General features: G+C 43.7%; 26 protein-coding genes. 22 read left to right on the forward strand and 4 right to left on the reverse strand.

Translation table 11 applies throughout. From position 1 onward, the window contains the following. The 22 genes from HY960_00005 to HY960_00110 all read left to right on the forward strand — a co-directional run. Positions 1 to 3,567: hypothetical protein (locus HY960_00005; protein ID MBI5214114.1), on the forward strand; the 3,567-nt coding region annotated here is incomplete at its 5' end. 173 nt (positions 3,568 to 3,740) lie between these two features. Then, positions 3,741 to 4,601 carry an EboA domain-containing protein gene (locus tag HY960_00010; protein ID MBI5214115.1) on the forward strand — a complete coding sequence of 287 codons (861 nt, stop codon included), beginning with the start codon at positions 3,741 to 3,743 and terminating at the stop codon, positions 4,599 to 4,601. 288 nt (positions 4,602 to 4,889) lie between these two features. Next, complete coding sequence (locus HY960_00015) at positions 4,890 to 5,807, forward strand: TatD family hydrolase (protein ID MBI5214116.1); 918 nt, start codon at positions 4,890 to 4,892, stop codon at positions 5,805 to 5,807. Between the two features lie 6 nt (positions 5,808 to 5,813). After that, positions 5,814 to 6,713 (forward strand): UbiA-like protein EboC, encoded by a 900-nt coding sequence (gene eboC, locus HY960_00020; GenBank protein MBI5214117.1) that lies wholly within the window; start codon positions 5,814 to 5,816, stop codon positions 6,711 to 6,713. Positions 6,714 to 6,810: 97 nt separating this feature from the next. Beyond that, positions 6,811 to 7,047 (forward strand): hypothetical protein, encoded by a 237-nt coding sequence (locus HY960_00025; protein ID MBI5214118.1) that lies wholly within the window; start codon positions 6,811 to 6,813, stop codon positions 7,045 to 7,047. After that, entirely contained in the window at positions 7,044 to 8,210 is a 1,167-nt protein-coding gene (locus HY960_00030; protein ID MBI5214119.1) for a 3-dehydroquinate synthase, read from the forward strand. Before HY960_00025 ends, HY960_00030 begins: the two co-directional genes overlap by 4 nt. A gap of 89 nt (positions 8,211 to 8,299) precedes the next feature. Beyond that, entirely contained in the window at positions 8,300 to 9,514 is a 1,215-nt protein-coding gene (eboE, locus tag HY960_00035) for a metabolite traffic protein EboE (GenBank protein ID MBI5214120.1), read from the forward strand. A 3-nt stretch (positions 9,515 to 9,517) separates the two neighbouring features. Next, positions 9,518 to 10,891 carry an alkaline phosphatase family protein gene (locus HY960_00040; protein MBI5214121.1) on the forward strand — a complete coding sequence of 458 codons (1,374 nt, stop codon included), beginning with the start codon at positions 9,518 to 9,520 and terminating at the stop codon, positions 10,889 to 10,891. An 85-nt stretch (positions 10,892 to 10,976) separates the two neighbouring features. After that, a complete protein-coding gene (locus HY960_00045; GenBank protein MBI5214122.1) occupies positions 10,977 to 11,306 on the forward strand; it encodes a hypothetical protein in 330 nt (109 codons plus the stop codon). Beyond that, complete coding sequence (locus tag HY960_00050) at positions 11,279 to 11,479, forward strand: hypothetical protein (protein ID MBI5214123.1); 201 nt, start codon at positions 11,279 to 11,281, stop codon at positions 11,477 to 11,479. Before HY960_00045 ends, HY960_00050 begins: the two co-directional genes overlap by 28 nt. 134 nt (positions 11,480 to 11,613) lie before the next feature. Beyond that, positions 11,614 to 12,192 carry a DNA-3-methyladenine glycosylase I gene (locus HY960_00055; GenBank protein ID MBI5214124.1) on the forward strand — a complete coding sequence of 193 codons (579 nt, stop codon included), beginning with the start codon at positions 11,614 to 11,616 and terminating at the stop codon, positions 12,190 to 12,192. Between the two features lie 117 nt (positions 12,193 to 12,309). Next, positions 12,310 to 12,870 carry a DinB family protein gene (locus HY960_00060; GenBank protein MBI5214125.1) on the forward strand — a complete coding sequence of 187 codons (561 nt, stop codon included), beginning with the start codon at positions 12,310 to 12,312 and terminating at the stop codon, positions 12,868 to 12,870. A 390-nt stretch (positions 12,871 to 13,260) separates the two neighbouring features. Further along, positions 13,261 to 18,312, forward strand: a complete 5,052-nt coding sequence (locus tag HY960_00065) for an HYR domain-containing protein (GenBank protein MBI5214126.1) — start codon at positions 13,261 to 13,263, stop codon at positions 18,310 to 18,312. 267 nt (positions 18,313 to 18,579) lie between these two features. Further along, positions 18,580 to 22,587 carry a T9SS type A sorting domain-containing protein gene (locus HY960_00070; protein MBI5214127.1) on the forward strand — a complete coding sequence of 1,336 codons (4,008 nt, stop codon included), beginning with the start codon at positions 18,580 to 18,582 and terminating at the stop codon, positions 22,585 to 22,587. A 167-nt stretch (positions 22,588 to 22,754) separates the two neighbouring features. Next, positions 22,755 to 23,054 (forward strand): hypothetical protein, encoded by a 300-nt coding sequence (locus tag HY960_00075; GenBank protein MBI5214128.1) that lies wholly within the window; start codon positions 22,755 to 22,757, stop codon positions 23,052 to 23,054. 644 nt (positions 23,055 to 23,698) lie between these two features. After that, on the forward strand, positions 23,699 to 24,964 hold the full coding sequence (locus HY960_00080) for a T9SS type A sorting domain-containing protein (protein ID MBI5214129.1): 1,266 nt from the start codon (positions 23,699 to 23,701) through the stop codon (positions 24,962 to 24,964). Between the two features lie 216 nt (positions 24,965 to 25,180). Beyond that, a complete protein-coding gene (locus HY960_00085; GenBank protein ID MBI5214130.1) occupies positions 25,181 to 27,892 on the forward strand; it encodes a T9SS type A sorting domain-containing protein in 2,712 nt (903 codons plus the stop codon). 200 nt (positions 27,893 to 28,092) lie between these two features. Further along, the gene (locus tag HY960_00090) at positions 28,093 to 29,325 is read left to right on the forward strand and encodes a PilT/PilU family type 4a pilus ATPase (GenBank protein MBI5214131.1); all 1,233 of its coding nucleotides are present in this window, start codon (positions 28,093 to 28,095) and stop codon (positions 29,323 to 29,325) included. A 45-nt stretch (positions 29,326 to 29,370) separates the two neighbouring features. Then, entirely contained in the window at positions 29,371 to 30,981 is a 1,611-nt protein-coding gene (locus HY960_00095; protein MBI5214132.1) for a hypothetical protein, read from the forward strand. 15 nt (positions 30,982 to 30,996) lie between these two features. Beyond that, positions 30,997 to 31,881 carry a hypothetical protein gene (locus HY960_00100; protein ID MBI5214133.1) on the forward strand — a complete coding sequence of 295 codons (885 nt, stop codon included), beginning with the start codon at positions 30,997 to 30,999 and terminating at the stop codon, positions 31,879 to 31,881. Positions 31,882 to 31,902: 21 nt separating this feature from the next. Continuing rightward, complete coding sequence (locus HY960_00105; protein ID MBI5214134.1) at positions 31,903 to 33,123, forward strand: hypothetical protein; 1,221 nt, start codon at positions 31,903 to 31,905, stop codon at positions 33,121 to 33,123. Between the two features lie 112 nt (positions 33,124 to 33,235). Continuing rightward, a complete protein-coding gene (locus tag HY960_00110; GenBank protein ID MBI5214135.1) occupies positions 33,236 to 42,847 on the forward strand; it encodes an Ig-like domain-containing protein in 9,612 nt (3,203 codons plus the stop codon). An 80-nt stretch (positions 42,848 to 42,927) separates the two neighbouring features. On the opposite strand, the gene hemL is transcribed toward HY960_00110, so the two are convergent. The 4 genes from hemL to HY960_00130 form a co-directional block, all read right to left on the reverse strand. Beyond that, a complete protein-coding gene (gene hemL / locus HY960_00115) occupies positions 42,928 to 44,232 on the reverse strand; it encodes a glutamate-1-semialdehyde 2,1-aminomutase (protein ID MBI5214136.1) in 1,305 nt (434 codons plus the stop codon). Positions 44,233 to 44,304: 72 nt separating this feature from the next. Beyond that, entirely contained in the window at positions 44,305 to 45,276 is a 972-nt protein-coding gene (hemB, locus tag HY960_00120; protein ID MBI5214137.1) for a porphobilinogen synthase, read from the reverse strand. Between the two features lie 13 nt (positions 45,277 to 45,289). Continuing rightward, the gene (locus HY960_00125) at positions 45,290 to 45,658 is read right to left on the reverse strand and encodes a hypothetical protein (GenBank protein MBI5214138.1); all 369 of its coding nucleotides are present in this window, start codon (positions 45,656 to 45,658) and stop codon (positions 45,290 to 45,292) included. Positions 45,659 to 45,699: 41 nt separating this feature from the next. Continuing rightward, on the reverse strand, positions 45,700 to 45,981 hold the full coding sequence (locus tag HY960_00130) for a hypothetical protein (protein MBI5214139.1): 282 nt from the start codon (positions 45,979 to 45,981) through the stop codon (positions 45,700 to 45,702). Positions 45,982 to 46,185 lie beyond the last annotated feature (204 nt).

Raw genomic sequence — 46,185 nt, forward strand, 5'->3', positions numbered from 1 at the left:
GTAATGACAGCCGAACAAATTAACTCAGGGAGTTCAAACACAACGAATGCGTGGAAGTACATGCTCAATGGAGAAGCGAGCGACTATTGGTATTGGGATGGTTCGCAAAACGGAATCTGGGATTCACATCCGACTCGTGCTGTAAATCAGGCGGTACAGTACGCGCAATCAGTTGTCAACTCTGGAAGCGATTTGACCGGACCGACAATTTTTCAACCGCAACGTGAGCCATACAATCCCGGCGCGACAGAATGGGGAATCAATCAGCCAAGTGATATGACTGTCTGGACGTATGTGTTTGATGTTCATGGATTGAAATCGGTGAAGTTGAAATATCGAACGGATGTTGATGGAGTAAATTCAACTTCATCATCGCAGAACGAAACATACTCCGGTGGAAGCGAAGTAAATGCTTGGGTTGAATTGAACATGAGCGGCGTAACGAAATCGTCAACAACGAATCCATCGCCGTTGTACAAAGCAAAAGAATTTTCAGCACAGATTACCGGGCTCAACAATGTTTTGCTTGATTATTACGTCGAAGCGGTTGATAGTTTTGATAACGTGAGCAAGTCGGTTATTTCGCATGTATGGATTGGACAAAACTCAGGTGGAGGCGGAGGAGAAAGCGGAGTGAGTTGGTCGCCGGTGAATCCAACGAATAATGATACGATTACTATTACAGTTTCAGGTGCAACACAGGGAGCGAAATTACATTGGGGAGTGAACAATGTCGGAAGCAGTTGGCAGACACCGAACAGTGTGTATCGTCCTGCCGGTTCAACGCTCTTTAATGGAACAGGACCGGCTGTCGAATCGCCAATGACCGGACCTGACACAGCAAGCAAACTCACAATCAAGTTAGGACCGTTCAACAATGTTGCTCAAGCGGTAAGCAAGATTGCGTTTGTCATTCATTACAATGACAATACATGGGACAACAACAGTGGACAGGATTATCACATTGAGTTGCCCGACACATCTCAACCGACACAAACCTTCACGATGGATGGACAACTTGATGTGTCTGCTCAATCGGTTGCTTCTAACGGAGGACTCAATTTATATCTCGGTTGGAATAATACAGAGTTATATGTTGCAACACAATCCGCTCAACAGCAAGGGGGCGATATGTTTATTTTTGTGTCTGATTCTCAGCGAGCAGTGACGACTGCTCAATGGGCGAAAGCAGGAAGTGTTGCCGCGTGGGATGTTTTTCTCGGCAACGAAAGTTCCAACAATTGGAACGGCTGGTTTGATAAAGGCACCTCAACAACCGTAACAAACTCGGCAGGAACATACCTCGAAGGGACAATAAATATTTTGCAGGAATTCGGTAAGATTCCCGCAAAACTCTACATCGCAGTAGGAAAATATCAAACACCGGATGGCGGAAGTTTAACAGCGCAAGTTCCGGCAGGAAATGGAAACGGAAACATCGAACCAACTGAGTTGTATGAATTTGATTACACGTTCTCTGGTGTTTCACCTCCTGCAGCACCGAATCTATCTTCGCCATCGAACGGGGCGACAAATCAAACAACTACTGTAAGTTTGCAGTGGAGCGCTTCTTCCGGGGCGACTCTGTATCATGTTGCTCTTTCGATTGATTCAACATTTACAGCAACAATCGTCAATGACTCGAACGTCAGTTCGACAGGCAAGAGTGTAAGTTCACTTTCTTATAGTACAAAATATTATTGGCGTGCGCGAGCAAAGAACGCAGGTGGTTGGGGAGATTGGTCAGCGACTTGGAATTTCACAACGATGGCTCAACCTCAGCCGCCCGACACTCCTGTTCTTTTGTTCCCGCCAAACGATACAACAAACATATTGAGAGATGTTACCTGTCAATGGCAGTCTTCATCAGGCGCGACTGCATACCATATTGCAGTATCAAAAGATTCTGCTTTCGCGACGACAATAGTCAATGATTCGCTTGTCAATTCAACATTCAAACAAGTCAGTTCGCTTTCAATCAATACAACATATTACTGGCGAGTGCGTGCAAAGAATTCGGTTGGCTGGAGTGCGTGGACTTCTGTTCGTAATTTTACTTCAGGAAATCCGTACCCAAGAGTTTCGATTCATGACATACAATTTGTTCCCGATAGTTTGCTTGTGTGTCTTGATGAAGGAGTATGTCCCCCTTCTTCTCAATATTCTCAGTACGTAGGAGATACAGTGACGATCACAGCATTGTGTATAGCGCCACCAAGAACTTTAAAATTTGGTGGAGGATTTAGTTTGCTCGTATCTGATACAGGAGCGTATGGTCTTTGGAAGGGTGTGTTAGTAATCGCAAATAGTTCTGACACCAATCAGCTTATATCGGATGGAATTATGGAAATTAAAAGGGGAAAAGTTTTTGAAATGCTTTGTGTGGTAAATGAGTTTTCTGGAGAACCTCTTGTAACAAATACACACTTGACCCCCTTGCCGGGGAATTCTATAAAAATATTAGGGACAAAAAATGTTCCTATACCGATCAAATCAAATCTAACAGATGTTAAGAAATATCAAACTGCCGAACCGAGAGAAGGCATATATACTTATATAACAGATGTTGTGGTTATCGGTTATATTAACGTTGGCGGTGGAACAGCATTTACTGTTGTAGATGATATAGGAAATGAAGTTACCATTACTCGTTTGACAATAGACCAAGAAATCCCTCTCCCTGAACTCTATTCTTCTATTGATACGTTGCGTGGCTTGGTGTACTCAGTCTTCTCGTCACCTTATCCAGCATATTCAAAATGTTACATTACACCGATTACACCAAGCGATATTGTTTACGCCTCACATTACGTTTCGCCAACTTCATTAAATTTTGGTTATGCTCAAGTAGATTCAAGTCGTATTGGCTCTTTTTGTTTTTACAATCAACTTGGTACAAGTATAACGGTGCAATCCATTGTTTCTACGAATCCGGTGTTTACTGTTTTTCCCGAAACGACAACAATCCCTGCTCGTTCTTCGAAATCATTCAATGTCACGTTCACACCTACAAACACGGGGGATTTCTCCGGTTACATTTTGCTTACACACACAGCATCAAGCCAGCCGGAAAGTATTTTTGTGAATGGAACAGGTGTCTCGTATGCGCCAATTGATGTTTCTATCTCTGTTTTCGAAGGATGGAATTTACTCTCGCTTCCGGTTTTAGCGGGAAATGATTCAGTGCATCATATTTTCCCTCAGGCTCTGTCTCAACCATTTTTCTTTGACCATTCAAATGGATATGGTACAAGTCAAAGAATTGAACGTGGGAAAGGTTACTGGCTGAAATTCGATACGACGCAAAATATTTCAGTGAGTGGATTTCAGATAGACGCTGATACCATAGACGTGAAAGCAGGATGGAATCTTATCGGAACCATTTCTGAACCTGTTTCCATAGATTCGGTTATATCAATTCCCGATGGAATTATTTCTTCTCAGTTCTTTGGATATCATTTCGGTTATGTTTCTCCAACTGTGCTTGAACCTGCAAAGGGTTATTGGGTGAAAGTAAGTCAAGATGGAAAGATATACTTATCAGGTACAACAATGTATAAGCGATAGCGTTTTTTTCTTTTTGAACACCCGATTGTTTTTGATTTACTTCCTTTGTCCAAAAGAGAAAACCGATTGCGAGAAGAACCGTATCGAAGTCATAATGTTTTGCCGTGTTCGTTGGCTAAGAACAGTATGTTTTTATTGATTTCCATCTGCAAAAATCGTATTTTCTTCCCGCAATGAACACCGTACACTTCCAAGCCAACCTTTCTGCAACCAAAGAATTTCTTTTCCGGTTGATTTCAAAAAATGTAACCACCGATGCAAATACGTGGCTTCAATCTGTAACGGACGAAACCCAAACAGAACGACGCAAGTATCTTGCATTTAGCATGGCGCCGAGACATACGGGAAAGTCTCAACTCACGCTCAGTGAAGCGGAACTTACGGAAGCGAAGAACATCAGGAAGAATTGGCGACCGGAATTATGGTCTGCCGAGCAAGCAACTCGTGTTCTGATTCTTCTTTCATTCTTCAATGGAGATTTTGGAGCGTTCAAAAAAACACTCGACACGTTGTTCCTTTCGGCAGATGTCGGAGAACTTGTCGCGCTGTATTCAAGTCTGCCCCTTCTTCCGAACCCGACTGAATTTGCTGCACGTGCATCGGAAGGTGTTCGCACCAACATGACAAGCGTGTTCGATGCAGTAGTTCTGAACAATCCGTATCCTTCAGAATATTTAAGTGAGCAAGCATGGAATCAAATGGTGTTGAAAGCGATTTTTGTCGGTCGCCCGTTGTACAAAATCATCGGGCTTGACGAACGGAGAAATCCTGAACTTGCCCGAATGGTTTCTGATTTTGCACACGAGCGATGGGCGGCAGGCAGGACCGTAACTCCCGAAGCATGGCGACTCGTTGCGCCGTTTCTGCAAACCAATGAATCACTTCAAAACGATTTGAAGAAAGTGGAGAACGATAGCAATCACCTTCAACAGAAAGCCGCCGCATTGGTACTGAGGGAAGCGGGAATTTCTTCCACTCGAATTGAAGACACAAGGAGTTGGCAGACACTTGCCGATGAATGGTACTCTAAATAATTTGATGAGTATGAATCTTGTACAAGAAAAATCCTAAACACGAAAACCTAATATCTAAACAAATTTTAAATTCTAATTTAGGGTAGTTCTAAAACTTCAATTACAAATGTTTAACCGCTAAGCACACAAAGAATACGCAAAGTGGCGCAAAGAAAATAGAGTTTTTAGAACTACCCTTTATCAATACCATTTGTTGGATAATTCTTATTTCGTGCTTGTTTAGGATTTTGATTTTAGATTTTCGGATTTACAAACCCGGATATTACTTTGAAAGCGTAAGATAAAATTATGAACACTCAACCTTTGAAATTTATTGACCCGCATGTTCACATGAGTTCACGAACGACGGACGATTACGAAGCAATGCATAAAGCAGGAATTGTTGCAGTCATCGAGCCGGCGTTCTGGCAGGGACAACTTCGTACGTCGGTCGGTTCCTTCCGCGATTATTTCAGCAGTCTGATTGGATGGGAACGGTTCCGAGCAAGTCAGTTCGGCATCAAACATTATTGTACGATTGGACTCAACTCGAAAGAGGCGAACAATGAAGCGCTTTCGGAGGAAGTCATGGAAATTCTTCCCCTCTTTGTTTGCAAAGATGGCGTTGTCGGTGTGGGCGAGATTGGTTACGATGACCAAACGGCGGCTGAGGATAAATATTTCCGCGCACAGATTGAACTCGCGAAAGAAGTGAATCTTCCGATTCAAATTCACACGCCGCACCGTGATAAAAAAGCAGGCACATCCCGAAGCATGGACGTATGCAACGAACATAAAGTTGACCCATCGCTCGTTATCGTTGACCACAACAATGAAGAGACGGTGAAGGAAGTTCTTGACCGCGGATTCTGGGCGGCGTTCACGTTGTATCCATTCACGAAGATGGGACCAGAGCGAATGGTTGAGATTGTCCATCAGTACGGAAGTCGCCACATCATGATTAACAGCGCCGCAGATTGGGGAATCAGCGACCCGCTTGCCATGCCGAAAACAGCAGCGATGATGCTCGAACGTGGAATTCCCCGCGAACATGTGATTGATGTTTGTTACAACAACGCGCTTGCCGCGTTTAGTCAGAGCGGACAGATGCGCGAAGAGGACTGGCTCAATCCTCAGGAAATAAATCGGCTTGAAAAGTTTGGTGGCAATACGGTTCTGCGCGGCGGTCAGCCAACGCAAGTCGAGGCGACATCAAGAGTGAAATAAAATAATGTGAAACTCATTTCGTTCCTCCGCCTCGCGCGCCCGGCGAATATTCTCACCGCAATCGCGGACATCATGCTTGGGTATGCGGTATCCGGATTAGTTTCTTATTCCTCTACTTCGCTTGATTTTTCGATTGCAGAATATCAATCTTTCATCTTTCTGATTCTTTCTACAATTGGATTGTATGGAGGGGGAATTGTTTTCAATGATGTCTTCGATGCAGAACTTGATGCACGCGAGAGACCCGAACGGCTAATTCCGAGCGGGAAGGTTTCAAAAATATCTGCAATAATTTTTGGAGTGATACTTTTCCTTGGAGCGATAATTTCAGCAAGTCAGATTTCGACGACGAGTGTAGTTATTTCATTCATCATCATTGGTTTGTCTCTTTTCTATGATGCCATTGGGAAGCACTTGTTTTTCGGACCAATCAACATGGGGCTGTGTCGTGCGATGAATTTGTTATTGGGAATGAGCGCTGTTCCATCCGCATTGAGTACGCATTGGTATGTTGCATTGATTCCGCTTTTATATATTTCTTCCGTCACGATGTTCAGTCGTAGCGAAGTTCAAGGAGGTGGTAGGTCAACTCTTGTTTTCGGGTTTGTGATAAATATCCTTATCACAATTTCTGTACTTATTTTTTCAGTGATTTCATTACATACTATTCTGGGAACACTCCCATTTTTGTTTTTCTTTTTCCTGTTTACAAACATTCCGCTTGTGAAAGCAATTAAAGAGCCATCAGCGAATCAAATAAGAAACGCCGTGCGAGCCGGAGTGATTGGGTTGATATTGTTAGATGCTTCCATCGCCGTAAGTTTCGGAGGATGGGGTTATGCGCTGATGATAGTTTTATTACTTCCCGTTTCAATTTTTCTTTCCAAAAGATTTGCTGTAACCTGATTGTGTGCTGATTTCCATCGTTCGGAATCTGGAAAAATTCTTCTATATTTGAGCCATGAAAATGTGGAAATCAATCATCTCTGATTCGAGAGTATTTATGAAATCGTTGAAACGATTTCAAACGAGAGTGTTTTTTAGGAGGATGTCTCAAAAGTTGATAGGACAGGCATTCTTGCCTGTCACTGTCACGTTTGTGAATATGACAGGTTTTCGGCAGACAAGAATGTCTGCCCTACTATTGTTTCCCCTTTTTAGACGGCTCACTTTTGCCATAGACGGAAGAGAAACCGATTCATCGGTTTCAAACATCAACGCGAACGGATGGATTGAATGAAAACACTTCAACAGTCATTTTCCGTCGCCTTTCAGTATCCTGTACATTTTACTCAGGGAATTTTTCAGCAGGAAAATCCTCTCATCAGGAACATCTTCTCGGCAAATCTGAACGGATATGCTAAAAGAAAAGTGTTTGTTGTGATTGATGACGGCGTGCAGAAATGTTTTCCTACACTCCATCAGGAAATCAAAAACTATTTTTCAACCTTTAACGGAAGCATTGAATTATGCGGTGAACCGCTTATAATTCCCGGCGGTGAGTTTTCCAAGAACGATAACGGATTAGCCCGTCAAATCATTAAGGCGATTAATGATTTTGGCATTGACAGACATTCGTATGTCATAGCAATCGGCGGCGGAGCGATGCTTGACCTTGTTGGGTTTGCGGCGGCGATTGCACACAGGGGAATCCGACACATCAGAATTCCGACAACCGTTCTTTCGCAAAATGATTCCGGCGTTGGAGTGAAGAACGGTATCAATGCATTCGGGAAGAAAAATTTTCTCGGTACGTTTGTTCCGCCGTATGCTGTCATCAACGATAGTCAGTTTCTTACTTCATTGCATGACAGAGATTGGCGTTCAGGAATTGCCGAAGCAATTAAAGTCGCGTTGATTAAAGATGCATCGTTCTTCAAATACATAGAAGAACACACAACTCAATTGCTTTCCCGCGATATGGCAACGATGGAACAGGTGATTTATCATTGTGCCGAGTTGCATTTGAATCATATCAGAAGCGGCGACCCGTTCGAGTTGGGAACTTCGCGCCCGTTAGATTTCGGTCATTGGTCGGCGCACAAACTTGAGCAACTCACGTTGTATTCGATTCGACACGGAGAGGCAGTCGCGCTTGGCATCGCGCTCGACTCGACGTATTCATATTTGTCAGGCATGTTACCGGAGAGAGAGTTGGAAAAAATTCTCTCGTTGCTTAAGACATTGAAATTTGAATTATACATTCCCGAAATGTCATTCCATCTTGAAGATGAGCAACATCCGTTGAACATGATGAACGGACTGAACGAGTTCCGGGAACATCTCGGCGGCGTATTGACGATTATGTTGTTGGAACAAATCGGAAGGGGCGTGGAAGTGCATGAAATGAATTTATCGAAAATCAGAGAAGCGGTTCGCTTACTTGAAGCGCGCTCGAAGTGAGTAAGAGATTTTTTTTCACCGCCCAACGGGTCGCATTCAAACTTCGCACATTAGTCGCGAAGGACACAATATAGTTTTTCATCAATTTTATGCTCATTCAAAACGATTATCATCTTACCTACTGCACCAACACTCACACCGGAGAAACATGGAGCGAAGTATTTCAAAGTTTGAAGGATTATCTTCCGTTCATCAAATCTTCCGTCGCGCCGGAACAGCCTTTTGGCGTAGGACTTCGCCTCTCTAATATTGCAAGCGTACAACTTCTTCAGGGAGATTTACTCAATCAATTTTCCGAATGGCTGTATGAAAACAATCTTTATGTTTTTACCATCAACGGTTTTCCCTACGGCGATTTTCACGGCGGCACGGTAAAAGAAAAAGTCTACCTTCCTGACTGGACGAATCATAAACGTGTCTATTACACGAAACGGTTGTTTACAATACTCGCACGTCTTCTTCCGAAAGAGATAGATGGCGGAATTTCCACTGTCCCGATTTCTTACAAACGATGGTTCAACGAAAATGAAAGCGTCATACAACAAACCTTTAACGCATCAACGAAGAATATTCTCTCAGTCGTTAAACATCTTCACGAGATTCATCTTCAGACAGGAAAAATTCTTCATCTCGATATTGAGCCGGAGCCGGATTGTTTGATTGAAACGACGGCGGAGTTTATCAGTTTCTTTCAGGAACGATTGTTGCCCGCTGGCCATGAATTTTTCAAAAACAAACTCAACAACTCCGAATCAACTATTGAGGAACTTATCAGACGACATGTGCGGATGTGCTACGATATTTGCCATCAGGCGGTTGAGTTTGAAACGCCTTCGGAGGTTTTCAAGCAACTCAGCGAAGCGGGAATTTCAATCGGTAAAATTCAAATCACTTCCGCGCTCAGTGCAAAAATTGTTCCCGGTGAAGAATTAATCTTTAAACTGTTGCAACCGTTTGCCGAGTCCATGTATCTCCATCAGACAACAATACAGGATAGAAGCGGAACGCTCGAACGTCACGCCGACCTTTCGGCAGGAATTGAACGACTTCTCAGAGTCGAATCTGGTGAATTGAGAACGCATTTCCATGTTCCAATCTTCATGACTGAATATGGCGGATTAACTTCCACGCAGAATGAAATCGTACAAGTGTTGAACGAGTTAAAGAACACGCACCACACAAATCATTTCGAAGTAGAAACGTACACATGGGATGTTCTTCCGAAATCACAGCGGATAAATCTTCGCGACTCGATTGTGCGTGAATTGCAATGGGTGAAAGAACAATTCGAGAAGAAGGAATGAGAGATGAAGAAAACAGTTGTCATCAATGTAGTTGGATTGACGAAATCGCTCATCGGGAAACATACTCCGTTTCTTTCAAAGTGGTCAGGTGAAGCGAAGGTTGCAACAATCAAGCCGGTGCTTCCGGCGGTGACCTGTTCGGCACAGGCAACGTATCTTACCGGGAAATTTCCAACAGAGCATGGAGTTGTCGGGAATGGTTGGTACTTCAAAGATGAATGTGAAGTGAAATTCTGGAGGCAATCGAACAAACTTGTTCAGTCGAATAAGATTTGGGAGATGGCAAAGGAACTCGACCCGAAGTTCACGTGCGCCAATATGTTTTGGTGGTACAACATGTATTCGAGCGCGGATTATTCTGTCACTCCGCGACCAATGTATCCCGCCGACGGTCGGAAACTTCCCGACGTGTATTCTCAACCTTCGGATTTGCGGGACAAACTTCAGCAACAACTCGGAACGTTTCCATTGTTTGACTTTTGGGGACCGCGCACAACCATTCGCTCCACTCAGTGGATTGCCGATGCCTCAAAACTTGTAGAGGAAATGTACAATCCGACATTGCTCTTGATATATCTTCCGCATCTTGATTACAACGTACAACGCTACGGAACAGACGAATCAAAAATTGCAAAAGACCTCAACGAAATTGACCGGGTGTGTGAAGAGAGCATCAAGTATTATGAAGCAAAAGGAGCGAATGTTATCGTTCTCTCTGAGTATGGAATTACAAATGTTCATCGTCCCGTTCATTTGAACCGCCTGTTACGCGAGAATGGTTTGCTTGCCATTCGAGAAGAACTTGGGCTTGAACTTCTTGATGCGGGAGCGAGCCAAGCGTTTTCAGTTGCAGACCATCAGGTTGCGCACGTCTATGTGAATGATAAAAGTGTGATGAACAAAGTCCGCACTTTATTGGAAACGAAAGAGGGTGTTGAGTTGGTGTTGGACGAAGAAGGAAAACGGAAACATAACATCGTCCATGAGCGAGCTGGAGATTTTGTTGTTGTCGCTGACAAAGATTCGTGGTTCACATATTATTATTGGCTCAATAACAGGAAAGCGCCCGACTTTGCCCGAACAGTTGATATCCACCGCAAACCCGGCTACGACCCTGCCGAATTATTCACCGACCCAAACATAAAATTTCTCGCTCCAAAGATTGCAATGAAATTATTAAAGAAGAAACTCGGCTTCCGATATTTGATGGATGTTATTTCGCTTGATGCAACGCTTGTGAGAGGTTCGCACGGGCGATTAACGGAATCCGACGACGAGCGAGCATTGATTATTACAAAGCAATCAACGCTTTTACGTTCGTCGCAAATTGAGCCGACCGAGGTGTGTGGTGTTATCCTTTCACATCTTAGTCGGTAAGATGAGTTCAGCAGGTGTGGTTGCTTTTGACAAACTGAATTTGTAACATTGTAGGAACAAATTAATCTCACATGAAGAATGTCGAATGCCGAAACACAATTATGAAAAATATATTTCCGATGATTCGATCGTGTATGTATTCTTCGAAAACGACAAACGAAAGGTAGTTCGATTTACCGTGAAACTGCTCTCGAAATTTGGGAACCAATGGTATGAAGTAGTACGATATGACAGTGGTCATGGGATACCGCACAAGGATATCCTTACACCTGATGGGAAAGTTTCGAGAAAGATTTGGTACAAATACATGAACAATAATCAAGCGCTTGATTTTGCTTTAGATGAAATGAATGAACAAATGGAATTTTACAAATGGAGATTTGAACAATGGCTAAAACAGAAACACCAAGCATAAAAAAAATTACTGCCAAACTTTCGCGTATGGGTTTCAAAAAAACAAATGAGGAAACTTCTGCAAAAATAATCCATACGTATTTGTACGATGACATAGAAGTAAAAAAGAAACCTCTCCTTGTAGAAACGGTAAAAGAGCTACCGAAAAAATACACTGCAAAACGAAAACAATGAATTTAACCATAGCAAAGGTTCTCAAGTAAATTACAATCAACTTGAAATTTGCAGATGAATTTTTACAGAAGAACCTTTGCAAGGATTATCATAATTTATGCTAAGCCTATCTTTGACCGCCTTCAACTATGAAAATGAAAACAGAAAAACAACGCTGCGCGTGGTCAGGTACAGACCCGCTCTACATACAATATCACGACGAAGAATGGGGAGTTCCTGTTCATGATGACAGAAAACTTTTTGAGATGTTAATTCTCGAAGGCGCGCAGGCAGGATTGAGTTGGATAACGATTTTACGAAAGCGGGAGAACTACCGCAAAGCGTTTGATAATTTCGATGCGAAGAAAATTGCTACGTATGATGCGAAGAAAGCACAACAACTCCTTGCAAACGAAGGAATTGTCCGTAACCGATTGAAGATTGCGGCAACGATTGAAAATGCAAAAGCTTTTTTGCAAGTTCAGAAAGAATTCGGTTCATTTGATTTATACATCTGGAAATTTGTTGGAGGGAAGCCGAGAAAGAATAAATGGAAATCGCTCAAAGAAATTCCTCCGAAAACTCCTGAGTCGGATGCGATGAGCAAAGATTTGAAAAAGCGCGGCTTCAAATTTGTCGGCTCAACAATTTGCTATGCGTTCATGCAGGCGTGCGGCTTGGTGAATGACCATGTTATAGACTGCTTCTGTTACATGTCAAAAGTAGTTGAGTAATTGAGTAGATGAGTAGTTGAGAATGATAGATTGATTTTTACAAATGACTATTACTCATGACAAGTGGTATCAACCAAGTACAAAGAACGACGTACAATTTTACAGAAAGGATATTTTATGAAAACATTTTACAGTTTACTTCTTCTCGTTGTATCTCTCACATTTCTTCAGGCACAAGAGAAACCTGAAATGCCGACCGGTTTCCGCGGAGAATTTCTTGTTCAGTTGAAAGAAGTGGAAGAGAAAGTCATCGGGCTTGCGGAAGCGATGCCGCAGGAAAAATATATCTGGCGACCGATGGAAGGAGTTCGCTCGGTGAGCGAGGTGTTTATGCATCTCGGTGGTGCGAACTATCTGTTTCCGACATTCATCGGAATTAAATCTCCCGAAGGATTATCTCGCGATATGGAAAAAACAGTTACGGATAAAGCAAAAGTAATTGAGTTGCTCAAACAATCATTCGCACATGTGAAAGATGCAATCGTGAAAACCCCTGACTCGGACCTTGACAAACCAACCGTTATGTTTGGTAATGAAACGACAGTGAGAGGAGTGTTCTTCACGGCGGCATTGCACATGCACGAACACATGGGGCAGGCGATTGCCTATGCACGTATGAATAACATCGTTCCGCCTTGGACTGCGGCTGAACAAGCAGTTGAAAAGAAATCAAAATAGATTTTGATTCTCTTTTTGAGCAAACGTTGCTCTCCAAAACGTAAATGAATTGGTACGGCAGATTATTTTTCCGCCGGTGTTGATTCAAATATAGAGGGTTGAAAGACAGGGAGGTTGTCAGCCATTTGGGACAACCACGAAGAGTTTGAGTCCGATTAGGCATAGGGCTCTACTCATTCATCAAGAATTTGGCTTCTTTGGGAGGCAAAGTCCAATGTGTGCCTAATCAAATTGTCTAAAAAATAGAACATTTGTTCTATTGTTATTCCTTCCTTGATTCTCTACATTTACCTGCAAATTTTTCTGCATTTGCAATTTATCCAAAATCAGAAATCGAAGTTATTTAATCATTTAATTCACTAATCTACAACAAACAAGTAAGGTGATGTTATGAAAAACATTACAAATTATATGTGCGGAACTGTTCTTGCTAACCTCTGTGTGGAGAAAGCAGTATTTTTTGTTCTGTGCCTTTTACTGTTCGGAGCGACGGTTCAGCCGTTGATGGCGCAATCGTGTAACGCTCCCGATAACGGCAGCGGCTCTGCAAATTTGCCTGCCGATTGTCCTTATATTGCGCCAATGGATGTCATGCGTATCATTGATGGGTTACCTGCGGGGACAACTATCGAGTGTGCGCCTACATTCCAAAATTTTACTGGTATAACTCGAACGCCGGGCGGTTCGCTTGGCGGGGAAGTACAAAATTTTTCCGGTGTGTTAAATTTTGTTATGGCAGGAAAAGGAGGTCTGACAGGGTTCAATCGGAATATAAACATCAACCTAACGAGCGAGACGCACGTAGGTCCGCGAACTCCCGGAACTTCGCCGCAAAGTTTTGACGCAACGATGAACTTGCTTCAAGGTCAGATTATTGGTGACCCGGATTTTGATTTGCTACGCATTACTGCCGGAACCGGATTCGGATTGCCAAGTCCCGGTCATTTCGATATGACTTCAGACGGTGGAGGTTGGGCAATCAGCAGTTTCTTTGATATTACGTATCGAATAGATTTTGTTGGAGCGTCGGGTGGGGCACTTGCAGGTCATTCCGGTTCGACAACAGCAACGATTCGATGGCAACAAGGAATGCCTTCTTCTCCGTCAGCGCCGGAATTTCAATTTTCAACCAACCACTTACCGCCGTTAGGTCAGTACTCAACTCAGCCGGATACGCAAATCATGTATCCCGGTTCGGCTGTGAAAGCAAAGAACTGGTTAGTGAGTAATTTTAGAACCAGTACCAGCCCGCCTTCATTAGGAAATAACATCAACTGGGATTTTCACGGAACGGGCAGTTTGCAACTTTCGACTGATGGCGGCAGTTCCTTCTTTGATGTCTTCACGGAGTTTTCCGCAATGGTCAACATCAACCATACTTCCGATAATGGTGATACGCAGGTCTTTGATACTGAAATGCTTTCGCTTTCTCTTACTGGTGGTACGTTGCCATCGGGAATTATGTTGAGAGAAAGTCCGACGAGAGCATCAACAGGAAAAACGACAATTCGACCGGCTTCATCAAGCGGATTCATGATTAGCAGTTTTTTCGATGTCTTTACAGAACTAAGTCTTGATGGAGGCTCAACCTGGATACCTGCTGACAAATCGAACAACCTACAATTGATGGAAAGAACAACTCCGAACAATTCTTTCGGAACACTGTGTGTAACTCCGTCCGGTGGTGAATATCAATCGAAACCCGGAATGTTCAGTTCGTATGGCACAAAAACAATAAAAGATGTCATATTGAAAAATTTCAGTTCCTGTGATACGCTTCCTGCCTTAGGAAATTCGTCAACCGTTACAGGTACCGGTAGTGCTTCATTTAAGCAATCAGATGACGGTGGTAATTCCTTCTTTGATGTCTTTACTGAAGTTTCTCTTACAGTTCATGTTACTCACTCAAGAGATGAAGGAAGCGCTCAGGTCTTCGATACAGAAATGCTCGCATTAAATATTTACGGAGGAACAATTCCGGATGAATTGATACGGGAAAGCCCGACACTTGCTTCACGAGGAAGATTACGTGCCACTCCCGGTGCCGGAAGTGACTGGAATGTAGATAGTTTCTTTGATATCTTTACAGAATTAAGTGTTGATGGTGGAGCAACTTGGTCCCCGGCAAATCTTGCGTGGAACGCGGAACTGTTGCTCGGTGGCGGCGGTGGTGGTGGTTGTGTTGATACATTATCTCCAACCGTAATGTGCCCCGCAGACATTGAAGTCGCAACGACAAATCCTGCAGGGGCTGTTGTAACATATTCATTCTCAGCGTTTGATGAATGTGATACGAACCTGACACTTACTTCAAATCCTCCTTCAGGAAGTACATTTCCTGTAGGTGTTACAACGGTAACTTGCTCGGCGCAAGACGATGCTGGACATTCAAATCAATGCTCGTTTACAGTAACTGTAAGAATGGAAGAGAATCCACCATTCACAGAAAATCCTCCTCCATTCAGAGACAGGCATATTTGCACACCGTTATTTATGAACACCGATAACTCCGGTTCAGAAAACTTATGGATTCGCGCGGCAGGCGGTGACTTATTGGTTGAATTTATCGCTCATGCAGTAAACAATGTTGACCCCGAATCTGCACACGTCAGTATTTGGGATGGTACAACGCTTGTGCATGAAATGGGTGTCGGTTACACAGCTGCAGAAGCGGCAAGTATGCCCGAATTTGAAAAAGCGGTAAGTGTAACACTTCCGGGTGTTGCGGCAGGAACATTGTTCCGGTTTGAAGTGACAACTCCTCCACCCACACCATCTACACAACCGCACTATCGTTTTGAACTTGATGGAGTAGTCGGAGCGGCAATCAACAGTCCGACGTGGAGAAGTTTTGAAGAACAATATGCACGATGGTATGTCTATGTCGGTGCAGAAAATCAATTGGATGTTGATTTCTTTACAACCGGCGTTCCGACTCCTGCAACGAATGGAGTAATCCGCATTGTAACGCCGGGTGGTTTATTACATCCGGCATCGGGTCCGACTGCAATTACAGGTGCAACGGAAGTCAGTATTTCTCCGGCAACTCCAGGAATGTGGATGATTGAAATTCCGTTTATTGATGGTCACTATCGTTTGAACAAACTCTCTGGCGCGGATAAGGCAATCTACGTTGGTGGCGCAACAGGAGGTCGCGGTCATAAGAGAATTGTCATTCATCGTAATGATAAACTTGATACAAGCGTTGCATACTCCGTGAAAGCGCGTATGCGCGTTGCGGGTCAGGAAGGAGACGTCTGGCAAGATATGGATTCAACTGCTTCCCAAAACGGAATTGCTGATTTCGATAAGTTGCCACAAGGATATTTCTCCTTTGAAGTTACGCCAACACAACCCGGAATATCGAAGCCTGATACACAATTCGATTCCTTGTTCTGTGATTCGATCGTCGTTGATACATTCAAGACACGAACTCTTCCCGGAACAATTCATGGCTACAAAGTGAATGATAAAAATGGCAATGGAAGTTGGGATGTCGGTGAATCAGGAATTCCGAACTGGTGGATATTCATCTCTGATGTTACGAGTTATGAGAGATACTCAATAGACTCGATGCAAACGGATTCGACCGGATACTTTGAATTTTCAAACTTAGAACCGGGTGAATACGAAGTAATGGAACAATTACGCGATGGTTGGACGCCAACAGGAGGCATTGCAGACATTGTTGAAATTGTTGGTGGCGATACTGCCGATTTTGTCTATTTCTTCAACAAACGAACAAACGGAAATATTTGCATCAATAAATATTTTGACATCAACCATAACCAGGAATACGATGAGGGCGAACCTCCGATGGGGAACGTTGCATTTACAGTTTCCGGCGGCGGCAACGTTTATACGGATGAAACCAATGAGAACGGTCAGGTTTGTTTTGAGGTAGATGCAAGAGTTCCGCTCTACACAATCACAGAAATTGTTCCGGATGGTTGGACTGTAAGTTTCCCGAAAGGCGGAACAATGGAACTTGTTCCGTTTGAGGATAGTACTGTTACAATCACTTGGTTGAACGCTCCTTCGCAAACCGATTCATTGTATCGTTCACACACCTACGAAGAATGGGCGCATGAACTTTCAAAAGATGAAAAGGGAAAACTCCTCGCGGTGAAATGCAAACCTGATGCAGTGAAGTTCAAGTTCAATCTTATCGTGTACACCGATACATTGAAGATGAAATTCAATATGAAGACGAATGGTCAAGCATATCTCGGAAAGGGAAAGACTGTACCGTTCGATACCGGCTGGGTGAATACGAAAGATGTATTATTAATTTTCAGCGGTGCGGCACACCCCGGAGACACAATTCAGATTGATGGCATTGGTGTTGATGGAAAAGCAATCAAGGTTGATTACCAATGGTTAACACTTTCGGGCGGTCGTACCAAGAGTGTGAAAAAAGGAACGTTACCATCGAAGAACCAACTCGCAGGCGACACGATAAAATTCCAGCAACTGTTGCTGCCAATGCCGAACCTTGTGAACGTTGGTGAAGAGTTGTATCGTCAACAACAATTTCCGTTCACCACCGGAGCGCCGAGTGACAGTCACTCCGTTGTGTACTTGAAATATCAGGATGTTCAAAAATCGTTGGTCAAGGTAGTGAAGAATGAATACGTTGTTCATGATACTACGCCACGTTGCTTGGATAAATTTGATGGACGTACACCGAAGCCAATATCAAAGCAACAAAAGAGTTTGCCGCCGGATAAGCACAACAACTCTTTGTATGCTCAAGTATTAACATTACAGTTGAATGTAATGGCGAGCGAGAGTGAAAAATTCCCGACCGGATATGGACAATTAATTTATGACAATCATAAGTTGATGCCCGGTCCGCTCGATGGATTGACGATTGATAGTATTCTTTCATTATCAAATCAATTCTTAGCCTGCACGGGCAATTTACCCGGTGAATTGACCGCCGGTGATTTGGCAGATGTCCTGAGTGATATTAACGGTGCATTCAGCGGACCGATTGATACGCTTGTTTGGAATTGCAGTAAAATTATGTTGACCGGCGCAAAACCATTGAAGCAAGTTACGTTCTTACGCGCTTCTGCACCCGGAACTGGAAGTGTAACGAAACGTGAACCTGCAATTGTTACGTACCAGCAACCGGCGGCATTTATGTTACATCAAAACTACCCGAATCCGTTCAACCCGACGACGACCATCAGGTTCGATTTGCCTGAAGATGCAGTCGTGACGTTGAAGATTTACAACTCGCTCGGACAGGAAGTCGCTTCGATTCTTGACCGTGAAGAAATGTATGAAGGAGAGCAGGAGGTTGACTTTGATGCAACATCCTTGCCTTCAGGTGTTTACATGTATCGCATCGTTGCTGAACGTATGAGCGATGATGATGAAGTGGTAAGCGGTCCGAACTTCTTCAGCGTGAAGAAGATGGTTTTGATGAAGTAATTTTTCGTCGAGAAAATACAAAGGCGACTCAGAAAAGGGTCGCCTTTTTTGTTAAAAATAAAGATGCTAATCACATGAAAAATGAAAATCTTTGAAGTTTTCTTGACATTTGATAAATAAGAGTTTATATTCACTTCATCAAAATCAGCAAATATTTTCCTGAATTTTCCTATCGCTGTTCTTTTGAATTTGATAATGATTTATGTTCCGATAGATTATGTACCTTCATTAATTCAATATTTCTTCATATTCATTCAAAGGTGACTTATGAAACATGTTACCATACTTTTACTCTCGATTCTTTGTGTGTCTTTATTCAACACAGCCGACGCACAAAAATTGACACAGGCTCAGTCAGCGATTGAGCAACAATTAAGCGCGGAGGAAAAAGCATCTGCCGAGTGGGCATTAACGGGGAAAGGGCAAAAACCTCTTCTCCCGCGCCATCAACCGATGGAAATCAAGCGCGGTGTGTATGACCCCGAATTTTCCGGAAGTCCTTACACGGAAAATCATTATTTCAAAAATTGGTTTGCACCGCACGAAGAGATAACAACGGAGTTACAACTCAACGCCTTCCGTCAGAATCAAAAATTGGCAGATGAAAAAGATGTTGAGAAAGAAACATTTGCTTCTTCAAGTAAATGGTCTCAAACCGGACCGTATGGAATGCGGGTATTAGGTTCAAGTCCCACAACATATTTTTCCGGCAGAGTTACTTCGATTGATTTTCATCCGACAAGCGGATTACACCTTACCGCCGGGAGCGGAGGGATGTTTGGTAAACCATTTCTCTTTTTCATTTTTCCTTTAGCAGACCAACTTCCGGCATTGACGGGAGGAAGCGTGAAAGTTCATCCCGATGACCCGGAGAGAATTTTTTTAGGAACGGGAGAATACAATCGCCGTCCGGGAACTGGCGTGTATCGTACAACAAATGGCGGTACCGATTGGACTCAGTTACCATTTACACCGACACCAACCGGAGTACAAAAAATTCTTGTTGCGCCTTGGAATTCCAGTCTTATCTTTGCCGCAACCGATGTCGGATTGTTCCGTTCCACGAATACAGGTGATTCGTGGACGAGAGTTACGACATGGGATTGTTCGGATGTTGCTTCAAGTCCCCTCGGCTCAATTATGCTTGCCGCAAGAAATGGTACCGGAGTTTATCGTTCAACCAACCAAGGACAGAATTGGACACAACTTACTTCCGGACTTCCGTCATCAAGCGTAGGGAGAATATCGCTTTGCATTGCTCCAAGTAACTATGTACGAGCGTACGTGCAGTTCGGAAAAAGTGATAATAAATTACTGGGAGTGTATCGGACTGATGATATTACTCTAACAACTCCTTCATGGACAAATATTTCTCCTTCTGCGAATTACATGCCCGGTCAAAGCGGGATTCACAATGCAATTACTGTTCATCCGACGAACTCAAGCATTGTGTGGGTTGGCGGTATCCGGCTGTTGCGTTCATCGAATGCCGGCGGAAATTGGACGGAGAAAGGAACTGATAACGGTCAGGTTCATGTAGACATCAAAACAATTTATTACCGACCGGGTGATTATCTTCTCTATGTCGGATGTGATGGAGGAATATTTTTTACAGACGACGAGGGTGACAACTGGAGTTCAGTGTTGAATCAACTTCTTCCAATCACTCAATTCTATAATGTTGGAGTTTCCAAGAATGATGACCGCGTGAAGTACGGCGGGTCTCAGGATAACGGAATTGCCGGTACGTCAACCGGCGCGCCTTCTTCCTGGGTGTTTAGCGAAGGAGGCGATGGAGTTGATGCAAATGTTGATTGGAGTGATGCTACTCAGATTTTTGCAACCAACGGAGTCTATAGCGCGCCGAATCCTGCATGGTTAAGGAAAAAGACGACCAACTCCGGTACTGATTGGAACGGAATGAATTCGGGAATCAGTGAAAGCACCCCGTGGGCTTCTATCTATGTTGAACAGGACCCGAGCCTTTCCAGTTGGTTGTATTCAAATGCAGGAAGTTATTTTTACTACAGCACCAACAGTGGAAGCGCTTGGGTGAGGATGAATAGTTCTGCGCTTTCGGGAAACACGAAACACACATCTTCCAATTCAACAGGAACATTTATCTATGGTTGTACCGATAACCTCAGTCAGCGACTGATGGGGTATCAATGGTCAGGAGGCACCCCAACGTGGACTCAAAGTAATATTTCTTCCGGACTTCCGAACAAGGAAATCAAACGGGTAAGCCCTTCGATGACGAACTCGTCGAGGGCGTATGCGCTAGTTACCGGAGTTGGGGATAATCAAAAAATATATCGAACAACAGACAGGGGAAGCAATTGGACTAATATTACAGGAGACTTGCCTGATGTTGCGGTCAATGACCTTGTAGAAAATCCAAACAACTCGAACATCTTGTATCTCGGAACGCAGACCGGCGCATATAAATCGGTTAATGGCGGAACGAACTGGTATCGTTGGAGTTCGGGAATGCCGGAGGCTCTTTGGTTGATTGATATGGAGTACGCTTTTTCCGGAAGCGGCGATTATTTAATTGCAGGGACTTTTGGTCGAAGTACGTTCGAGCGGAAAGCTACTGGTTACGATGCAATCTTTTCGCTGTCGAAAGCTGTCATAGATCTTGGAAAAATCGGAATCGGTCAACTTTATACGGATAGTTTTTATGTCCGAAATTTGGGAGACGACCCGCTCACTATTGCTTCAGCACGAACTCGTAATCAGGAACTTTCTGTTTTTCCGTATGACACTGTTATTATCCCTGCGAAGGAAAGTTTGTGGTATTATATATCATTCTATTCAAGTGTCGGGAGAGAAAACGAAGGTCGTTTCGATGGTCAAATCGAATTTGTCCACGATGGGGATGGTTCACCGACAACGCTCGGTGTCGCTGGATTTGTCGGAGATGATTACAAATTCCGTTCGTTTATTCCCGAAAGTTTGCTTGTCAAAAAAGAAGTGAAACGAAAAGCCGCGACGACTTCGTGGTGTTTTGACTTAGCAAACAGCGCACAAACCGGAGATGCGGCTGTGCAACTTCATGTCGAGTTCAAGCAGGCAGTCGTTGCATTGGATTCGTATTCTCCTTTCCAAACTGCAACTCGAGTTGACCGTTCAGGAAAAGTTTGGGAATTTTCGAACGGCTTGGTTCCCTTCGGAGAGAATATGTCTCTCTGTGGTCAATCAAAAGCAAAGACTCAGGAAATAAAAAAATGGTGGTGGGTCATCTACAATGAAACGCGAGATACAATGCGCGATGTGCATTACTCAACGTTACCCACTACAATTTCCACAGGAAATGAAATGCCCAACACGGCAAATTTGAGAAAAGAAATTTTCCTGCAGGCTCCTTTCAACAGGAACAATCCGATGTATATCGGGACACGTGAATTGAATTGGAAGACGCTCAAGGTCGCCTACGTTACATTCAAGACGGAGGGAGATTTGATAGGCTCACTCATGCCCGGAAGAAGCGGAAAAACGCACGACCAAACTCCACGCTGTTTTGATTATTATGATAATGGCAGGGAGATGCTCGGACCTATTAGTAAACTTATTCCCGATAAACAACGGAACAGTTTGTTTGCACAACTTATCGCTTTGAAGATAAATATATACGGAAGCATGTTAGAGAAAACGCCGGCAGGGTTCGGTGAATTGAAATATTATGACCCCGAGTCGCGGTATCATGGGTTGATGGTTAAGGAAATAGATTCGCTTGCAGATTATTTCATAACGTATTGTGACAGTTCAATGGTTGGAAGTGCGGCTGAACTTGATTCGGTATTGAAATTACTTAACGGCGCTTTTGTCGGTCCGTTCGATACAGTTTCATTCCATACAGGTAAATTAGTGTTGACCGGAGTGAAATCCATTGCCGAAGTTCCGTATTTAATGAGAGACCCGGCGATAACTCCGGTAACGATGATTCCTCAACCGTTCAACGAACAACCTGAGTCATTCTCACTTGAACAAAATTATCCGAACCCGTTCAACCCGACAACGACCATTGAGTTCTCGGTTCCGGAATATGCAAGTATAAGTTTGAGTGTCTTCAATATTCTTGGGCAGGAAATTGCGTCGCCGATTATTCAAGAAGAGTATGATGCCGGCACGCACGAAATTTCTTTCGATGCAAGTCAATTACCGTCCGGTATTTACTTCTACCGACTTGTGGGAGAGACTTTTGGTGATGCAGACGAAGGAATTGAAGCAACAACATTTTCAAGCATAAAGAAGATGGTCTTGATGCGGTAATCTTCAGAATTAAAAAAAGGCGACTCAGCAACGGGTCGCCTTTTTTGTTGACGTTCAGGTGAAGAACCGTTCATGACACATTTGTTTGCTGACATGCGTATTTGTAATTTGCGTGCGGTATGTATTTCAACCACCTGAAAAAATATAGTACTCCTCTACAGATATTCTTGACCTGTCTCTGTCTGGTTTCGATTCTGCTGAGCCCTGTCTCGTCATTTGATTCGACACTCCTTGAGGGGAACCATCATACCATCCTTCTTCCGGCAGAAAATATCCAGAGTGTGACGCTCTGGGAGAAACCGAAGAACAATGAGAAGGGGCCGACTCTCGAAATTTCATCTGCATATTTTACAGTTGAAACTGTCAGTTATTCGATAACAGCACAATCCGTGCTTTTTCATCCCACGGACGCGCAACGGCTCTCAACCCTGCTTCTCCAAACACAGCACGCTTCTACATCTCTCTAACATAATCCTTCTTTGTCTCTAACGTCTTGAGCAGCAACGGTCATCGTTGTTGCCTGAACGCGTTATTCTTTTTTTTACACATTCATTTGCGGGCGAAACTCGCTCTGCTGTAATATTTTATTTTTTTTAAGACAAGGACAGATTTATGGAACAACAACCCACGCAAGAAGAATCAAATTCAGTACTCCCATTTTTTCTTTTTCTCGGAGCGCTCGCGCTTTCAATAATTTATTTCATCATCAAATTCGTCGTTCTTTAATTGAAGGGAGCCACAGTGACAACTTCAGCATTAATCGTGATGCTTTCAGCATGGATACTTATCACGTACTATACAGTGAAGTTCTTCATCAAGGTATTGAAAAACCCAACACACCAGAGCGAAGAATAACAGGTACATCAAAATCAAAAGAAAGTAAAAGCCGTCTCCAATCTGGGGACGGCTTTTTTTATGTTTAAGATAAAAGGGATACCTATCAGTAGTAATTTGTTGTTTTCTGACCATATAATATTTGAAAAGTAACAACGATTCATCTACTTCTTGTAACAATATCAAAAAGGGGAGCTACCGTTCTTTCCATCAACACTTGTTCTACAAGACAACTTATTGAACTTCATTATTTAATAATCTTATGGAAAGAAATTTTATGAAAACTTTTTTACAACTATCAATTTTAAGTTTAACGTTTGTCTTTTCGGTACAATCTACCGGGTGGGAAACGGTAAACAGCGGGACAACGAAAATGCTGTTTTCTATTACTTCATTGGATGCGAATAGACTTATTGCAGTTGGCGCAGATGGGATGATACTCCGTTCGTATGATGGCGGGAACACGTGGATTCCCGACACAATCGGTGCGCCAACAAATTGGCTGTACTCTGTTGTTGCGTTGAATGAACGAAACATTTGGATATCAGGATGTGGAGGAACAATAATGTATTTTAACGGCTCTTCATGGTCGAAGCGTCCAAGCAATACGACGAACACATTAAACGGAATCAGTTTTTCTGACACGAATGTCGGATGGACTGTAGGACAACAAGGGACGATTTTAAAAACGACGGACGGCGGAAATTCATGGACTTCCCAGACAAGCGGGACATCAAAATGGTTGAATAATGTTCATGCGAGTGACACTGATAATGTTATTGCCGTTGGCGATTCGGGCGAGGTGCTACGTACAACAAATGGAGGAACGAACTGGACAAAAATACATTCCCGTACTAACGAGTGGCTCGGTGCAGTTTGTTTTACTTCAGCCAACCGGGGGTGGATTTCCGGTTCGGGTGGGACGATGCTTGAATTCATTGATACCAATTGTGCAACCTATCATACACACACTACCAAAGGAATCGTTGGTATGTCATTCACAAAACAGGGAAGAGGTTTCGGTGTGGGAGATAGCGGTGCAATTTTTCATTATAATGGAAGCAACTGGGTTCAACAAACGAGTCCGACCGGTAAATGGTTAAACGGTGTTCATGCCCGGTGCGATACGTATTTGTTAAAGGGGAACATGAATATGTACGCGTGGGCGGTGGGGCAGAACGGAACGATACTGAAGTATGTAGAAAATATTACCGGTGTTACCGAGGAGAAGAGTATTCCGAATCAATTTGAGTTACATCAAAACTACCCGAACCCGTTCAACCCGACAACGACCATCCGATTTGATTTATCTGAGGATGCAATTGTGACGTTGAAGATATACAACTCGCTCGGACAGGAAGTCGCTTCGATTCTTGACCGTGAAGAAATGTATGAAGGAGAACAGGAGGTTGACTTTGATGCCACATCCTTGCCTTCCGGAGTTTACATGTATCGCATTGTCGCCGAACGTATGAGCGATGATGATAAGGCAGTAAGCGGGCCAAACTTCTTCAGCGTGAAGAAGATGGTTTTGATGAAGTAATTTTTTGTCGAGAAGATACAAAGGCGACTCGGAAACGGGTCGCCTTTTGTTTTTATGCAGGTAAATTCAAAAAATTTCTTGTTTCTTATAAAACCGTTTCTTATAATTAGCCCCGTCACGTACCATGAAATTGAATCACATCAAACTTAATCTCCCTAAATCACTTGCCGCACTTGTGCGGTTCCACTCCCACATCATTATCACAAAGGATACACAATGAAAAAGTTCTACATTGTAGTTCTTGCTTGCGTCATGCTTTTCCCACTTATGGCGCTTGCACAAAATCTTGAAATACATGTCATCAACGTAGGTTGGGGCAGTTCTGTTCTTCTCCGGGGACCGGACGGCACAACCGTACTCATGGATGGAGGAAATACAGGAAAAGGAACGAACGAAATTGTTCCGTATCTCAATTCGATTGGCGTTACGACAACAACCGAGTTGAATTATATTATCGCAGGTCATCAACACTGCGACCATACCGGCGGACTTGATGAAGTCATCAATGCCGGCTACAACGTATTAAATAAAAACTATTACAACGGCTCATCCTATGCATCAACATGTAACGATGGTTATGCCGCCGCCGCGTTGACAACGACAGCGGGTGCGATTACTTCGATGCCGGTCGGAACACAAATTCTTCTCGGTAACGGAGCGAAAGCTACATGCGTTGCGCGCAACGGAAGTATCATTGGCGGCGGGAGTGTTTCTGTCTCTGATGAAAATGACCGCTCCATTGCAATTCTTGTTCAGTACGGTGGATTTGATTTTCTCTGGGCTTCCGATTTAGGCGGTGGTTCCGATGCTTGCACCGGTCGTTCGACTTCTCAGACGAATGTTGAGACAGCAGTTGTTCAGGCAATTTCTCCCGGCGGCGCGTCGCCTATGATTTCCTCCGGTGGTATTGATGTTCTTTTCTGTAACCATCACGGAAGTGAAAGTAGCACGAATCCGGATTGGATGAATCTTTCTCAACCGGCAGTCTCAGTTATTTCAACAGGCGCTGGACAGACATCGGGTTGGGATTTACCGCGTATTGATGTAGTAGAACATGTACTTCTTTCACAATCAACATCGTGTATTACAGCACCCGCTTCAGTTGTCTATCAAACAGAAGAGGGAAGTCCGACCGGCTCGCTAACAAGTTTTGCAGGATATTGCGTCGGCGATATCGTGATTTCGACAGATGGTGTCAGCACGTTTACTGTCAATGGTAATGGCGCTGTAACACAAGGTCCGAACGAAGTTGCGGCGGCAGGTTTACCACGTTCGTTCGCTCTTGATGATGCAGGCGGTCCGCCGGATACAACTCCTCCGGTTATTTCTAATGTTGCTTCAAGTGGAATTACTACCAGCGGCGCTACAATTACATGGACAACTGATGAAGCATCGAACTCTGTTGTTGAGTATGGATTGACGACGAGTTATGGAAGTACGACATCCAATGCCTCTAATGTAACAAGTCATAGCATCGGATTGTCTGGTTTAAGCGCAAGCACATTATATCATTATCGTGTAAAATCAACCGATGCGGCGAATAATACAGCAACGTCTGGTGATTTTACTTTCACCACAGATGCGCCACCGGCGGATGTTACTCCTCCTGTAATTTCCAATGTTCAATCATCGGGAATTACTACAACTGGGGCGACAATTACGTGGACTACAGATGAACTTTCAAATTCTGCAGTTGATTATGGCACTACGACTTCGTACGGAAGTACGAATTCAAATGCAACCAATGTAACGAGCCACAGTATTGGATTGAGCGGACTGACTGCAAATACTCTTTATCATTATCGAGTACGGTCAACCGATACCTCAAACAACACTGCAACCTCCGGTGATTTCACATTTACAACATTATCGAATTCGATTGCACCAATCGAAACATTTGCCGATGGAAACTTCACATCGAACCCGGCGTGGGGTGGAAATACCAGTGCGTTTCAGGTTGTTACAAGTAGTGATGTAGCCGCCGGTGCAACAGGCTCAAACACTCTTCGTTTGAATTACACCACAGCATCTTCCGGGACACGCTACATCAGAACACAGAGAACAGCAACATGGGGAACCTCACAATCATGGTCGTTCTGGATTGGTCGGAGAGCGCAAGCCGCTACCGCCGCAAACCATAGTCTCGTATGGCTCTGGGCGAATGGAACAAATTTGACTGCCTCGACAATTGATGGGTATCGCGTTCGTTTTGGAGATGATACAGGTGACGATAATATCGTTCTCCAGCGAGTTACCAATAATACGGCTACTGACATCATTACATCTTCCGGAACAGTTCCAAATGGATTGACTGATATCGGTTTCATGGTTCGTGTTACAAGAACCAGTGGTTCTGTCTGGACATTGTACACTTCAACATTACCGACGACGAGCGGAAGCGGTGATGTTGCAACGGCACAACCAACCGCGGTAAACACTTCAGTCAATCAAGGAAGTGTGACAAATTCAACCTACACAACATTCACGAACGGATATTTTGGATTCGCGGCAGTTCATTCATCAGGAGCCGATGCCCGTATCGGAGCTGAGTTCGACCAACTTTATTTCGATACCAATAGTTCTTCACCGCTGGCGAAATCCGAACTTGCAATTCCTGTTCAGGAATTTGTAGAATCAGTTCCACAATCGTTCCAGTTGTTTCAGAATTATCCGAATCCGTTTAACCCCACCACGACGATTCGTTATACGCTTCCCGCAGATGCATTTGTAACGCTGACTGTTCACGATGTGCTTGGTCAGGAAGTAAAACGGTTGGTGAGCGGGACAAACCAAGCCGGAATTCATGATGTCATGTTCGATGGAACATACTTATCGAGCGGAGTTTACTATTATAAAATTCAGGCAAGCCCGTTACATGACAACTCTGCACCGGTTATTCAGACAAAACGACTTGTATTAATGAAGTAACTCGTTGAGTTAATAAATACTTGTCATATTATGAGCCGACCTCAGCAGTGGGGTCGGCTTTTTTTAATTCTATGATTACAGTGTAAAATGAATGAAAGCAGATTTTCCTGCTATTTTGTTTTGACATTTTTATGAATTAATGCAAAAAAATGTGATGTAAGTATTGACAAACCCTAAAAAAATCTCTATATTTCTCCCCGATGAACGAAGACGCAATTTCAATTATCAAAGCCGTTGTCGAAAGCATTCCGCAGACTGCCTTCGGCGTTGAACGGCAAATGCTTATCGGTGACCTCATATCGAGGTTGTCACAAGAAGAACGGGTTTCCATGCGAGACTTAATGGAAAGTTATCTCCTTCGCATGTTTGAAATTGCCGCCTCCGATGTAGATTTAGGTGGCTATGGTTCGCAGGGGAGAGTATGGTACAGAATCCATGGTTCAAAGAAGCCGGATAAAACATTGCCGGAATTTACACATGACGAAGCGAACGTATTAATTCAGGCAATCTTACTTGACCGCCAACGACAATTCTTGTTCGAAAATCGAAATCTTGATTTCTCTTACATGATTATCAAAGAAGGAACGATGCGTCGTTTCCGTGCGGACGCGTATTTCGATTTAGACCAGATTGCACTGAACATGCGGGCGATAAATCAAAGTGTTCGTCCCTACAAATCGTATGAGTTTCACCCCAATCTTACAAAAGTTCTCAGTCTTGAACATACGAAAGAAGGATTGTGCCTCGTTACCGGAATTACAGGTTCCGGAAAAAGTTCAACGCTCGACGCCGTGATTGATGCAAACAATCACACGGTAGATGCTCATGTAGTCATCATTGCCTCGCCGATTGAATATGTTCATAAATCCGACCGGTGTATTATTCGCCATCGTGAAGTCGGACGTGATGTGATGAGTTATAAAGAAGGAGCGGTTCAAGCGCTTCGTCAGGACCCGGACATCATCATGATTGGTGAGTTACGTGATCCTGAAACAATCATGACCGCGCTGGAAATAACCGACTCGGGGCATAAGGTATTTTCAACTCTTCACACTTCATCAGCAGTAGAAAGTATTGACAGAATCATTGGTGAAACAAATGTGAATGAGCAAGAGCGAGTTCGGAATCGCCTGGCAGATGTTATTCGATGTGTTGTTTCCCAAAAACTTGTACCAAGCGTTGATGGAAAACGGGTGATGGCGAAGGAAGTTATGATTGCAACTCCTTCAGTTCGAGCCGCAATCAAAAATAATAACACAGGTGAAATTTACCAGATGATGTCTGAATCCAGTAATGATGGTATGGTCACCATGGAGCAAGATCTAAAGCGATTGTTCTTACAGCGAAAGATAACCTTAGAGACGGCAATCAACTTCGCGAACAACAAACGACGTCTCCAACAAATTCTTAATATCGTTCCACAAGGTGATTAATAATCACTTCTTTTTTGAAACAGAAACAATAGTGAGCAAACAAGTATGGCTTCATTAAAAAGCAATACCGCAATATCATTTTTTGTTGACGGACTGGAACTGAAGGTTGCAAAACTTTCTTCCAAGAAAGGTAGTATCGTTTTAGATGAGTTAGAGTCATTGACGCTTGCTACTCGTCTTGATGAAAACCGTTCCGGTGAATCAACCACGTTAGAACCCCAACAAGAACAAGCCGGCGATGGCTTCGGAATTGGCGGGGGCGATTTTCAAACAGACCTTCCCGGCGTTGACAATAATAGCGTCTTTCTTGGTGTGTTATCAAAACATCCTGTCGGAAAGTATGTTGTAAGTTATGCCATTTCAGAACCAAGTCTCTATTACCATACGTTTGAAACGGATTTCGGACTTCAAGGGAAAAAGTTAAAAAAACGAGTAATGGATGAACTGTCCGCCATTCGAAATGAAGTTCCCCCTGCCGATGCGATAGATTACTTCTATTCAACCGATAATAATCTTGTTTGTTTGATTCGGGAAGATGGACTTTCCATTATCGATATATTGGATGACATCAAACAATATACGGGAAAACGTTTGCCGCGAATTCCTTTGGTTGATAGTTCTGATGTTGCTCTGCTAAACTTAGCGCGGGCAAATTTTGGGTTCGCCCCGGAAGAGATTTCGGTAATTATTTATATCGGGAACGAATATACACGACTCATCTTTCTCAAAGGGACTGATTTCCTCCATTTTGCACCGGTGATTGGAGAAGGGTTCGATTCATCGAACATTCAGAATATCACACTCAACCGGCTTATGCTCGAACTTGATAATCTGGCGTTACCGCGAGTGGATAGAATTTTACTCGCAGGTGAATGTAAGAAAATACAGTTCGACGAATTTATTCGAGAACATTTTGCTGAGATAGATGTCCAGTTTCTGAGTGCGCCGTATGTTGATTCAACACAACTTTCCGCGGAAGTTCAGGAACGAATACCGGAATTTGCTGTCCCAATCGCAACTGCATGGAAAGCGCTCGACACGAAACACCCGGCATTTTATCAAACCAATGTATTACCTGAAACGATACGAGACGCTCAGCGTTCATTCAAACTTGGTTGGCATGGATATTTACTTCTGGCTGTAATTTTTCTTTCAACATTGTTCTTCACGTACCGATTCGGGACAGTAAAGAATGAAATTACAAGAGAGGAAAACACGATGCGACGGTTGCAACTCCAACTTGCAGAGGTGGACCGTTTGAAAAGCATCATCAAAGGTATTGATGGTGAAATTGACAGATTCAAAGTAGCAATGAATGTGTATGATTCGCTCGTTCCGGGGTATGACAGATGGACGAAGACAATTGAAACAATGGCGAACGGTGTTGAAGATATTCGTTCACTCTGGTTTACGGATGTCGGGTCAATGGATGATGGCGGGATTGAAGTGTCGGGGTATGCACTGTACCGAGCGCGTATCCCACGAATCTCAACCTTGTTTGAGAACACTACGTTGCGCCAAGTTATCATCGAACCGATTCGTGAAGATGCGCCGCAAGTGTACAAATTTAATTTCACTGCGCCACCGCCTCCGCCTCCAATGAAAGATACCTTGAAGGCTCTCACTGATTCAACAACTCTCCAACAATCGAAGTAGGAAGGTGAGGTTAGCATGAGTTATATCGTTAGAAATACAATCGTCTTAGGAGTCGTTCTCCTTATCATTGTCGGACTGGGAATCTATTTTACCATGGTTGCCTTGCCCAAAAAATTAGAAGTCGTAGATGCGGAAATCAAACGAATTGAAAACCTGCTTCAAAATACACCGGACCTTGCTAACGAGTATAATACTCGGGTAGCACATTTGGATTCGATGAAACACCGATGGAATACGCGAGACAAAGAGTTTCCACCGAAAGATATCAGTGGTCAAACATACGGATATTTTAATTCCATTATTGGTATGAGCGGTGAAGTGAAGATGAACATGATTTACAAAGGGGAGCGTGATTCGGGAAAATACGGATACAATGAATACAATCTGAAAGGCGAAGCGCTCTTTGGAAATTTCTATCGTTTCGTATGGTACATTGAAAACGGGTCACGGTTGTTTAAGGTAACGAGTCTGAAGTTCAGTGAAATGGAACGGAAAGATTCACTTGGCAATCACGTTCTCGTTTCCTATGAGATGGATTTGAACGCGTATTATTCGACAAATCCTGAATTGAATAAAGCGCCGACGGCACGGGCTGTTACGACTCCTCCATCGCTGGCGATGAATCCGATTTATCCTCTCATCATGAAGGAAATTCCGGAAATTAAACCGGATGAAATTGATATTCGTAGTTCCGATTTGAAAGCGGTGATTCCCGGGAAAGCATTTATTATTGACCAGGCAAATCGTGCGCGTGAACTTGTCGAAGGTGACCCTGTCTATCTCGGCAACGTAGTGAAAATCCTTCCGGAACTTGGAAAGATAGAGTGTATTTTAATTGAAGGCGGCGTTACAAGAACAGTCGATTTATATGTTCGACGCGGTGAATCTATTAACAAATAGTAATTTATTATTGGAGTGTCTATGAAACGACAACATATTATTTTTCTTTTTTTATTGAGTACTTTATTTGTCTCGCAATTGATGAGTCAACCACAACGTGACACACGCTCGAGAGTGAAAGGCTATTCCAGTCAACAGGAAATCGTGAATATGGATTCGACCACGAGGATGGACCAGGCATTGCTTGCATTGAGCGAGATGGCAAAAAAATTCGCGGGAAAATTTATTATTGACCTGGAAAAACGAACGAATCCTATTGGTATTGAAATTATCAACCAGCACTGGAAAGATGCTATGGAGATGATTCTTGACCAGAATCTTTTATGGTATCGTGAAGACCCGGAGTACATTCTTGTCATGACGGCAGACATGGCGAAAGCGTTGGAAGGAACTCAAACGATTGCGATTAAGAAACCAACGTTGGACAGTCGTGAAGTGTTGATTACAACAACATTTCTTTCTATTGATTTGAACAAATCAACCAATTTAGGAGTTGATTGGTCGTTTGCGTATGCAAACAATCAGGATACGTTCGGACTGGATATGTTTGGGTCAGCAGCGAAAAGAGCGTTTGATATAAGTTATAGCAGAGGAGAGAAAAAGGGAAGTTTTTCTTCACTTCTCCAGTTTTATTCCCAGAATGGAGTGGCGGATATTATCGCTTCACCACGCTTGTCCATTACCTCGGGAGATTCCGGCTACGCGCAAGTAGGTCAGGATATTTCCCTTCCACGTCGTGACATAGCGGCGGGTGGAAATATTTCTCAATCAGTTCAACAAATACCGACAGGAACAATCGTTCGGGTAAAACCGGAAATCATCCGTGAAGACACAATTGATTTTATCTGGATTGATTTGTTTATCGAACGGAGTTTTGCAATCACTACCGGAGAACTTCCGATTATTGATAGAAACAAAACTCAAACAAAATTGTTATTGATTGACGGTGAAGAAGCGTTCATCAGCGGTTTGTATTACAACGAAGAGGCAAAAACGCGAACAGGAATTCCTTTCTTAAAAGACCTGCCTCCGTATGTATTCGGTTTACGATATATTTTCGGAGCTGACGAGACTTCGGTGAAACGAAGGGAACTTGCAATTCTTATCAAAGCCGAAATTCTTCCTTCGCTGAGTGAACGCCATGCGAAACGGGGAATTCAGCCTTCCGTGTTAGAGAAACTGAGAAAAGGTTTTGAAAAAGATATTGACCGACTCATTCCTAAGCGCGAAGGTGACAACTGATTTGCTGCCACACATCGAACAATTTTTTTTTATTGAATTAACTCAATGATTGTTGAACATCAAAACTCCGTCAGGAGGAATGTTTATGCCTGCTAAAAAGACTTACCAATTTATGATAACTCACAGAACCTTGTCTGTCGCTATGACAGCAGTTCTTTTATTCTCATTCATTTTTTTCGCATGTAAAGAAGACGAGGGACCCACTGGAGTTGTTGCTCCGGACCCGACAACGGTCGAAGGGACTATTTATGATAAACTCGCTCTTCCCATTGCCGGCGCAGAAATAAGTATGCGCGCGTCGTTCGCTCCGGCGGAAACAACCTTAAGCGATTCACGCGGAAATTACAAGTTTATTGTCCAGTGGCCCGATACTGGAACGCGTGGTTGGATGGTGCTCACTACGACGAAGAATGGATACTACTCAAAGACGGATTCCTTTAACGTGGAAGCCGCGAAAACATATTCAAAGTCGTACTCATTAACAAGCAAAGCGGATACAGTTCCACCCGGACCGAATTCCAGCGGTGTTGCGCGACTCGTTTTTATTTCTGCAAGCCATACATTTGCCAATGTAAAAGGTGTCGGAAAACGTGAATCCATTGTTTTAACGTTTGAAGCACGCGACTCTGCAGATGTCCCGCTCGATTCAGCACATCAGGCAAACATTGCATTCCGTATCATGCCAGCAATTAATGGTGGCGAGAAGTTAGCGCCTGAATCAACAAAAACCTCGGTGGCTGTAGGAACGAATGGTCGTGTTACGACAACGTTAACTTCCGGTACAAAAGCGGGTATTGTTCAGATAGAAGCATCCGTTGTTGGAAACCCGACAATTCTTGCTACAACACCTGCATTACCGATATACAGTGGCGCGCCGGATGCCGCTCACTTTACCATTGCACTTCAAAAATTAAACTTCCCGGCACTCGGTTTTCTTGGTGTCCAAAATAAAGTCACGGTTCAGGTTGGTGATAAGTGGGGCAATCCTGTGCCGGATAGCATCGCTATTTATTTTACAACCAGTGCTGGAATCATTCAGCCTGCGGCTTTAACGGATGAAGTTGGAATTGCGCAGGTTACGTTAAGTTCAGGAAATTCTCAACCGGAAAATGGTTTCGCGTGGGTATATGCAAGTACCGTTGGCGATTCAGGGAAGTTAGTGAAAGACAGCATTCGTGTGTTATTCTCCGGTCAACCAAAAATCGAACCGCAAGATTTCGATTTCACTATCACAGATGGTGGTTCATTACAAATTCCGTTCAGGGTGTTCGATATACACAGGAATCCACTTTCAAGCGGAACGCGTATTACTGTGACGTTCAGCGGTGATGCTACTTCCGAACTTGCCTTCACAGGTGATATTGATGTAACGATGCCGGATACTCAGGATAGTACATTCACTTTCTTCAGAATTAATGCACGCGATACAGTTGTTCAATCGCCGGGTTCTGATAAAGGATTGATAATGACTATCAACATCAGCGGTCCGAACGGAAATATGCTTCGTTCATATGTCGGAATGTTGCGCGGAACAGGCGGAACCGTTTCTCTTTCAGGAAGACCTGCGAGTATTATTCTTACGGGGTTAACGACGAACACAGTCTCGGTTCATGGGACAGGGGCAAACGAAACAGCAGTGATGACATTTTTAGTTCGCGACAGAAGCGGACGTTCGATTGCTCAGGATTCAGCGACAGTTGATTTTATATTTGTTGGACCGAATGGTGGTGCATCAATCTTCCCGGCATCTGTCAATACTGATGCTCAAGGTCGTGTGCAAACGGCGCTCACAAGCGGAACGACAGCGGGTGTTGTTCAAGTGATAGCATCTATTGATACGGGAGGTGTCACGCGTCTTGAATCGGCTCCGGTTTCTATAACCATCGCCGGCGGTTTGCCGGACCAGAACCATTTTTCCATTGCAGTTGAAAAACTGAATATTCCAGGTCTTGTTCGCTACGGCGTGACAGATGGAGTTACAGTGTATGTAGGTGATGAATATGGCAATCCCGTTCAACCCAATACGGCAGTGTATTTCACTACAACAGGTGGTTATGTTGAGGCATCAGCCTATACAAATACAAGCGGTATCGCTTCCACAACATTACGCTCCGCAGAACCGGAACCTCCGAACGGTTATGCTACAGTGACAGCTACCTCAATTGATAAGAATAATAATGAAGTTGAAAATTCAGCTCTTGTATTATTCTCCGGTTTCCCGATAATCACAGCAAGCGATTACAATATTCAATTGGCGGATGATTCATCGTTCACCTTATGGTTTGGCGTACACGATAGAAATCATAATCACATGTCATCGGGAACACAAGTTCAGGTTTCGGTTGGCGGAAGAAATTCATCAGAGATTCAACTGTACGGAGATATTTCCACGACACTTCCCGATGCCTTATACGGCGGCTATCGGTTAGACACGTTCTTTGTAAACATCGTTGATAAAGTCGGCAACAGTTTGCGTAACGGACAATTCGATATTACTATCAGTGTTACCGGTCCGAACGGCAACACTGCGATGACAATTCCCGGGACATTATTAGCAACTCGAAATCCGAAAATAAAATCATTAGCATTGCTCTCAAGTGTTCCGCGTGAATTATCTATTGCCGGTGTTGGAGGAGTGGATACTCTTCAATTGGAATATCAAATCCTCGACAGTTTGAATCAGGTAATCAACAGAGCAGGTGAACGTGTAGATTTTGAATTCACTGGACGATTCGGCTCGTTCCAACCGCAATATGATATGACCGGCAGCGATGGAAAAGTTCAAACAATTTTCCATACAGGTGAAGTAGTTGAATCGGTGAAAGTGCGTGCGCAGGTGCCAAATAGTGATGTTGTTTCCGTAGAGAAAACTATTTTTGTCCGCCCGGGTTCACCGTATCCGGGAAATGCTCGGTTGATTGTCAGTATGCCTGACGATACAATTCCTAAAGTAAACTTTGCGGCAAAGTACTCGCGGAACGAACAGGTTGGAAAAGTAAAAATTCAGGTGAAAGACAGAAATGATAATCCTGTTCCGGGGGAGAAAATTGAATTCGAGACGAACGCCGGGGAAATACGTGCGACTGTTTTCACTGACGCCAACGGATTCGGTTCTGCTATCTGGTACGGAGGTCCGAACGTTCCTGCGGATGGTAATGCCGTCATCAAAGTAGTTTGGAAAAAGGGAACCGCTTCAGTTATTCTTGATAGTGCTGTTGTAACATATTCCGGGACAGCGCAAATTACAGGAGGTCCGGATCAAACAGACACGCTTATTGCAGGAGCGGGCAGAACTTATACATATTTTGTTCGTGATGCGAACGGCAATCCGCTTGCCGAAGGAACTCAAATCTCTGTATCAAAATATGATGAAGCCGCAGCATCAATTATATTAACCGGCGACACAAGTATTACAATGGTTGATACACGTGATACAAATCTTACGAAATTTACATTCGATATTCTTGATACAAATACAACAGTTCTCACACCGAGAAAACTTGGAATTAAAATAAAGGTTTCAGGTCCAAACGGGAATGCACTCGATACTGCAAGAAGCACGGTAAAGGGTTACGTCCCGACTTCAGACAGAGTGAAATTTGTTGTGTTGATGAAGAGTCAACCAAGAATTTATGTTTCAGGAGTGAACAAAACAGATACCGATACGCTTGTCTATGAATTACAAGATAGTAGTGGAGCGAGAATGCCAACACCCGGTCTTACGGTTTCGTTTGATTTTCAGGGTCAGCAGGGAGAATTTACACCACGCTATGCGGAATCCGATATCAACGGAAGAGTTCAGACTATCTTCAGAAGCGGTGAGAAAGCGGAAACCGTCAAGGTTTTCGCCCAGTTAGGACGTATTACTTCTGCCAAACAAGATATTGTTGTTTTGCCCGGTCCGCCAGCACAGTCGTTCTTTAATTTAGATGTTGTTCGTCCTGGCAGTGATGAATCAAAAGTAAATTTCCCCGGGATGTTTTCTTCGACAAGAAAAATCGGAGAGGCGCGAATGACGGTTGGTGATAAACACGGAAATCCCGTCCTCAATAATACACGTATCACGCTGGCGTCAACAGCAGGTCTTCTCCCGTCAACCGGACTTACGTTGAATGGAAAAGTTTCCGTGGATTGGCTCGGTGGCCCGGAATTCCCGTCGAATGGTCTTGCACACATTGTTGCTACAACAACCGATTATAACAATCAACTCATCGGAGATAGTCTTGATGTCGTTTATTCCGGTCAGGCAATAGTGAATAGTAGTTTGACGAATGGATATGTGTTCCGACAGGGAATTGATTCATCGTTTACCTTTACCGTTTCTGATAGTATTGGAAATCCTTTAGCCGAGGGTTCAACGATTAGCGTCTCCATGACGGGTGCTGGTTCAAGTTCAATTATACTTACCGGTGATGTGAATAAAACAATGGCAGATGTTTCCAATCCAAGTTATACACAATTCACTGTAAACCTGCAGGATACGAATACGACGATCGTTGGTAATAGAACATTGCGATTTGAAATTTCTGTTGACGGACCAAATGGTACGGTCATCAAAAGAATCACAACGACACTGGAAGGAATAATTCCACCACCGGTTCCTCGTGTCGCAGGAATACGGTTGGAGGCGATGTCGTCTTCTGTGTTAACGGTAAAAGATGGCGGCGGAACGGAAACAAGTTTGTTTACTTATCAGATACTCGATAGTCTCGGCAGCCCAATCCGTCAGGAAGGAATTCGAATTGCCTTGTCGGGTACAGGAGTACCGTTCGTTTTTACTCCTGAAACAACGACCACAAACACAAACGGTCAAGCGCAAGCATTATTCCATAGCGATACGGTTGCAGGTATTGTACAAGTAATTGCAAAAGAGGTCGCAGGATTTGCTCAATCCTCTCCTTCAAAAATTGTTGTTGTTGGCGGTAAGCCTTCACAACAATATTTCACGTTCTTGCTAACACGACCTGAAGCGACGGGACAAAAAGTAAATTATCCCGGTGCAATGCCGCTCATTCAGAAAATCGGTGAAGCGCATATACAGGCAGGCGACCGATATGGAAATCCGGTGCCCGAAGGAACACCGATTTACTTTACAACGAATGCCGGTGTTGTACAGGGATTTGCAATGACCGATGTAAACGGGTTCGCGAAAATTAATTGGTTCGGCGGAAATCCAATACCGGTTGGCGGAGTTGCTTTGGTGAAAGCATCTGCAAGTGGAGAAGGAACTACCATTGTTGCTGATAGCGCCGTTGTTACATATTCAGGTCAGGTAATGATTGGTGGTGGACCGCAGCAAGGTTTTGAAATTCTTGGTGCCGGTTCGATGACATTTAGCTTTACAGTTCGTGATGCGAATGGTAATCCTCCGGCAGAAGGCTCGCGGGTAATTGTTTCTGCTTCGGGAACAGGTGCAAGCGCAGTCGTTCTTTCAGGTGATGTTGATGTAACCATGCCCGATACACGAGACAGTAGTTTATCCCGCTTTACAATCACCGTGCGTGATACTTCAACATTCTCAACGAAAGAACGGACCTTAAATCTTTCTATTGCAGTCTCCGGTCCGAACGGAACGGCGACACAATCTACAAGCGGTACCTTGTTGGCAACGGGTGGAGGCAGAACACGATTACCGGGTTCGGTAGCATTAATTTCTACAAGTGTAAATGAAATTCAGGTCATCGGTACGGGCGGAGTTGAAACTTCAACCATGATATTTGAACTACGAGATTCACTTGGAATCCCGGTTGATTCTTCATACATGGTTAAGTTTTCAATTGCTCCATCATCTGGTGGAACATTTATCTCCCCTGATTCCGGTTACTCGGATCCGCAAACAGGACGTATTACCAGCGTGGTTCATTCGGGTACAAGTTCCGGTCCGATACAGGTCATCGCAACGGTTGAGACTCCGAATGGTATTATTACGTCATCTCCGGTTCGCTTGCTCATTCATTCCGGTCAACCCGATCAAAATCATATTAGTATCGGAGCCAATCCAATTAACGTAGCAGGGTTAGATTGGAATCAACGGACAAGTACAATTACAGTTCAACTCGGAGACCGTTATGGGAATCCGGTTCCCGTAGGAACTTCAGTTCACTTTAGCACTGATATTGGTGTCGTTACCACAAGTTCGGCAGGAACAGATGAAAATGGTATTGTGTCTGCAACATTGTTTTCAACTAACCCGCGACCTGCAGGCGGATATGGTTATGTGAAAGCTACAACAATCGGCGCCGGCGGAACGGTAATTTCCGATAGCATTCGAATGTTATTCTCGGGTCAGGCAATGATTGATAGCGTAACGTTGACCCCATCAAACATTACAAACTTTACGGCATTCTTCAGAGTGTACGATAGAAATCAAAATCCTTTGGCAAAAGATAATACGATTACGATAACCACCGACGGTGATGTATCCCTTGTTGTTTCGCGTATATTTCCAGCATCGAAACTTCCGGATACTCAAGACCCCGCTTGGACAGAGTATGCCGCAAATTTCAGTCTCGATGTCAATGATAATCCAATTATCACAGGACCTTTCTCAGCAACAATAACAGTTGAAGGACAAAACGGAACTGCGGTATATACGTTCCAAGGAAGAGTGGATATTTCAGCGCCACCTGAGTCGGAAGTAAAAGGATTAGAGTTGGCATTCAGAAGCGATTCAGTGATAACTGTTTATGATGCAGGTGGTTTGGATTATGCACAAGTTGCGTATCAGGTTATTGATAGTTTAGGAAGAAATATTCAACGTGCCGGCATACCGGTTGCATTTTCAAGCGAAGGTGTTCCGGGCTATTTCCTCCCTGAGACAACATTAACGAATGACAATGGTATTGCAGTAAGTACGTTCCATAGTTCTACTGTTGCAGGTAATGTAAGCGTACGGGGATCTGTTATCGGTACTGCAATTCAATCAATCCCGATGAGTCTTGGTATTACTGGTGGAAAAGCTTCACAGCAATTTTTCACAGTTCGACTTACAGAATGGGCTGACGATCCAAAAGCTCGTGGGTTTAATCCACCTCCGCAATACAATTTCCCCGGTCTTCAATCATCGGGCTACATTGGTAATGCAAGAGTGGTGGTTGGTGATAAATACGGGAACCCTGTTCCGACAGGTACGGTCGTCTATTTCACAACCAATGCCGGTGTTGTAACCGGTGCTGATGTAACTGATGAAGTTGGACTTGCTGTCGCTGATTGGATTGGCGGCAACCCAGCGCCACCGGGTGGAATAGCAATAGTTAAGGCGTCAGTATTAGGAGAAACCGGTTTGGTGAGCGATAGTTCATGGGCCGTATATTCCGGTCCCGCGAGAATTTCCGGACTCTTACCGGAAAATTTTCAATTGAGAAATGGCATTGATACGGTTTTGCGATACACTGTTGAAGACATCAATGGAAATCCTGTAGTAAGCGGAGGGGAAATTGCTGTAAACAAGAGTGGCGGTGCATCAAGTTCTGTCATCCTTGATGGAAATGTTCTATTTACTTTACCTGATACGCGGGATACTGCATTCGGCACGATGTATCAGGTAAGACTACGTGATACGAATACCACCGTCTCTCAAGCTCGCTCATTAACTCTATCCATTAGCCATACAAATAGCCCGGTAGGTGATGCATATTATGATGTTTCAGGAACATTGCTCGGCACTTCATCACCGATTCCGCCTTCGGTTGCAGGGATACGGTTTGTAGCAAGTACAGCGACAACGTTAAGCGTGAAAAACTCAGGTGGTAATGAAACTACTGTTCTCACCTTTGAAGCGATAGATAGCATTGGCAATACAATAGCTCGTGCAGGTATACCAATTTCATTTATACGAACAGGAGTATTCGGAACATTCAGCGCTGAAACTGTTCATACGGATAACCTTGGCAGAGTACAAGCGCAATTTAGAAGTGATACGGTAGCAGGCGCTGTGCAGATTAAAGCAATCAGTTCTGACGGTACTATCCATTCTAATCCTGTGAGTATTGTTATTGTTGGTGGCAAGCCGAATCAAAACAATTTCACCTTTATTATAACACGCCCGGCGCAACAATTAAGAAAAACAAATTATCCGGGTGCAATGCCACTGGTTCAGAAAATCGGTGAAGTAATTGTACAAGTTGGTGATAGATATGGAAACCCCGTTCCATCCGGTACACCCCTCTATTTTGGTACGAATGCCGGACTTATTCAAGGAACAGCATTCACGGAAGCCAACGGTTATGCAAAGGTAGATTGGTTCGGTGGTAATCCGATTCCGGTTGGCGGTGTTGCCAACGTTTCGGTCACTACGTTAGGTGATAATGGAGAATTTACTATCACGGATACACTCACGTATTCGGGACAAGCGTTCATCTCCGGCGGTCCTACAAACGGATTTGAATTTTCCAGTGGATTTGTTCAGTCATTCACGTACACAGTGAACGATGCAAACAGTAATCCTCTCGCACAAGGTGCAACGATTCAGGTAAGTGCATCGGGACCAGCCGCCAGTACGATAGTCATGAGTGGTGATATTAATGTAACAATGCCCGATACGCGTGACCTTTCGGAAACGCAATTTACTTTCACGGTCAGAGATACGAGTTCTTCATCGCGGACTCCACGTACATTGCAATTAACAATCGCAGTTGATGGACCAAACGGAATCGCCACACTGACAAGTTCAGGTTCAGTTTTACCGACGGGCGCAGGAGATACAACACGTTCCAGGTTGCCCGCTTCAATTGCATTTTTGTCCATTACTAACACAGAAATACAAGTAACGGGAACAGGCGGAACGGAAACGACTACATTGCTCTTTGAAGTTCGGGATTCGCTTGGTATTCCGGTTGACTCGATGTATCCGGTGCGGTTTACATTCACAAATTCTCCTGGTGGTGGAGAATTTATCACACCCGATATCGGATATACAGATTCATCTACGGGACGAGTGAGTGCTATTATTCACTCAGGAACCCGTGCCGGTGTGTTACAATTACTTGCAAGTGTATATTCTCCGTCAGATACAATTCGTTCTTCAATAGCTCGTATCTTGATTCATGGCGGTTTACCCGACCAAGCCCACTTTTCAATCGGACTAAATCCTATCAATATTCCGGGGTTAGTTTATAACGGGCGTGAAGCTACGGCAACAACTATTGTAGGTGATAAATATGGCAACCCGGTTACGGCAGGTGTAGCCGTGTATTTTACTTCGACAATGGGTGTTATTAATACGGGCACGGGTTTTACAGATGAAAAAGGATTTGCTTCAGCATTGTTGTATTCTGGAAATCCTCTTGGTGATAGCGGATTTGGTTATGTGAAAGCATTCACCGTCGGAGAATCGGGTGTTACTATTACTGACAGTGCGCGAATGCTATTCTCCGGTTATCCAAATATTACATATTCAGGACCTTCAACGTTTACAATTATCCGTGGCGGTACAATCTCGTTTACGTTTGACGTTGCAGATATGTACGGACATCCAATAACAAAAGGTTCTACTATTCAGTTACTTGCCAGTGATACTAATGACGGAGAAGATTATGGTCTATCAGCTGTTCATACAATGGGTGATACACAGATAGTCGGTCCCGGTTCAACTCAATTTACCATGACATTTACAGATATTGTAGAAGATACACCGGTTGATGGGCCAGTATCAATCAGTGTTCAAGTAAAATGGGAAGGATTAACACTAGTTGTCCCGATAGCATCGGGAGTAATTGCACCTTAATTGAGAATCAAACGCACAATAAAAAAGCCGTCTTCTTTCGAGGACGGCTTTTTTTTGGTCAGGTATTCGTATAAGTACAATTACAATCTTGTTAATGCTTGATAATTTGCTTTGATTGTTCGTTCGATTTCCCTCTCGCCATGCGCTAAGGAAAGAAACGCCGCTTCGTATTGTGAGGGAGGGAGATAAATTCCCCGATTCAACATTTCAGCAAAATACGTAGCAAATTGTTTCGTGTCGGAAGTTCTTGCCGAGTCTGCATCAACCACTTTCTGTTCGGTAAAGAATAATGTGAACATTGAGCCGACACGGTTGAGTTGATAGCCAAGTCCGAGGTTTTTCAAATTTTCTTTGATGCCTTCTTCAAGTCGTGAGGCGTTTTGTTCAATGTTCTTATAGATTGATTTATTCTTCGAGAGGATGGAAAGGAGGGTGTAGCCCGCCGCCATCGCAATTGGATTTCCTGAAAGTGTTCCCGCCTGATACATCGGTCCCGATGGCGCAACCATCTGCATGATTTCTTTCTTCCCGCCGTACGCTCCAACGGGAAGTCCGCCACCAATAATTTTTCCAAGTGTAGTCAGATCCGGTTTAATGTTGTACAAATGTTGCGCGCCGCCAAGAGCAACTCGGAATCCTGTCATCACTTCATCAAAAATCAGGACGATTCCATGTTTATCACAAAGTGAGCGTAATCCTTCAAGAAATCCTTTCTTCGGAGGAATACAGCCCATATTTCCGACAACAGGCTCAACAATAATCGCCGCAACCTCACACCCCCGCCCGTCTTTGGCGGGTACACCTCGAACCAGTCGTTCAACAGAACCAATATCATTAAACCGCGCCGTCAACGTCAATCCGCCAAGCGTTTTCGGAACTCCCGGACTATCAGGAATTCCAAGTGTTTCCGCTCCCGAACCTGCTTTGATAAGAAATGAATCTCCATGTCCGTGATAACATCCATCGAATTTGATGATGACATCACGCCCTGTGTACGCGCGGGCAAGTCGAATCGCGCTCATGGTTGCTTCCGTACCGGAGTTGACCATGCGTACCATTTCGAGAGAAGGCATCAGTTTGCAAACAAGTTCAGCCATTTTTACTTCAAGTTCTGTCGGTGCGCCGAAACTTGTTCCGTACTTCGCCGCGTCTTTTATGGCAGAAAGAATTTCCGCGTGCGCATGACCGAGAATCATCGGTCCCCATGAACCGATGTAATCTATGTATTTATTTCCGTCTACATCCCACAGGTATGCGCCCTTGGCTTTTTTTATGAAGCGCGGTTCAAGTCCAACCGACTTGAACGCACGAACGGGCGAGTTCACTCCACCGGGAATTCTTGACTTTGCTTTGGAAAATAGTTTTTTTGAAAGGTTTGTGTTCATATTCATTTACTTGATCGGATATCAATGATTTACAAATGGGAATTACTATAGTTCACATCCCAAATCTCATTTCTATAGAAGTTTCGCGGCATCCTTTGCAAAGTAGGTAAGAATCATATCCGCACCGGCGCGTTTGATACCGGTGAGCATTTCGAGCATGACGCGTTGTTCATCAATCCAACCGAGTTTGCTTGCCGCTTTCACCATCGAATATTCACCGCTGACGTTGTACGCCGCAGTCGGCATTTGAAATTCATCTTTCACGCGACGGATAATATCGAGATAGGGGAGTGCCGGTTTTACCATCACGATATCCGCGCCTTCTTCGATGTCAACCCGAACTTCACGGAGCGCTTCATTCGAGTTAGCCGGGTCCATTTGATGCGAGCGACGGTCTCCGAATTGAGGAGTACTTTCCGCCGCTTCACGGAACGGTCCGTAAAATCCAGACGCATACTTTGCCGCGTATGACATGATGGGAATGTTATAGAATTTATTCTCATCAAGTATTTGTCTGATTGCTTTCACTCGTCCGTCAAACATATCGGAAGGAGCGACCATATCAGCGCCTGCCTGTGCATGTGTGAGGGCTTCTTTCGCCAAGAGCTCAATGGAAGGTTCGTTCACGATTTCATCGCCACGAACAATGCCACAATGCCCATGCGAAGTATATTCGCACAAACAGACATCGGTGATAACAAGGAGTTCGGGGACTTCCTTTTTTATTGCGCGAACTGCCTGTTGAACGATTCCGTGTTCGTCGTACGCGCCGCTTCCGATTTCATCCTTGTGTTCAGGAATTCCGAACAGAATTACAGCCGGAATGCCAAGTGATTTCACTTCAGCACATTCACGGACAATTTCATCCACCGACATTTGAAACACGCCGGGCATCGACGAAACCGGTTTCTTAAATTTCGTACCGGGAACGACAAAGAGTGGATAAATAAAATCGTTTTTTGAAAGTTCGGTTTCGCGCACCATCGAACGGAGCGTTGCAGTCATTCGTGTGCGGCGGAGACGGGAGAAATGGTTAATAGCCATAATATTTTTCATGTTAAAGATTATCTATGATCCAAAGAATTTCTTGTAATGCTATCACAATATCACCATCAAAGTTCATAGGCTCATAACGATTTTTCGGATAATAATGCTTGTGATGTGGAAATGTTGTTAAGTGTTTATGATGCGGGGCATTGTCAAAACTAATAACTTGTCTTCCGTTTGAATCTCTGTAAGAATAATGATAAGCAATTGAAAGTCGGAATTTTTCAAATTCATATTTTTCCCGAATAGTTAACTTCCCCCCAGAAGTGAATGGGATGGTAACTTCAAGTTTTTCGATTAGGCAAATATTATCAATATCCAACTTCATTATGAAATCATCTTTGATAATATCTTCGAAACTTTCACTAACCAGACTCATAATGGAATAGACACGATTCCTAATGAGAGATTCGATATATATCATCTACTTGAATTTTCTGTTAGTTTATTCAATGCACATACATCACCTGACCAACTAAACAATTCCCCGTCATCAAAATTATCATCCATCTCAAACTCTCCTCGTTCATAACGCGGGATGAATTCTTCAGAAGTCATCTTGTATTTCGCTTCGTAGCGGGCGATGTTTTCTCGAAGTTCTTGAACAAGTTGTTCTTTTGTATGTGTTCCTTTTTGCGCTTCCGCTCGTGCAATAAATTCTTCGTAGGTGAATTTTTTTGATGTTGCTGTTGAGGTATTCATAATGTTATTTTTTTTGACGTGCTAATGTACCAAACTCCCTTCATTCAACAAAAAGTTTATTTTTCCTTATCCCCGCTATAGACACCCCAATAATCATGTAACCTATTGAACAATAACGCGTATGACTGTTAGACGAATTCACCGGATGGGTGAAATATCAGGAAAATAGAACTTTTCACATTGATGCGAATACAAATAGTACCA

Source organism: Ignavibacteriota bacterium, from assembly GCA_016212665.1.
Lineage (GTDB): Bacteria > Bacteroidota > Ignavibacteria > UBA10030 > SZUA-254 > FW602-bin19.

Bases quoted from the DNA above. Each gene is read 5' to 3' on its own strand.
- HY960_00105 (MBI5214134.1), top strand. From the start codon at position 31,903: ATGAAACGACAACATATTATTTTTCTTTTTTTATTGAGTACTTTATTT.
- HY960_00110 (MBI5214135.1), top strand. From the start codon at position 33,236: ATGATAACTCACAGAACCTTGTCTGTCGCTATGACAGCAGTTCTTTTA.
- HY960_00040 (MBI5214121.1), top strand. From the start codon at position 9,518: ATGAAGAAAACAGTTGTCATCAATGTAGTTGGATTGACGAAATCGCTC.
- HY960_00060 (MBI5214125.1), top strand. From the start codon at position 12,310: ATGAAAACATTTTACAGTTTACTTCTTCTCGTTGTATCTCTCACATTT.
- HY960_00130 (MBI5214139.1), bottom strand. From the start codon at position 45,981: ATGAATACCTCAACAGCAACATCAAAAAAATTCACCTACGAAGAATTT.
- HY960_00100 (MBI5214133.1), top strand. From the start codon at position 30,997: ATGAGTTATATCGTTAGAAATACAATCGTCTTAGGAGTCGTTCTCCTT.
- HY960_00090 (MBI5214131.1), top strand. From the start codon at position 28,093: ATGAACGAAGACGCAATTTCAATTATCAAAGCCGTTGTCGAAAGCATT.
- HY960_00065 (MBI5214126.1), top strand. From the start codon at position 13,261: ATGAAAAACATTACAAATTATATGTGCGGAACTGTTCTTGCTAACCTC.
- eboE (MBI5214120.1), top strand. From the start codon at position 8,300: ATGCTCATTCAAAACGATTATCATCTTACCTACTGCACCAACACTCAC.
- HY960_00125 (MBI5214138.1), bottom strand. From the start codon at position 45,658: ATGAGTCTGGTTAGTGAAAGTTTCGAAGATATTATCAAAGATGATTTC.
- hemL (MBI5214136.1), bottom strand. From the start codon at position 44,232: ATGAACACAAACCTTTCAAAAAAACTATTTTCCAAAGCAAAGTCAAGA.
- HY960_00030 (MBI5214119.1), top strand. From the start codon at position 7,044: ATGAAAACACTTCAACAGTCATTTTCCGTCGCCTTTCAGTATCCTGTA.
- hemB (MBI5214137.1), bottom strand. From the start codon at position 45,276: ATGGCTATTAACCATTTCTCCCGTCTCCGCCGCACACGAATGACTGCA.
- HY960_00095 (MBI5214132.1), top strand. From the start codon at position 29,371: ATGGCTTCATTAAAAAGCAATACCGCAATATCATTTTTTGTTGACGGA.
- HY960_00050 (MBI5214123.1), top strand. From the start codon at position 11,279: ATGGCTAAAACAGAAACACCAAGCATAAAAAAAATTACTGCCAAACTT.
- HY960_00015 (MBI5214116.1), top strand. From the start codon at position 4,890: ATGAACACTCAACCTTTGAAATTTATTGACCCGCATGTTCACATGAGT.
- HY960_00025 (MBI5214118.1), top strand. From the start codon at position 6,811: ATGAAATCGTTGAAACGATTTCAAACGAGAGTGTTTTTTAGGAGGATG.
- HY960_00045 (MBI5214122.1), top strand. From the start codon at position 10,977: ATGCCGAAACACAATTATGAAAAATATATTTCCGATGATTCGATCGTG.
- HY960_00080 (MBI5214129.1), top strand. From the start codon at position 23,699: ATGAAAACTTTTTTACAACTATCAATTTTAAGTTTAACGTTTGTCTTT.
- HY960_00070 (MBI5214127.1), top strand. From the start codon at position 18,580: ATGAAACATGTTACCATACTTTTACTCTCGATTCTTTGTGTGTCTTTA.
- HY960_00055 (MBI5214124.1), top strand. From the start codon at position 11,614: ATGAAAACAGAAAAACAACGCTGCGCGTGGTCAGGTACAGACCCGCTC.
- HY960_00010 (MBI5214115.1), top strand. From the start codon at position 3,741: ATGAACACCGTACACTTCCAAGCCAACCTTTCTGCAACCAAAGAATTT.
- HY960_00085 (MBI5214130.1), top strand. From the start codon at position 25,181: ATGAAAAAGTTCTACATTGTAGTTCTTGCTTGCGTCATGCTTTTCCCA.